This window comes from Tumidithrix helvetica PCC 7403 (assembly GCF_965232925.1).
Lineage (GTDB): Bacteria > Cyanobacteriota > Cyanobacteriia > Pseudanabaenales > Pseudanabaenaceae > Tumidithrix > Tumidithrix helvetica.
The window spans coordinates 1-57511 of sequence record NZ_CBDDRA010000021.1; the positions used below are offsets into that span (position 1 = coordinate 1).

Here is a 57511-nt window from a genome sequence, read left to right on the forward strand (position 1 = left end):
CAGTCGTCGGCATCTGGTTTACATCCTTGGGCGTCAGCACCATGGCATTCAACCTGAATGGCTTCAACTTCAACCAATCGATCCAAGATAGCCAAGGACGCGTCGTTCCTAGCTGGGCAGACGTAATCAACCGCGCTAACTTGGGTATGGAAGTCATGCACGAAAGAAATGCACACAACTTCCCTCTCGACTTGGCTGCTGTTGATGTTGCTCCTGTGGCTCTAACTGCTCCTGCGATCAACGGTTAATTCATTCGATAGTCTAGTCTCTGATTAGAAAAAAAGAAGCTCTCCGAAAGGGGGGCTTCTTTTTTTGAGGGATTGAAGAATACAAGCGATCGCTTTTTTCCTATTACTATATATTCGTCTTACTGATGTACTATGACTGAATCTCGTGACATTTCAATCAAAGAATGTTGCTCTAGTAAATGGACTAGCTGATTGAAATTTTTAGCAAATAATGATTCCAATTCTTTGTTGCTGATGTTGCCTGTTGTCACTAGCAAAAGTTTGTAAGGTTCTTGCCTAACATAAAAAGAATCCCAAAAATCTGAATCTTTGGTAATAACAATTCTCTGTTCGCGTAGTGAAATAGCATTGATTTCTGTGTCTGGGGTAGCATTTTTTAGGGCTAATTCCTTTGTGTGAATTGCGTCATGTCCCATTGATTTTAAAAGATTGGATAAACGGACAGGTAATTGAGCATCAATGAGAAATTTCATATAAGAACTTTGTAGATGCTCTTTACTTGGGTTAGTTTAGTGGCATAGGCTAGAGCTGCAAAAATATCATCTCGCTCTAGATCGTCATAGTCTTCAAGAATTTCCTCGGTGGTCATACCTGAACTGAGGAGTTCTAGTATCATCTCGACAGGATAGCGCAAACCTCTGATACAGGGCTTGCCATGGCAAATATTCCAGTCAATTGTGATGCGTTGTAATAACATATTTAGATATTCCTTTATCGAGAACTACCATTTCAGACATTCCCAATCCTCTTCATCGACGATGGGGTGACGATATCGCCTAATGTTCTACCTTTGCCTGCGATCGCTTTTGATAGTGATCGTCTTTTAATTGGGGTCGCTGGTAGTTTATTTTCTTCGGCACTGGTTCCGTGTAGTGGGAAAAATCGATGAACCCCCTTCAGAATAAGGATTTTGGCGATCTGTCTCTAAAACGGCTATAATCGTTGCGCTGTAGGCATTTTGAGGGATTTATCCAATTCGGCGGAACCAGTACCTTCTTGTTGAAATCCTCAATAAATCGTTCGCCAGCATCAGTACTAAATTCAGCAAAATAATCAAATATATTATCCAAATCGCGACTTGACTAATGGAGAAATAATGTAGCGTGTCATTGATTATTCTCACGAGTATTACGTACGAACTCGTTCTTTCAATCTTGCCATCACAGTGTCACTATCCAGCCCTTCACCGCGATCTAGTTGCTCTAAACCATCTGCTACCTTTTGACGAGTAGCTTGAAGCCATTGCTCGTAATGCTTGTCTCTTTCCTCAAGTAAACGAAATGCTTCAAAAAGCACTTCATCTGTAGAGCTATATTTACCAGTCTTGAGCTTTTTTTGAATAAACTGCTCTTGCTCAATTTTTAGCGCAATACTCATGATTTACATCCCAAGCCGTGTAATTACCAGTGATTATAGCAAAAGCTTTAAAGTTAGAAGCTCTCGAACAATCATCTGATATGGCGATCGCAATTTTCCTGTTGTTTCCTTAAGTTACATCAGATAACTTTCATTCCCAGTCTTCTTCATCGACAATGGGACTCACGATATCACCTAAAATCTTCACTTTGCCAGCCATGCTAGGGATGGGAAAACGTCGTTTTATTTGTGGTTTAGGTGTTGCGGGAATGATTAGATTTTTGCAGCAGTTCGATGTGGGCGAGGGCGACTATACACGCGATCGCTATCAAGTGCTAGATCGTTTGACAATGCAAGATTTTCAAGCTTATATCCACCAACAAAGAGAAGGAAAAGATAGTTCTACCCACTGAGTTGCAAGACTTGCAAAAGAGGGTTCCTATTGTCAGCGATAAGGCATTATTCGATCGGCAGACAATACAAAAGCTTTTAGGAGATCCCGCCATTGATTCGTTCGACGTTAGCAGAAATTTTGAGTCACAAAAACTTCCCGATCGCGAGAAATTACTACGCCAATGCCTTCGCGATCGTAGGTGACGGTTAATAGGGTACTGCGATGACCGGGGCTATTCATCCAACCATCAACGCTGATTTTTGCGATTTCCTCTAACGTGCGCCAATCGTAGCCGAGCGTAATCCCCCCTCGCTCTAGTACAGAATTGTAGAGGTAGGTATGCATCAGATTTTCCGAAAGTCCCTCGGTGTAGTGGGTGGCATACTGTTTTACGCATCGGTAGCCTAACTTTTCTCCCCTAGCGGTGGGATCTTCGCCATTAAGATTAATGTGTTGGTAAAAGCCTCTGTTTGCCATATCCTGACTGTGGGTGCGGGCAACCTCGGCAAGGCGATCGTCAAACTGTAACTCAGAAATGCCCTGCGATCGCCTCTCTAGGTTCGTGAGTTCGTGGATGCTCCATTCTAGGACAGAAATATCAATTTGTGGCTGTTTGCGCAGATAATTACGGGCGCTATATTGCCAGCCAATTAAAGCCGCGATCGCAATGACTAGAATCCCCAGAAAGACAATTCCCCCAATTAGTTGCCTGCGTTTGGGGTGCGGACGAACTCGCGGCATAGAATTAATCCTTAAACTCGCTACAGGATGCATCGGCATTAGGTACTGCAAGGGTTTCTCGATCCAATACCTCCACAACGCGATCGTAGATGTCTTGGGCCTCCTGCGGAGAATTGCCGATACTAGTCAACCCCAACTTGCCAAATTCTGACAAGCAACTAATGAGATGAAAAACCGTGCCGGTTTCTGTGCTGCTATCAAAGTGCAGGCGATGGTGCGCGATGATATCCATCAGATCGTGGGGAAGTAGACCGTTGTATTGCCCCTTTTGCAAAGTATCGGTGGCAATATAATATTTCTCCCGTCCGTGCTGGCTGTAAAACAGACCATCGCCGAGATTAAATTGCCCGTTGGTCAGGAAGCGGAGAGTCATCAATGGGTGCGTCGTGCCCCCTTTACGCAGATTAATTTCGATCGCCTGTAAATCCCAGCTACTATCCTGCTGCCGCACCGCGACAAAATCAACGCCAAACCTTTCTAAGACGCCCTTAGCCGCGAGGGTTTTGCCGATACGCATGCCAAATTCCTGTAACTGCAAACGATAGCTGGCATCGGCGGGGAAACTGCACCCCAAGTAAACCTGTGCATCTGGCCCACCCAAAATTTGATCGTGGGTAGAGAGAATTTCCACCTCGCCTGTAGGGGCAATTCTGCCTTGGACGCTGGGCGATCGCTTTTCTTCGCCCTCGATAAATGCTTCGACAATCGCGCCCAAATCGGGAAGGCGCTTGGCAAAATTCGTCCAAGTTTCAGATAGCGATTGAAAGCGCATCTGTGGGAAACAATTAGCGATCGCGGCTGCACGTTGGGGCGATTCCACAGTAAGGATTGGCGCTAATTCTAAGATGGCGTTCCCTTCGCCAGAAAATCCTTCGTTCAATTTGACGACCATGCGCTTGAGTTGTGGCTGCCGATCCCACAGTGCCGCAGCTTCCTCGGCTAAGTCATGGGGGCTATGTACCAACGGACTGCCATCGGGATGGGGAACCTGCGTTTCCGCAAAAATGCTACGACTGCCACTCTTGGTGCCGAGGTGCAATAGATCGGGGTTGAGCGCCCATAGGGGAATGCCTAACTCCACAGATAATTCCCGTTCTAGGGGTGTGGAATTAAAACAAATCATGTAGGCTTTCTGCGGTCGCAACGCCTTGCGGATGCGATCGATCAGGCGCGGTCGCTCTAGAATCTTTTGGGTTAAGGGGACGTGCGACGCATCGTAGGTAGAAAGCAGCACCAGTCGCTCGCGGGCATGGGAAAAGGGAATGCCCGGTAACAATTGCAGGTAATAGTCAATGATGATGGGCGCTAGAGGTTGGGATGTGACATAGACCAAACGGGTGCGGGGATTACGCAGGCGAATCAGGGAAAATAGCAGACGTTCCTCGTAGTGGTGGCTGCCTGCAACCTTTAAGAGTTCGGATTGATCGAGGCTTAGCGAAGGCACGACCAGAATGTCATAATCGCTCAGATCGAATTGTTCGATCGTCTGCCAGCGATCGCGGAGTTGGGCTTGTAACTGGCAAAATTTAGCTTTTGTCGCCCAGAGATGATTTGCCTGCCCTTCACTGACCATGTTCCTAACCCCTATGAATCCTTGCTGGTACGATGCTCAATCCTAGTTTGTTCAAAGGCATGAATCGTATGTGCTTGTCTTTAGGCGATCGCCAAACAGGGCGATCGAAAATTTCGCTATAGTATGGTTGCGAGGTTGACACATACCCTAGAGTCAATATGCCCCAGTCCGCATTCAATACTTAGGGCTTTCGCAAAGATGAGAGCAACTTTTCTACTGTTTTGCAAATGACTAGAAGGGGCTTTCATTCAAGCTTTTGGGCGTTTACATTTTACCCAACTTCAGCATCCCTTTGTAAGTTCTGCTTATTAACGTTTTACGTAGCGAATGATTACTCCACTCAAGCGCAAGAAATTTGACGAACTGATCCCCGCCGTACCTACTGCTGATCAATATCAATACTATTGGGGAAACGGACAGGATTTATTTCGGCGCATTCTCATATCGGTAGCGTTGTTGGTTGTGTTTACGCTGATCTACAACCGCGTCAATGACAATAGCCCCAACAGTTTTGTCGCTTTGATGGTGTTTGTTTGTGCGGCTTTAGGCGGTATGTACTGGATGTTAGAGCCAGTTTTGATTGCTGTGGGGCGCAATGCCAAATTGCGAAGATTTGCAAACTGCGGTTTTTGGCAAGCACAGGTTTTAGATGTTTATTTGTCGGAAGAGGTGCTGTCAAAACAAGAAACTGTGGATAATCGCGGGCGGCTTGATGTCAGCTATAACACCGAAAGTTTTTTTAATGTGGAGCTAGGCGATCGCACGGGGTTTATCACCACCATCCGCGTACCTATGCGACGCGAATATAAACGCATTGCCCCCAAGCAGGTTGTCTGTATGTTGTTGTTTTCTAACGATCGCAGTTTTAGTCGCATCAGTAAAGTCACGACCGATGCCTTTATTCCCAAATTAAATATCTGGATTAGCGACTACCCCTATCTCAGACGCGATGTATTCATTGACTTAACTCGATATATGTTCAAACGCGAACAGGCTGCGGTTGATGCCGAACGAGAGTAAAAAAGATTAAAAAATTATAAATGTGTGTCTTAGATCACTCCTTGATTGGATGAAAGTGATAGCTTGGGATCATGCAACAGCAAAGCTTTTACTTTAATATTTAGGTTTAGATCTATGGTAAGCACACAGCATGAGTTGTACAAAAAACTAATCGTGAATTGCCGCTATCGTAACAGTGGGGAATCAGTGCAAATTATTCGGGTTTCGCGTTCTAGCTCGACGCTTAACTCAGGATATTTACAACACACGATTGAGCGTACTGTGATGCCAAACCACCAGATCGATTTTCAAGCACCGATTGATGCCCTACTAGAGGTGCATGAGGGGATCGCCATGAGTTCGATCCATGCCGATTCGATCCCATGTGTGGAACTTCGGATTGCCAATCCCGAAGCAATTAAGCAGGAGAGTGTCAGCAAGCCTACTAATAGCGAAATCGCCTGGGCAGCTTAGAATTCGCAAGATTTTCATCAAAAAGCAAAAAAAGAGGGGTAACTTGTAAGTTACCCCTCTTTTTCGTAAGAAGGAATTTACTGCTTGGCTTCTGCGGGTTTAACCGTCACAATCAGTAAATTATCAGGCAAAAGAAGATCCTTCGCAGTTTGGTTGACGGCATCTAGAGAGATAGCGCGAACTTTACTAGGAAATTCGTAAAAACTACCCATGGGGAATCCATAGGTTTCATCGCTCAAAACGGCTTCCGCAATATTATCGGGCTCAGCCAGATTGACGGGGAAGCTATTGATCAGACTGTTTTTTGCAGCATCGAGTTCCGCTTGGGTGATGCCGCGATCGCGAACCTCTCTAAATACAGCCAAAGTCTTTTCGATCGCTTTTTGCGTATCCTTGCCATTGGTTTGGAGTTGGATGATAAACGCACCTGGGGCTTTGCCAACTTGGAAATAGCTGTAAATGCCATAGGTCAGCCCTGCCCGATCGCGAATTTCTGTGCCTAAGCGACTAGAGAGCGTATCGCCACCGAGTACCTGATTGAGTAAGATTGCCTCATAGTAGCGGCGATCGAAGCGCGAAATACTGGGATGCCCCATCAGCGTTACCGCTTGGGTTTTACCCGATAGCGTCAATTCTTTTTCCGTTAATTCGGTGGGATTCGCAACGGGTGGGTACTGCAAAACGGGCGCTGTACCCGTGGCTTTCCAATTACCTAGTTCTGCGGTAAGTAGGCTTTTTAGAGCTGTGGGATCAAAATTTCCCATCAGTACGAGTGTAGTCGAGTCGGGTCGGAAATAGGTTTGATGGAACTTCACCAAATCTTCCCGCGTAATTGCTTTGAGGGTTGCTTCCGTACGCATATTGTGGAAAGGATGCCCCTTGGGATAAAGCTTTTGTTGAAATTCGCGCCGCGCTAAGCTACCGGGCGTATCTAACTCAGACTTTAAAGCCACGAGATTGCGTTGGAGATTGAGATCGAACTCCTTGGCTGGAAATACAGGGTTTTGCAAGACATCTGCCAACTGTTTGACCACGATAGGCAGATCGCTAGATAACGCCGATGCCCCAATATTTACGCCTTCACGTCCCGCCGAGAATCCTAGTTTTGCCCCGCGATCTTCTAAAACAGCGGCGATCGCATCGGCATCTTGGGTCTTAGTCCCATTCATCAAGTTTTGGGCGGTTAGAGAGGCAAGTCCCGCTTTCGCTTCGGTGTCAAACCCTGAGCCTGCTTCGACCCGTCCCTCAATCGTGATCGAAGGACTACTCTTGTCTTGAATGAGCAAGAGGTTTAGGCCATTGGGCAACACAAATTTAATCGGTTTGACAGGATTAGGGACATCGATCTTGTTCGCAAGAGCGCTTTCAGGTAAAAAACGTTTTACCTCAGATGGGTCAACGGGCTTTCCGGGGCTAAAGGCTTCAGAATGGGTGGGATTGACCGTCGTCGATCCGCCTTGACCGGTAATTACGGTAGGCTCAAAAAAGCCCAAAATGCGCTTGTCGGGATTGAGATATTGTCTGGCAACACGCTGCACGTCAGCGGTGGTCACCTTGCCAATATTCGTCAAATAGCGATCGCTAAACCGATAGTCACCTGCGACGATCTGGTTGTAGCCTAACTGAAGCGCCTGAGAGCTAATATCGCGATTTCCCAAAATATAGTTAGCCCGAATTTGGACTTTGGCGCGATCGAGCTCAGCTTCAGTAATTCCCTCTGACTGCAATTTTGCAACTTCGGCAAGCAATAACTTATCGATCTCGGGGAGGGTTTTGCCCTGAGCGGGTGTCGCCCCAAACATGTACCACCCTGGGTCGATCATGGTCGATGCATTGCCACTGACACTGCTGGCTAAACCAGTCTGCACGAGAGCTTGATAGAGCCGCGAACCACGTCCCGATGTTAAGACAGAATCCATCACATCGATCGCTGGCACATCAGGGTGGGTAATCGAGGGCAATGTGGGGTAGACCGATTGCAGAAATGCTACACTGCCTGGCTCGCGCAGCACGATCGGATTTTGCTGGGGTGATTTTATGTTTTGGATAGTCGGCGCAGCTTTTGCCACAGGTTTTGGTGGGGCAGAAATTTTGCCAAAAATCTTCTCGATCTTGGCAAGGGTGGCTTTTGTATCAAAGTTGCCAACTACTACAAGCGTGGCATTCTCTGGACGATAGTGGGTGCGATAGTAAGTTTGTACATCCTCAACGGTGAATGTTTCCACATCAGGGCGATAGCCAATCACGGGCCAACCATAGGAACTAGTTGGAAAAGCCACTGCCATTAACGATTTATACAAACGCGAACTGGGGTTGTTATTGCCGCCATCAAGTTCTGACAGCACTACAGTTCTCTCGGTTTTAAGTTCTTCGACTCCTGCGAGCGTGTTGACCATGCGATCGGCTTCTAGCTCTAAAAGGGCATCGAGTTTTTCGCTGCCAACCGTGCCAAAGTAAGCCGTCATGTCATAGCTGGTAAAAGCATTAGAACTGCTGCCTAAAGCACTAAATAATCTGCCAAATTGAAGCGGGCGATCCTTTGTCCCTTTAAACATCAAGTGTTCGAGTTGGTGCGAGATGCCCGTGATTCCTGGTCTTTCATTGCGCGAGCCAACGCGGTACCAAACCTGGACGCTGACCACAGGAGCCGTATGAATTTCTTTGGTTAAAACAGTTAAGCCATTACTTAGCAAAGTTTTTTCTACCCGATCGGTTAAGGCGGTTGATGCCGTAGTTGGTGCAGTATAAGCGGTCGGGGACGCTTTCGTTGGAACAGCATCTGCCTCTTGGCGATTAAAAAAGGATAAATTACTTAAAAGGGGTAGAGGCGTATTGCTCAGGAGAATGATGGTCAGCGCGATCGCCAAGCATCGGCTCACAAAAGAAAGCATAGATTTCAATTTTTTCAGTTGGTGATTAAATAAATTCACAGTAGATGTACGAAAAATAGATCGCTAATCCTTATCGACAATTATAGATAGTCAAAGAAAATGCTAAACTCATGGGGTAAGTTGACCTAAAGCTATAGAAGCAGACCCTGTCAGAGTTCTTATTGTTTCTATTGCTATGTAAATCTCTGCTTAAAAGTTCATGCCATCCCCTAGTTCTTCTCTCAGAAATACCTTTACTAAGACTGAATCAAGACGACTTCAGGATCTGCTGCCACCAGAACTGCAAGCGTGGGTGAAAATAATCAATGCTGACGGTGTGCGCCCACCCTTGATTGCCTGCGAAGAAGCAGGGGGCGACGAGGTGGTGATCTTAATCGATATGTTGCGCTGGGAGCAACTCGCTCAAGATCAGCGCAATTTGCTATTCTGGCACGAAGTGGCACGCGTACAAAATGATACGGTTCCCAAAGATGGTTGGGAGGTTGCTGCTCTAGCAGTTGGTCTAGGCGGCGCAGTCGGTGAATTGTGGGTGCAAAATGGTCTGCTGTTTATGCTGGCTTTGGGCATTTGTGGTGTTGCAGGGTTTCAACTCTGGCGGCGCGGCAGTAGCAAAAAAGATATTCGACATTTAATTGAGGCTGACCAAGGCGCGATCAAGCTGGCAATGCGCAACGGCTATGCCATGCCTGCGGCTTACAAAAGTTTAGGCAGTGCCCTCAAAATTTTGCTCAGCGAAGCCAGTAAGGGTAGAGAACGCACAGCGCTTGAAAAACGTTTAGATGCCCTAAGAGCCGAAGCTGCAAGAGCCAGACGCAACTACGAAAATTAATTTCGTAATATCTCAGAGAATACTTCAAGCCGAGGAGCAGGCACAGGGTGGTGCCGCTCCAAAAGATTTTGTAAAACAACTTGGAATTTCTATGGGGAATTTAGATCGACCTTAAGATAGGTTTATGCTTCCCAAAGCCTGATTTGGCTTGGGTAAAATAGATTTAACTCAAAGTATTGAGTTAGATTAGGGTTAATAGATTTTTATAACGTTGAGGATCGTAAAAATTTTTATGAAAAAAATCATGCCTTGGGTGCGATCGCTCTTAGTTTTTGTTTTGGTCGTGGCAATCGTATTTGGGAATGCCCATGAAGCATTAGCCAGACGTGGTGGTGGCAGAATTGGTGGCGGTTCGTTTAGAGCGCCTACTCGTTCTGTGCCTGTTAGTCCTTCTAGAGGTGGCGGCTATACCAGTGGAGGGTTCACCAATGGTGGCGGATTCTTCTTCTTACCTTTCTTTTTTGGTGGCGGTGGTGGTGGCAGCATTTTCACCTTTTTGATCCTTGCTGCAGTAGCTGGTGCGGTTTTACAAACATTTCGTGGCGCTGGCGACTCTGATGCTGAAGGTATCACTGGTATGGACAGCAAAGTTACGGTTGCCAAAATTCAAGTCGGTTTGTTAGCTTCTGCCCGCGAACTCCAAAACGATCTTACCCGTTTAGCGATGGACTCAGACACCTCGTCTTCTGAAGGTTTATCGCTGATTTTAAAAGAAACGGTTTTGTCTTTGGTACGTCACCCTGAATATTGGGTTTACGTTTCCTCAGCTAAGGAAACTACCAAATTTGCCCTAGCCGAGCAAAAATTTAACGGATTGGTGATGTCTGAGCGCAGCAAGCTCAATGCCGAAGTTTTATCAAACAAAAACGGGCGGATTTTGCAAAGCTCCAAAGCAGCAGGAACTTTACCCTCTAGTGGCGATCTGAGCCTTGAAGATCCCAGCGAATATATTGTAATTACTCTGATGGCGGCTGTGGCAGGCGATACCTTGGGCAAATTACCTGAGATTCGTTCTTCAGAACAACTCAAGCAAACCTTGTCAGCTCTTGGCTCAGTCACCCAAGATCAATTATTAGCGATCGAAGTGCTATGGGAGCCTCAGTCAACCGACTATACGCTTACCTCTGATGAAGTGCTTACCGTTTATCCAGATCTAGTGAGAATCTAGACTTACAAGTTTTTAAGTAGCTTTTTTATAGAGTTTTTAGATTGACTTTCCGATCTTTATACTCCGAATCTTCCGATCTACAGAGAGACGCAAGCGATCGCTTGCGTCTCTCTGTAAGTTTATAAATCTGCAAATTTCGCTACAACCTATGGTGTTTCTTTGCAATCTATGGTATTACTAGCCAGTATTATTTTGCTCCAAGCAGTGTTTGGGGTAAACGTAATTGTGAAGCTAGTGCTTGTATTGCCACTTGTGGTCAGATCGGGGATGTTGTTTGAAATAGACAAAAGGGAACTCTGACAGTCTGACGCTCTGGGTATAGGAAAGCTTGGATGTTGGTTTGAGGAGTTAATAGGTGAGTCTCGTATGCTACAAAACACACAAAATCACAATAACGATCGATATTTCACAACCCATGAGGTAGATGCTTTCTCAGATCATGCCGACGATCTGATGGACGATCTGTTTGGTGATGTAGAGAATACGCTCCATGTTGGTGCTATCAAAAAACGTACTGATAAACGTACTGATAAAAAGTCAATCAATCAGATCTTGCCCTATACACCTACCCATACCAACGCAACTCGCTCAGCCGCGCACCAATCCTCTACCCCAGTATCTACAGATGCTTCATCTTCGCATCACTATACGCCAAGCGATCGGGCTATTACCCATCAAGTAGAAACGTCCAAAGATACGGTTAGTCTCACCAGAATTGAGCTTGCCGATGTCGATTTGCCTCCCGTTTCTCGCCAAGATATTCTCTGGATTGAGCCTTATGTAACCCGAGACCCCAACCCACCCGCGAGTAACTTTGAGCCACCGATCGATTACACAGAATCAAAACGCAGCAGCCTGCTCGATCGCCTCCTACTTGTCAGTGCATGTGGTTCAGCACTTTTAGCCGCTGTAATGTGGTCAGCGAATCACGGTTTATTCGATCGCAATGCCCCGAAAGTTAGCACGGTAAATAACAACGGTCAGCTTAGCCCCGAAAAGCAACAGTTTGCCGAAGAAATTAAGCGATCGCTTGCCAATGTTACCGACAAAAGTAGAACTGCAACCAATACAAATGGCATACCTATGATGCCAGGTACAAATTCTCCGATTGTATCGACCTTACCGATCGCGAACAGTGGGTCTAATAACGGACAAATGCAAATGGCATCGCCACCTATTGTAGGTACTAGCGTTCCACCGTTATATATTCCTGTGTATCAACCTCCAGCACTGAATGGTAACAACAACCCAGTGGCTCTGCCACCTGTTTCTTCAACCAATGGTAGTGCGATCGAGGTTACGCCTTCTAATCCACAATCCATCACAGCTACGCCTACTAGTTCAGCCCCAACCTATACGCTGATCGGGTTGCTTGATTTGGGCGAACGCTCTAGTGCTATGTTTGATGTCAATGGTTCTATGCAAACAGTTAGCCTAGGCAAACAAGTTGGAAATAGTGGCTGGACGCTAAGCCGCATTAGCCAACAAGAAGTCACGCTCAGACGCGGTCAAGATACAAAGAATATTTTCATCGGTCAGAAATTCTAGGTAGAAATTTTAGGTAGAAACGCCAGCAGCAGCAAAGCATTCGGGTCGCGATCTCTTGAATTTGTACCAACTTTTATTCCGAAGGCTACACACTTATTTTGAAATGCACGAAAGCAAGAGTTTTCTTCGGTAGAATGATAAATGTTAAGCTCAAGTTGAGGACTCACAATGGGGCTAATTGAGGATATCTCCCGTTTTTTGGAAACGCGACTTGAAGAATACATTCGCAGTAATCCTCAGATGGAATTGCAAGTCCTTGAGGATCAGCTACGCGGACAGGCTGAGGAAGTAGCAAAATTGATCGTTGGCTTTGAAGTACAGGAAAAAGGACATCAAGACCAAATCTTAGCGATCGCTGAAGAGATTAAGCTATGGCATGGCAGGGCGCTTAAAGCCGAAGCCGCAGGGAGAAAAGACTTGGCAAATGGAGCCAAAGAGCGTGAGGCAGCTTTCCTGCGTCAGGGTAACCAAGTGTGGGCGCAAATGGAACTGGTAAAACAGCGGCGCGCTCAGACATTAGAGTTGCAATCGCAAATTCAGGTACGGCGTAAAGAAGTACAGGCAAAAATTGCAGAAGCGACGAAGGCGGCAAAAAACGCACCAAAACAGCCCCAAACAAATCCAGTCTTTAACTGGGAAAACCTCTACACGCCACAATCATCGGCTAACTCATTCGATGACCTAGATAATAAGTTCAAACAATGGGAAATGGATGAAGAATTAGAACGATTAAAACGGAAGATGGGTAAATCCTAGAAGTTCAACGATAAGGGTTTAAATACCTTAAACCCTACCAAATCAGGGTAGCTAAAATTCTATCTACATCATTGAGGGGAAATTATAGCGATGTTAATTAACATTCCTGATTCTTTGACTTTCTCAGATTATTTTAAGCTCAATTACTATCCAAGAGATATTTTGAGACACTTTGGCTATTCATTTAGGTCAGAGGAGTTAACCTTACCCAAAAGTACAATGGTCTTAGATGACCTAGAAAATCTGCAAAAGCGGCTAAAAAAGAGTTTGCCTCTCATAACTTTCGATAATGAAACGGCAAGAAGAGAGTTTTTAATTGCTCCTGTGTTAATGGATTTAATTGACTATACGCAAGCAGAACTGAGGGTACTCTATCCCCTCAACGCATCCAGTCAATTGCGAGGTGAACTAGATTATTTTATTGAATCTCACAACCAATTACTAGTGATTGAAGCGAAAGATGAGAACCTTGAGCGTGGTTTTAAGCAATTAGCTGTGGAGCTAATTGCGGTAGAACAGATGTTAGAAGACAATCGCCAGTACATCTATGGAGCCGTCTCTATTGGTAAGGTTTGGCAGCTTGCGATATTAGATCGTCACAAAAAAGAAATCCTACAAGACTTGATGCTCTATCGAGTTCCAACCGATCTAGACGATCTGATGCGCATCCTTGTCGCAATTTTGATGAGAGAAGAATGAGGTATATGCGCGATCGCTATGCCCGAGACTTTATTCAAGATCCTTACGTAATTGTGGTAGTACTTTTCCTAAGTATTGAAAGTTGAGATCGCGATCAAAAGTTCCGCAATTATTTCCACGCACAACATCTCCCACATGAAGGGGAGATGTTTGTTGTCGAGATAGATTGCTAGTGATTGTTATGCCAATTCACTTGAAATTGGCAACAGATCTAGATTTGAGATCCTTGCTACACGCGGTCTTTCAAACAAGCTGCACCGCAACTTGTTTGAAAATGATATTAGTCATGACGATCGCGATAGATTGAACGAGACACGCGATCTTCTCGGCGATTGAGTTGACGATATTCTTGAGCAGATAAATGTCCGTCACTCAGGGCATTTTGGCGCTGGGTGTTGATGCTTGCCTCTCTCCTTTGCAGATTTTGATATTCAGCAGGGCTGATTTGCCCCTGTTGCACGCCCTTGTAGATACGTTCTTGTTGGCGCTCTAAACGGTTTGCCACTTCCCCCGCAGAGGCAGAGGTAGGACTGTAGAGAGCGGTTCCTAGGGCGGTTGTCGCAATTAGAGCAAGTGTTAAGGCTTTCATAGTATTCCTCGGTGAGTAATTTACGATTACCCCCCTTTAGACATAGCCACCCTGTCTTAAGGTTCAATTTCTCTCCTGCGATCGTTGGGGCAATTTTATGCGATCGCGATCGCAGCCACCGCACAAAATCTATGCAACGTAGATTAATGGGATGAACTTGCTACCTGTGGCTAATTTTCGTAAATCACTCTAGAATCAAACCCACGCGATCGCACCATGGTATTGAGGGCTTCGGCACTACTGCGTTTGTTAAAGCCTTGAATCTCGATATATTTCCCCAATCTGGACGAGCTAATTTTGGCGGTGGGAACGATTTCTCTGGCTTTCTCTAATAAAGATTCAGAGGTGGAAGGCACGATTACGTAGTAATGTTTGACCGAATCAGCCAAGGCTGCTAGTTCTTGACTTTGTTTGGAGAGTTCCGTTTGTAGCCTTTGCAGTTCCTCTTTACTTGCCTTGCGATCGAGTTGTTCCGAAAATTTCTCATTCAACTTATCTAAGCAATTGCTCATGCCTGCCACAAACTCATAGCGAGTCATCGCTTGGTTGCCGCGAAATGTCCCGTCTGGATATCCTGCAATGCATCCATAGCGTTCTACGAGGGATTGCAATGCGGGAAATGCCCAATCCGTAGGATTAACATCGCGAAACTGGGATGTGGAAGTCACATTTTGCGTTATTTCAGTCTGTGTAACCGACAATTGCTTATTTGTCTGGGAATCAGTACTTTGAGTTATGGTTGTAACGTTTTGTGCTGCAATTGTAGTAGGAAAACATACCAAGGCGATCGCGATGCTAAAAAGCAGGCGATTTATTGTTAATTCTTGTTTAAGCATGATCTTTAAGGACGACAAAGTTGAGTCAATGCACCTAATATCAACATTTTACCCGAAAATCGTTCGTCATTCAGATTTAACCCTGAGTTGGCTGGAGTAGCGATCGCGCGTCAAAATCCTAGAAACGGCAACAACCCCATTATGAATCACTAGCACTACCCCTCTGTCATGAATCTATCGACATTTATCTTGGTTGCCCTTGGCGTGGGCATTGCATTTGGAACGCTACTAAATACGAGTTTCCCTGAGAGTATTGCCCTCATCGATGGATATGTTTTAGCACCTGTCGGCGCAGGTTTTTTGCGACTCATTCAATTTGTGGTCGTTCCCATTGTATTTTCATCGCTACTTTTGGGCTTAACCCGAATTCAAGGTGCAGGGCAGGTGGGAAGGTATGCTGCTAAGTTAATGACCAGTTATGTGCTTACAAGTTTTGTTTCACTTTGCTTGGGAATCACGACTGCTTTGGTTTTGCAGCCTGGGGTTGGTGTGACGGGATTTACGCTGTCAGGGGATTCTGCATTGGTGCAAGCACCTTCTTTGGTGAGTTGGTTGGTCAGCCTGATTCCAGTGAACCCGTTAGAGGCTCTCAGTCAAGGGAATCTGTTACAAATCATTTTTTCGGCGTTCTTATTTGGTATAGGTATCCAACTTGCCCATGAGAAGTCAAAGCCATTTATGGATTTTATCGAGAGTATCTACCATATCAGCGAGAAGATTTTATCGGTGATTTTGTATGTGGCTCCCTTTGGCGTGTTTGCGCTGATTAGTTCGGTGATTGCCACGCAGGGATTAGCGCTGGTAGCGAGATTGCTATTCTATGTTTTGGGCTTGCTGATGGCGACGAGCATCATGACTGTGTTTTATATCATTGTTCTCTTTATTCTAAAAGCCGATCCTATCAAGTTCTTTCGCAGCCTTTCTCAAGCCATGATTTTGGGATTTGGAACGGCAAGTTCCAATGCCGTCCTGCCCGTTTTATTGCAGGACATTCAAGAGAATTATGGTTTGCGCGAAGAAATTGCCAGTTTTGCGATTCCATTGGGTACAGCGCTCAAACGCGATGGTGCAGCGATTTTACAGGGGTTTAATGCTATTTTTATCGCCCAAATTTATCAAATTCCATTGACACCCTCCCTCTTGATGGCGATTGGTGTGAGTAGCTTATTGGTTTCCTTTAGCACCCCTGGTGTTCCAGGCTCGGCTTTGATCACGATGGCAACGGTTCTATCGGCATCAGGGCTACCTTTAGAAGGAATCGCAGTCGTGGCAGGTATCGATCGCCTCACCGATGGCTTTAAGACAGTGATTAACGTAATTGGCAATAGTGTGAATGCGATTATTCTCAGCCGTTGGGAAGCGGAGCAACAGACCTTAGAACAGCCCTTGGAAGTTGCTATGCAGGCATCGTCTGGCAATAAGGGCTAGCGATCGCTTGTTTGGCTTCATGTCATATTTGGCACATCTAAACCCACCCCCGATCTGGTAATTGAAGTTGTGTTTACGAGCGGCAGTCCTAAAAAATTGCAACGCTATCAGGCGTTAGGTATCCCTGAAGTCTGGTTTTGGCAGGATGGCATGTTTAACCTCTATTGCCTCCGCGATCGCAACTACGAATTAATTGCTCGTAGTGAAATTCCAGAGCTTGCAGGCTTAGATATCGCCTTACTAACTCGCTGCGTGTTAATGGCACAAACCTCGAGACTAGAAGCCGCAAATACTTTTCGCACTACAATCAATAAGGGCTAGGATAGGCTTTTTCCAGTGACTAATCGGGTGCAGCCATTTGAATACCGTGGCGATCGAGGATCTCAGTCAGTTTGGGCAAATCGTCTGGTAATTGTCGAATTTTCTCGCTCATTTCGATAAAGAATTCGTCGATCGCACCTCCAATTGCCCATGCCAAAAATCGCGTAGGACGATCGGATGTATTCGCATAGCCATGTACTGTGACTGCGGGGATATGAACGAAGTCGCCAGCCCGAACTGTTAATGACTCTCCACCCATTTGCATTGTCAATACTCCATCTAAGATATAGTAGCTTTCTTCTTCTTTGATGTGAATGTGTGGTGGAACAAGCCCTTCGGGGGAACCTCAACGGTCACAAAGTCATACGATTGGTTGAATCTTCAGACTTGAGCTTGATCGATCGCTAGGCTTGAGGATGCTGATTATGATAGACATTCGCTGTCAATGTTACAGAAAATTGCTAGCGCTCTCGAGCAGAAGGTTGAGATTAGGTTTTCAGAGATCGAGCTTGAGACGAGTTTGATATAGTCGCTGTTTTAGGTTTCAGGAAATTAAGGGCGATCGCTAAACCTCAACAAAATCCCAATGTATATCCAGATCCCCGACTTTTTATGTAAATTTGCAAATCCCTTCCGATCTCATAGAAAAAGTCGGGGATCTCAATCTTTCCGTTTGAAGTTGAGGTACGGCTACTTATGGGCATCTCTAATCTCAACTTTACATTTCCTATGGGGCGATTTCTATAGTTCTGAGATCCTCAGCAAAGATCGCAACTTTAACAAGATTAATGAAGATATCTAGCGCATGGTACGTTTGAGAAACTAAATTGGCAAGGTAGACCTACTGCAATCTAGCAAAAGCTTAGGCAGCTACTCCTAGTACTATGTCCGAAGATCAATCTCAACAATCCGCCGTAGCCCTTACCCCTGAGTCGGCGATCGCGAGTTTGCGATCGACCGATTTAAGTCAAAGGTACTACGCAGCTTGGTGGCTTGGTAAAATGCGCGTACATGAAGCTGTAGATGCCTTGATCGTTGCCTTAGAGGACAATGACGATCGCACGGACTTAGGTGGATATCCCCTGAGACGAATTGCGGCTAGAGCCCTTGGCAAACTGGGAAACCCTAGTGCCATACCCGCTCTATTAAAGTCATTAAATTGCGAAGACTTTTACGTGCGAGAAGCTGCAGCGCAAGCGATTGAAGCGATCGCTGCGAGTTCGCCCGAAAGTTTTAATGCTGCCCAGGTTTGTACGGCTACTTTGACGCGCTTACTACAAAGTAAGGTGATCGATAGTGTCAAACTAGAGCAGCCCTACGAAGCAATTTTAGAAGCACTCGGAAGGCTAAAAGCAGTTTCTAGTCAGACTGCGGTTGAGCCATACCTTCAGCATCGTTTACCTCGGATTCGTTTTGCTGCCGCCAGGGCAATGTATGGTTTAACTGGGGCATCTGAATATGCCGAATTACTAGTGAAAGGGTTGGACAATCCTGACATTAATCTTCGTCAGGCAGTGCTGACAGATCTTGGTGAAATTGGCTACTTGCCAGCAGTAGAAGCGATCGCTCAGTGTCAAGCTGAACATGGCTTTAAACTGTTTGCGCTCAAGAGTATTCTTGACATGCACCTACCCAAAGCACAATTCGATCTGAGTCTCACAGAGCCCTTACAGCAGATAATGTTGTATATGGACGATCTACTTTAAGAACAAAAATTTATAAAACACTAGCAATCAAAAAAATTTCAATGAACACCATTGATTCTTTAATTGAAGCAGTAGAGCAAACCCCTACGCCAACGGAGCTGATTCATGCAGCTCAAACCCTGGCAGATAGCCACTCAGCGTTGGCAGTACCTAGCCTTATTGCGATTTTAGGCTATGAAAATCTAGCCGCTGCTAGCATCGCTATGCGCGGGCTTGTCAGCATTGGGCGTAGCGCTGTTGAGCCTTTAATGGCAGCGATCGACGAAGAAAACTATGAAGCGCGAATTTACATCGTTCGGGCTTTAGCGGCGATCGGCGATCCGCGATCGCTAGATATCCTGTTCGAATGTGCAGAGACTGACTTTACGGCTAGCGTGCGGCGTGCAGCGATCAAGGGTCTAGGCAATGTTCGCTGGCATTGGCTCACCCAAGATCTAGAACAAGACTTGCATTGGAGTCGAGAGGCGATAGGTGTTGCCCAAGATCGCGTCCTGCGTACCCTCCGCTTTCTGCTTGACGATCGCGACTGGTCGATGCGCTATGCTGCCGTTGTTGCTTTAGATGCGATCGCCGCCAGTAACAGTGGCATAAACGTCTTTAACATCTTGAAGGTGGCGCAAGTTCGAGAAAGCGACATCTCCGTCCAAGCTCGCATTCGCACGGCTTTACAAAAACAGTTGGTCACTGCCTAAATAAATACTGACTAGCGCAGGCACGGCACATCTGCCAGCGGGCGATTTCCCCCTGCGGGCTAGGACAACCACAGCGATCGCATTTCGGGAGTTCCGACGATCGCTGTTTGATTAGGGCTGACCATCGGTCAAACGCCTCTAGGGCATCTTGCGGCGGCTTTACTGGGGCAGTTTGCGGGGCAGTTTGCGTAGTTGCAACAGAGAGGTAACTGGGATGCTGTTTGAGTTGCTCTGTGAGATCTGGGCGTAGTGGCTGTTTCGGCTTAGATGCCCACTTGGCAGTAGAAAAGTGAATATCGGCGATCGCAGGCGCGATCGCCAGTTGTGCGTTGAGCTTTGTCAAGATTCTGACCCGCTCAAAAGACAGAGCCTGCGACCATACAGAGCTAGACACGGCTACCTGCAATACCTGCTGATAAACGCCAGTGGGACGAGTTTGGCTGGCAACCGAATCGCCGACAATTTCTGACCAAGTTTGCAAAATTTGCAGAAACTGATTGCGTTGCTGCCAATTCGTTTGGCTTTGAATATGCCCAATAACCTGTGATAAACCCGTTAGTGACATCGTGAATTTATCTAAATAACGATTCGATCAAGTGCCAAAGGCGCGATCGCCTGCATCACCCAGTCCAGGCACGATCCACCCTCGATCGTCCACCACCTCATCAATGGCAGCAGCATAGACTTGAAGGCTAGGAAACTTTTGATTGAGCTTTTGCAGTGCAGGTGGGGCGCAGATTACATTCACAATCCTGATCGAACTGGGGTCAGCGCCTCGTTCTACCAACATTTCTAGAACCGAGACGATCGTGTTTCCCGTTGCCATCATGGGCTCGGTAATTAAAATTTTTGTCTCTGGAGCAAATTGTTGGGGCAGACGATTTAAATAGCAACTGGCTTCAAGCGTCTCTTCGTTGCGCACCAAGCCGAGATGATAGACGCTTGCCGTCGGTAAAAGTGGCTGACAGCCCTCTAGCAATGCCAAACCTGCCCGTAAAATGGGCACGATCGCGATCGGGGTTGCAGGATCGATAATATGCCCCGTTGCAGGTTGTAACGGTGTCTCGATGCCCACCTCTAACACAGGCAACCAGTCTCGAATCGCCTCATAGGTAAGCCAACGCCCCAGTTCGCAAATGGCAGTACGAAATAGGGGAACAGGTGTATTTTTATCCCGCGTCACTGCTAACCAGTGCTTAATCAGGGGATGGGGTGGAACGTAAATTCGTAGTTGTGCCGCCATTCGTCTTTTTCGTGTTGATGAGATTGAGTGTTTGAGTACCAAATCAAGTAAACCACGATCGCATGGCTATAACGCATGAGCCTAGTCCTAGCCCTAGAAAATCCAGTGTTGCTAGGGCGTTATCGGATTCGATGGCAACCCAATCATGAATAGAAAATTTATGGATTGCAGAACGAGCAGTATTGTGGGTCTGCTGTTTTTAATCCGTCAGGGAAAAGAAGCTCTTGGCTGAAATTACAATGTTGACACCGATAGATTGCAGCACGGGTGAGTTTTGTCGGAATGCCACAAATACGGCAACGCAGACCAGCTTTATATTCTGCGATCGCATAGCCAGGGGCGTCACATTGCGGGCAAAGGCTCTGCATCTTTTCGATTAGATTCCGAGTGGCTTTCTCAATATTGAGCATTCGGGTGGGATTGTAAAGGGCGCGCATATCCGTTTCCAGATGCAAGGGTTCGTTTGGGAAATCATGCAGACTTTGTTCTACAACTTCCCTGAGTACTTCTAGGGTGGTGATGCCCTTCGCGATTTTGCGATCGCTCCCGATCGCGACCAACCCATGGGACGGGAAGCCGACTTGCTGGGCGAATTTTTCCGCTTCTTGCCAGCTTCTTATACTTTGATGGCTGAAGTTCGTGTCTGTAGAAAAGGCTTCGCCGATAATTTCTAAGTCGTTGGCTCGATCGAGCAATAGGAGAATTTCACGATTGCAGGCGATCGCGGGGAAAGCAGGGTGGGGTGCGAAACTACCTTCACTGGCGATCGATAAAGTCTCTCCTGTAAGTTCTAACACTGCTTCGGCTTTACGTCTGGCGGCGGCGATTTGGGTTCCCATTCTTTGAATCTCTCTGGTGAATGTCCCAAATGCATCCGTATTAAAGTTTTGCGGCAAGATCGACTGTATGCCAAATGCTTGCTCTAGAATCGGAGCAATTACCCTTTCTTTGCCATGCATCGTGGCGATCGCCGCAGTACGTCGAGCAAATACCCTTGACATGGTGAGAAATTAAGCTTTACCTACAATCTGTGTTAGCGATCCCAACATGCGACTAGTTCCCAAATGGATTGCCTGTTGCACGAGTTGGGGAATTAGCTCGATGGCTTTAAGGGGAATTGTGATGCTCATAGTATGTTAGAGAAAGTGGCGATCGCACCAAATTAATCTTACGCGATCCTAAGCTAGTTTAGGATCGCGTTCCATCGAGCTTATCTCTAGTCAATTTACTCAGTATCATCGTGGGCAAAACGACGATAGAGATAGTCTAGAGCATAGTTACGCAATTCGTAATATTCGGGATCCTCCATAATGCGGGTGCGATTGCGCGGGCGGGGAAAGTGGATATCCATGACTTCACCGATGTTCGCCGCAGGTCCATTGGTCATCATGACTAGCCGATCTGCGAGAAATAATGCCTCATCAATATCGTGGGTGATCATGAGTACGGTACAACGGTAGTCGTTCCAGATTTTAAGGAGTTCTTCTTGTAATTCTTCTTTGGTGATCGCATCCAATGCGCCAAAAGGTTCGTCAAGGATGAGTACCTGCGGACGAATTGCCAAGGCACGGGCGATCGCCACCCTTTGTTTCATCCCGCCAGACAGTTGCGTGGGATTTTTATCCGCCGCTTCGGTCAGACCCACCATTGCCAAGTGATCGCGCACGATTTTATCTTTTTCTGCCTTTGACTTATTGGGATAAACAGAATCTACACCCAAATAGATATTCTCAAAGGAAGTCAACCAAGGCAGCAGGGCGTAATTTTGAAACACCATCATGCGATCGGGACCCGGCTCAGAAATACGTTTGGATTGCAATCGCACTTCTCCATCGGTGGGCTTGGAAAATCCTGATACCATATTTAATAGGGTGGATTTGCCGCAACCAGAGTGACCGATTAAGCAGATAAATTCACCTTCATAAACCGTGAGATTGACATCTTTGAGAACGGTATACCCTTCGGGCTGAGAGGTGGGATAGACCTTTGAGACGCCTTCAATCGTCAAAAATGGCTCGCGATTTTCCCCAGACTTTGTCGTTTGTGCTGTGGTTTGGATTGGTTGAATTGCTTGCATAATTCTTAAAAGCTCATGTTAAATGGATAATCTTAAAGACCTCTCCCCTAGCCCCTCTCCTGCAAGGAGAGGGGGACAAGAAAAACGCTTTCTCATTATTGGGGAGAATCTGGGAGAGGTTCCTAGGCAACTTTGACTCTGGGTGTGTCAATAATGACATCGGCAATGTGAATGTCACTCTTGATTTCTAGGCTGTTGAGATAACCGATCGGATCGTCAGTGTTGAAAATGCTGCCATCAAATAGCTGAATGGGTGGGCGTTTGTAGCCAACTTCCAGCATTCCCAATTCTCTCGCTGCGGTACTAAAGGCAGAGACACTACAGATTCTCTCTAGGATCTCAACCCAATTGCGTGGAAATGGAACGGTTGCCCATCGTGCCATCTGAGTCATGATCCAGAGCTGCTCGGTACGGCTGGGACGATTGAGTCCAGTACCGTAAAACTGGTGGTGTGCGTACTGTCTGAGGGGTTGGTCTATAGAGCAAGTATAGAGGTCGGGACTGCCAATATTGATATATTCAGGATCGGTATCGACATACTCAGGACGACAGAGGATTTGACGAATTTCTTCGGCATTGTTGTCATCGGCGCAATATTCGCAGGCTTCCAGTAAGGCTTTAATCAGAGCCAAATGGGTATTGGGGTAAGCCAATGCCCACTCCTCTCTTACACCCAAAACCTTGCCAGGATGTCCCAGCCAGATTTCTAAATCCGTCGCGATCGTGTAGCCAATTCCTTCCGTGGCAGCGCGGATATTCCATGGTTCGCCGACACAGTACCCATCGATATTGCCTGCTTTGAGGTTGGCTACCATTTGAGCGGGTGGAATTGTGGTGAGACTAACGTCGCGATCGGGGTGAATGCCACCAGCCGCCAACCAGTAGCGTAATAGCAAGTTATGCAAAGAGGATGGATGCACCATGCCTAGGGTGTGAACGCGATCGCTTGTCTCCAATAAAGACTGTTTGAAATCACTTAATGTAAACACACCTCGATCGAAAAACTGCTTGCCAAGCGTAATGCCATTACCATTGCGCGTCAGGGTGAGCGAAGTCGTCATGGGTATGGGCTTGCCATCCCTACCGCCAAGCGTCAACCATAGCGGCATTCCCGCTGGAACCTGTGCTGCATCAAGATAGGAATTCGCTAAACCATCTGTGATACCGCGCCAACTGGGTTCGCGTACCAAGGTGACTTCATCCAGTCCATGTTTGGCAAAAAATCCCTTTTCCTTGGCGATCGCTAAGGGCGCACAGGCAGTCAGGGGTACGAAGCCAATTTCCAAGTTGACTTTCTCCAAGCCGTAGCGACTGGTAACGGTCTTGCTTCTAGCTTTAAATTTTTTGTCTTTCTTTTGTTGGTTGAGAAAGTAGATAATCTCGCTGCGCATGCTGTAGTAGCTGGGATGATTCACGACTTCCAAGCGATGGCGCGGACGGGGAATATTGACTTCCATAATTTGTCCGATCTTGGATTCGGGTCCATTGGTCAACATGACGACGCGATCGCTGAGCAACAGAGCTTCATCGACATCGTGGGTTACCATAATTGCTGTGACATGGCTCTCTTCGCAGATTTCCATGAGTTTTTCTTGCAGGTTACCTCTGGTCAGAGCATCCAATGCGCCAAAAGGTTCATCCAGTAATAATAGTTTGGGACGAATGGACAGGGCGCGGGCGATCGCCACCCGCTGTTTCATACCCCCTGAGAGCTGTCCGGGTGGCTTGTCGGCAGCATGGCTCAAACCCACCATATTGATATTGTGCTCGATGATACTGTCTTGCTCGGCTTTAGGGAGATGTCCCAAGACCTGTTCTACGGCGAGGGCGATATTTTGACGTACCGTGAGCCAAGGCAAAAGGGAATAGTTTTGAAATACCACCATGCGATCGGGCCCTGGGCTGCTAATCCGTTCTTCTTCTAGCATGACAATCCCTTCGGTGGGCAAGTCCAAACCCGCTACCATATTGAGGAGCGTAGATTTGCCGCAACCAGAGTGACCGATCAGGGAGATAAATTCGCCTTTCTTAATTTCGAGGCTGATATCCTTAAGGGCAACGTAAGTGCCTCCATTCGAGAGTGAAAAAACTTTATCGATGCGATCGACAGAAACAAATTCAGGCATAGGTTTATGGAGTGTAGAGTGATTATTCTGGATATTCCTCCCCTTGCCAAGGGGAGGTTGGATGGGGACAGCGAGCGAAGTCCAACTGAGCCTATTGCTCCTTCGCGATCAAGGTTTGCAATTTCGCCATCAGTTTGTCGAGAATCAGACCCACTGCACCAATGTAAAATAGCGCCAAAATCACTTCGCTCACATTTCCATTCGTGTAGGCGTTCCAAATAAAGAAGCCGATACCGACAATTCCTGACATCACGATTTCCGCTGCAATAATCGCCAACCAAGCCAAACCGATCGCAATTCTCAAGCCCGTAAAGATATAAGGAAGCGCTGATGGGATTAGAATCTTAAAGAAGAACTTGGCACGCGAGAGCTTTAAAACTCTAGAAACGTTACGGTAGTCTTGCGGAATTTGCTGCACGCCTACGGCTGTATTGATTAAAATTGGCCAGATTGCCGTAATGAAAATTACGAATAGTGCTGCTGGCTCATTTTTTTGCAGAGCTGCCAGAGCAATCGGAACCCATGCTAGCGGTGGTACTGTGCGCAAAAACTGGAAAATCGGATCGAGTGCCTTGGACATGACTTTACTGGTTCCCACCAGAATCCCCAAGCTGATGCCGACGATCGCCGCGAGGGTATAACCCATTGCCACCCGTTGCAGGCTGGCGAGTACCTGCCAAAACAATCCTTTATCCGTGCCGCCCTTGTCGTAGAACGGATAGAGAATCAAAATCCAAGTTTGTTGCACCACTTTGATCGGGCCTGGCAATATCGCGCCAGGAAGCATGGTGAATAGCTGCCAAATTACCAAAAAAATTGCGATCGCCACCAGAGGAGGAACAATATTTGGCAACAGCTTTTGAATTTGCGCTGTCACTACATTGGCGAAAGAATTGCTTTTGGGTCGTCGCTGAATTGCAGTCATAGAATCCTCTAATAATGTTCGTGTGTTTGTAAAAACGGAAAAATGTAGGGAGATAAAGCTAGGTGATGCCACGCTTTTAATTCTTGTCCCACTCTCTGTTTTGGAGAGGGGCTAGGGGAGCGGTCAAACGTTCACTTTTTTGATTTTCAAGCTCTTGAGATAAGCTTTAGGGTCTTCAGGATTAAACTCAATGCCATCAAAGAACTTCTCAATGCCTCTAGAAGTACTGGTGGGAATATCTGCGGCTGGAATTCCTGCTTCTTTGGCAGCTTCTTTCCAAATATCCTCACGGTTCACTTTGTCGATTAAAGTCTTGGCGTTATCGAGGGTTTCGGGTGGCAAAAATCCCCAGCGCACGCTTTCAGTTAAAAACCAGAGATCGTGACTCTTATAGGGATAGGAAACATTACCTTTCTCATCTTTCCAATAGAGTGCTGCCATTGACTTGTCATCGATCGTACGACCATCACCCATATCGTATTTGCCCATATATGGCGGGAGCAAAACTTCAACTGGTACACCGAAATATTCACGTTTTGCCAATATCTCTGACATTTCCTTACGGTTATCGAAGTTGTCGCACCATTGCTGAGCTTCCATAATTCCCTTCAAAATTGCTTTTGTGGCTTTGGGATTTTTGTTTACCCAGTCACTGCGCATGGCGAAATATTCTTCAGGATGGTTTTTCCACATCTCGGCAGTCAGCGTTGATAAGAAACCGATTTTATCTGCCACGATGCGATAGGGCCAAGGGTCGCCCGTACTGAAAGCATCCATCGTACCTGTTTTCATGTTTGCCACGGTCTGAGCCGCTGGAACAGTCGAGAGTTCGACATCCGCATCGGGATCGATGCCACCAGCCGCTAACCAATAACGAATCCAAAAATCTTGATTTGCCTGAGGGAAGGTGTAGGCAGCTTTAAATTTGGCGCTATCTGCCTTAAGTTTGTCAAAAAACGACTTGGTGCCATCTAATTTCAAACCAATATTTTTGCCCTTATGTTTGTCTGCGATCGCAATGCCATTGCCCTGAGTATTCAACTGACAGAGCACGTACATGGGAATCTCTTTATTCCCCTTTGTGATTTTTCCCGTGGAAATGAGGTAGGGCATGGGCATCTGCCACTGACCGCCATCAATACCTCCACCCGCAGCCCCAATTTCGACATTATCTCTAGCAGCACCCCAGCTTGCTTGCTTGGATATCTCTACGCCAGTCATGCCGTATTTGGCAAAAAAGCCTTTCTCTTTTGCAATAATTAAAGGAGCGGATTCGATAATTGCGATATATCCCAATTTTGCTGTGGTTGTCTCCAGTCCCTCGCTAGAACCGGGATTTGCCGCAGGGACCGATCCTGTCTTAGATCCACCCATCTCAGGTGGATTGCCAAGACATCCGTTTAAGAGAATAGAACTCGTTGCGGCTACACCAGCAACGGATAGAAACTTGCGCCTAGAAATTTGATTAAAAAATTTTGTCATAGTATCTCCCTTAACACCCCACCATTCCCATCGGCGATAAGCCATGAGCGATAAGAGGTGAATTTTTATAAGTAATTTAGTCGCTCGAAAACTCTGTATTAGTTAAAAGGATGTTATTCCTGATGACTAATCGTGAAACCTGTTGCCAGATCCCTTGCTTGCAAGGAAAGAGGTATTTCTATGCTTGCGATAGAGTAATCATAGGATCAAAATACATAGAAAAAACTCGATATTTTTTATATTTTATATAGATTTAAATCTATGATTAATCGCACAGATTCCTAAGCAACCTCTATTAAGAAGATTTCTTGAGAGAAATAGACCGTCAACCATGACTTCGACTTCTTTGCGCTCCTGTGGGTTGCGCGAAGCAAGGAAAATTATATGGGATTAACCATAGATAAGAGTCTATAATCTCCATTAGAAAAATTGATTGCAATCTATGATCTTTCTCGATATCATAGGTTCAACTGTATAGATACTATTGATTAAACACTTTTAAACCTATGAGCCAAATTCTCTTTGAGAGTTCTTGGTTAATTCCATGCTATGCATTGATTGGCGCGATCGCCTCAGTAATTTGGTTTCCAGCCATCACCAGATTGACGGGACCGCGTCCTTCGGGATATGTGAATGCGATTATGACGCTCTTAGCCTTTCTACATGGCGCGATCGCACTTCAAGCAAGTTGGAATCAACCACCACTGGAGTTGTCGTTTCAGTGGCTGCAAGTTGCTGGACTGAACCTCACCTGTCCCATTGATATTTCCTCTTTAACCATCGGCGCAACGGTTTTAATTACTGGCTTAAATCTTTTGGCTCAGGTTTATGCGATCGGTTATATGGAGATGGACTGGGGCTGGGCGAGATTCTTTGCGCTGCTGGCTCTGTTTGAAGCAGGCATGTGCGCGCTCGTTCTCTGCGATTCTCTATTTTTTGCCTACATTATTCTAGAAATCCTGACCTTAGGAACCTATTTACTGGTGGGCTTGTGGTTCAACCAGTCCCTGGTAGTTACGGGAGCAAGGGATGCTTTTTTAACCAAGCGGGTCGGAGATTTGGTTTTGCTGATGGGGGTCGTAGCACTGCTGCCGATCGCAGGCACATGGGACTTCCCTGAGTTAGCAGTCTGGGCAAAGAATGCGAATATCGATTCTAATGTAATTACCTTAGTGAGTTTAGCTTTGATTGCTGGCCCCATGGGCAAATGCGCTCAATTCCCTCTGCATCTTTGGCTCGATGAAGCGATGGAAGCTCCTATCCCCAGCACAATTTTAAGAAGCTCAGTCGTGGTTCCTACGGGAGCATGGGTACTGATTAAGTTAGAACCAGTTTTATCGCTTTCACCCACAGCCATGACAGCGGCGATCGTTGTAGGTTCGATTACAGCTTTGGGCGGCGCTTTGATTGCCATGGCTCAGATCGATACCAAACGCGCCCTTTCCTATTCTGTCAGTAGTTACATGGGCTTGGTATTTATCGCCGTAGGAACGCATCAAGTTGAAGCCGCTCTACTCTTGGTGCTGGTCTATGCAGTGGCGATCGCACTGCTCTATATGTCAGTCGGTACGGTGATCTGGAATAGCATCACGCAGGATCTGACGCAAATGGGTGGGCTATGGTCGCGTCGCCCGATGGGAGGCTTGGCATTTCTCACGGGTGCAGCGGGATTGGTTGCTTTACCGCCTCTAGGAGGATTTTGGGCATTATTAAAACTCTGCAACGGTCTGTGGGCTGAGTATCCTTGGTTGGTGGTCTTTGTCCTCGTCGTGAATGGAATTACAGCCTTCAGTTTGACTAGGGTGTTTTGCCTGATCTTTGGGGGCAAGGCGAAGGAGATGGCACAGCGATCGCCTGAAGTGCATTGGTCGATTATCGTACCGATGGTGACTTTACTGGGATTTGTTTTACATTTACCCCTAATTTTGCAATCTCTCGATCTATTGCCAATCTGGGCAGATTTAAACAGAGGCATGGCTTTGCTCCTAACTTGGTCAACAATTTTAGGTGCTGGCGTTAGTGGTGTAGTTTATCTAGGGAATGCAATCTCTAAGCCCGTACAATTCCCAATTAAATGGCTGCAAGATTTACTGGCAAATGATTTCTATACGCCTAAAATCTACCGTCAAACCATTATATTCACGGTCGCACTAATTTCCCAAATTGCTTATTGGATCGATAAATACATTTTTGACAGTTTGGGAAATCTGTTTGGGTTGCTGACAATCATGAGTGGAGAGGCGCTTAGGTATAGCACTTTTGGTCAATTACAAGCCTATGTATTTACCGTGATTATTGGGATTGCCGCAATTATTTTAATTAGTTTTAACAGCTTCTAATCACAATAACTAACTCAATAACCAACTATGCTTAGTCTTCTGGTTTGGCTTCCTCTATTTGGAGCGATATTAATTGGGCTTTATCCCAAGCTGACTGCTGCTCGTACTGCTGCCTTGGCGATCGCCTCTGTAACCCTAGCAATCAACCTATTTCTGTTCTTTAAGTTCGATCCTTCGGTTTCGGGCTTACAAATGGAAGAATATCTACCTTGGATCGAGCAGATTGGTTTGAGCTATCGCCTTGGGGTCGATGGAATTTCCCTGCCCCTCTTGGCACTGAATAGCTTTTTGTCTTGGATCGTCATTTATGGCAGTAAGCCGAATATCGAGCGATCGCAGCTTTATTATTCCTTAATCCTAGTCGTATCGAGCGTTGTAGCTGGCGCATTTGTAGCGCAAAACCTCTTACTGTTTATCCTCTTTTATGAGGTGGAGTTAATTCCTCTCTATCTGATGATTGCGATCTGGGGTGGCGAAAAGCGGACCTATGCCGCCATGAAGTTTCTGATTTTCACGGCAATTTCTGGGATTCTGATCTTGCTAGGATTCTTTGGCTTAGCCTGGGTAAGCGGTTCGGGTAGTTTTGATTACAATGCCAATCTGCAAGCGATCGCCTCTATCCCTCTGCCAACACAGGTGATTCTCTTGACGATTTTGGTGGTGGGGTTTGGCATCAAAACGCCTCTAGTCCCCCTTCACACTTGGCTCCCTGATGTTTATGTGGAATCTTCTCCCTCGGTGGCGATCCTACTGGGTGGGGTTCTAGCCAAGTTGGGAACCTATGGATTGGTACGCTTTGGTTTGCAATTAATGCCCGATGCTTGGGCTGAGTTGTCTCCAACCTTGGGCATCATTGGCACAATTAGCGTTCTCTATGGGGCTTTAACCGCGATCGCCCAGAAAGATATTAAGCGTATGGTTGCCTATAGTTCCATCGGGCATATGGGCTACGTGCTGGTTGCCTGTGCCGCAGGTACAAAGCTGAGTTTGATTGGTGGCGTCGGTCAGATGGTAAGTCACGGCTTGATTTTGGCAATTCTCTTCTATTTGGTGGGCGTGATTGAAGAAAAAGTCGGGACGAGAGATCTAGATGCCTTGAATGGATTGCTCAATCCGATTCGCGGACTACCCTTGACTAGCACGTTATTGATTGTTGGTGGCATGGCAAGCGCAGGTATTCCCGGACTCGTGGGCTTTGTTGCCGAATTTTTGGTCTTCCAAGGTAGCTTTAGTGTCTTCCCCATTCTGACCCTGCTTTGCATTATTGCTAGCGGTCTGACCGCAGTTTACTTTGTGATTTTGCTAAATCGCACCTGTTTTGGCAAGTTAGATAATGCTACTGCCTACTATCCCAAGGTGACTCGAACAGAACATACACCTGCTCTAATTTTGATCGCTTTGATCTTCTTCCTAGGCATTCAACCAAGCTGGTTGCTGCGCTGGAGCGAACCTACGACTAATTCTCTTGTGGCTAGTTTGGTAGATTCCGTACATCAAGCCAGCGATCGCCAAATTGCTCTGCAAAGCCCAAATCTTGTAGCTCCAAATTAAGATTTCTACGGAAATCTTGTTCCCTCCCCTTACAAAGGGGAGGGCTAGGGAGAGGTAATTCCTAACTGCTGCTTACTAACCCATTTAAAATCTTAGATATAACTATGACAACTGCCACTTTAGAAACCAAAAAGCCTGTATTACCTCCTTCTCAGCATGATTTTGCCGAAATAATTCACCGTTTAGAAGCTGGTGGAGCGATGCTTCCCGATACTCCCGAAAATCTGATGCAGATTATTGGGTTATACAAAGCATATGCCGTACCTATGGACTTCTACTGGCGCGATTTGCTCTATATCGCCGAGCAGGTATTTCTCGATCCCCTTCCCTTCTTTAAATATTTCATACCTAAAGAGTACCTAGATCGGCAAAATCACTATGCAGGAGATGAAGCTGACTTGAGAATCTGGCGCGGCATAGGCTCTGCCCATCCCGAACTGCTTGCATTTATGGAAAAAGGCGAGACCATGAAAATGCCAAAGATCTTTCATCATCTCTGGCACGATCGCATCAATATGGAGTTTGCCGAAGAATGCATGCGGGCAATGCTGTGGCATCGTGGCATGGGTGGCAAGTTCGATCCTTATTTAGACTCTGAAGAATATAAAGCGAATGCTGATAAAGCGATTCGGGCATATTTCAAATTTAATCCCGTGATGATGGGTCTCTATCAACTTTTCCCCGATATGTTTTTAGAGCAAGTCCGTCAAATGTCCTACTACGCAAATCTCGGGCTGTTTTGGGAAATCATGGCTCCTGTGTTTTTTGAGATGAGCGACCTCTATGATGAGGGCAAAATTGCCAGCGTCCCCGATGCGATGAACTTTTTAGTGAATGGGATCTTTGCGATCGCGGGTCGCCCCATCTATCACGAAGTGACAATACGCGGAGAAGTCTATGAGATTATCCCCAAATCTAAGGGCTTTACTTGGCTGTACGAAGCAGCTTTACCCTATGTGGAAGCAGTGTTTTATCGCACCTCACCATTTAGAGGCACGAAGTCTTACAACGCTCAGACGAATCAAGTTCCTCAAGATCAAAAAGACTTCCATTTTGGCATTCTCTATGCGGATGTGTTTCCAGTCGGTACGGCTGGCATTCCCCCAACGCTTTTGATGCAAGATATGTTACATTTCCTGCCTCCCTATTTGGTGGAATACTATTCCAAACACTGTCGTGGTGAGGATGACATGCTGATTCAGCTAGGAATTAGTTTCCAGCGATCGATGTATTGCGTGACCTCGGCGGTAATTCAGGCATTGCGATCGGCTTTGCTCTATCCCCTAGACGATCCCAATCCCAAACACCTAGAGGCAAATCGCGCCTTCTTTGAAGCCCAACTAAACCGCTTTAAACGCCCAGAGGCACGCCTGCGAAACATCCAAAGCCAAGATTACCGCTGATTTAATCTTGATATCCGTTACACAGCATGGAATTTTCTATGCTGTGTTTTCTATTGCTACAGAAAACACAGCAGTATACCGCTAATTCTCGACAAAGCACTGGATAACGATCGCTATAGCGTTTTTCACTTCGGAACAAGCAAGAGATATAGGGTCAAAGCTTTCTATAGCAGGCTTTCAACTATACTCTTCTCATTTGAACACCGCTATACTTGGTTTCGCGAACTTTGGCATGAGAACCTGGCCAAGTGTCGTATTGTGGTAAATCGTCTGCGATCTCATACCAAGGCGACTTTGAGCTAACGAAAATGTGACCCTCTGGTTCGTTATTAGGAATTAATTAATTTTTTTTGGTTCGGTTGCATCTAGAGAAGGAATATTGACTTCAATGCGATCGCCCTTGGCAAGATATGGCAAATTTACCAGTGCTTCGATCACCTTGATCAAGCGACTGGCATTTTCTGACTGCTGCTCGATGTGACTAAATCGGCGATTGGTTCTTTCTTCTAGATCGGCTAAATTATTGCCAAATGTAGATAGTTCTTGCTTAAAGCTTGTCAGAGATTTTGTGATTTCACCGCCAAACCGATCCTGATTAATTAAAAGCTGCAACATTAAAGCAGCCAAATCTGCCACTTGGTCTACGATGCAATCTACCTTAGCCTCTAATTTTTCAATATCCTTTACTTTCTTTGCCATAATCTGGATTTTGGGGTTTGGCATAAATCAGTAGATTGCTCTACCCAAGTGTTACCGCATTTGTAGCACTCCAAATCTAGCTTTGCGGTGTTGGTAGGCACATCGAAAGTTAAACTCTCGTAAAGCTTAGGTTAGCAGCACTGTATATCGTTATATCTTCTTGATTTCACAATGTATTTTAGAAAGCCAAAGTGCTGAATTCTAAGGGTAACTTCAACTTCTCAAGGTCATATCGGGCTAAGCGGAGTTAAAATGCAGGAATTTGAAGATCGGGAATTATCTTGAAGAGATGACAAAAAAAGTTTTACTCACCTCGTTCGCCACATGGGAAGCGCACCAAGTATCCAATTCTTCCGACGATCTATTGGGAATTGTCGCACAGAGGGGTTTGCTAAGCGATCGCATGCATCTCGCCAGACAACTGCCCGTCGATTTTGAGTTAGCGCCATCCCAAGCGATCGCGACGATCCAACAATTCAAGCCCGATGTGGTGATTTGTTGCGGCATGGCAGAGATGCGAAAGGTACTGACCGTTGAGTTAAACGCTTGGAGTCAAGAGGTCACGCATCAAACCAAGGTCAACCTCAACCAATTACTGATGGGCTTAGCGATAACCGAAATCAGCGAAGATGCGGGACGTTATGTCTGCAATACCCTCTATCACTGCTTGCTCGACTATTTTCACCGCCATCGTTTGGATATTGCCTGCATTTTTGTCCATGTGCCAATTTTGACACTTGCGAATACGGAAGCGATCGCGCAAGATTTTCTGACAATTTTACACAGATTAAAAAATTAAGCCAAGAGAATTATATTTAAAATAACTATAAATAGCCACGATTCGGGATCAGTAAATCTAAAATTCTCGATCTAGCTGTCGATTCTTCCTATCTCTGTATAATCTCAAATCCGTCTGGATAAATAGGATTTATCTAGGTAATCAGGTCAGGCATACACCATCCACTGCCCCTACAAAGTTGGGTAGGGGCGATGGATGGTGTGCAATCGCCCAGATTCCTTATGCGTCGTATGTTTTGCCCAAAAAGCTTTATCCCGAATTCACGCTAAATAACTCTCATTTAGCTCTGGGGAATGGATCGCAAGACTGTAGGGGCAATCCCCCTGTGGTTGCCCTGTAGGATCTTTGGCGATCGCAGGAATAAACCTATATAGGGTGTTTCGTTAATTGAGGATCTCCATATTACTTTTTGAATATATTTTAAAATCCAATAATATATTGCTTGCAATTTAGGTTTTTTTGACTATAATTATTTTATGCGATCTACCCACATAAAGTTATGGCAGTTGCAACTTCTTTACTTTCTTTAAATCCTGAGCATCCCGCAGAAAATCCTATAGAGGATCGGGAACTCACTGTCTCACCTGAAGATTACAGTTTACTCACCGATCTCTATCAGTTGACGATGGCAACTTGCTACGTTGGTGAAGGCTTAGAGCAGCGTTGCGCTAGCTTTGAGTTATTTGTACGTCGCCTGCCAGAGGGATTTGGTTATCTGGTAGCAATGGGACTGGCTCAAGTGGTGGACTATCTGCAAAAATTCCATTTCACACCGTCACAAATTGCCGCACTTAAGGCAACGGGAATCTTCGATCGCGCCAGCGAAAAATTCTGGGATCTACTCTTAGATGCAAAATTTACAGGGGATGTCTGGGCAGTTCCAGAGGGAACGGTTTTATTCCCCCACGAACCCTTTCTTCGCATCGAAGCACCGCTATGGCAGGCACAACTGATCGAAACCTATCTCTTGAATGCGATCAACTATCAAACCCTAATTGCCACAAAAGCCGCACGCATGAGGGATGTGGCAGGAGATAACGTCAGCTTGATGGAATTTGGAACCAGACGCGCTTTTAGTCCGCAAGCTTCGCTCTGGGCGGCAAGAGCAGCCTTAGCCGCAGGGATGGATTACACCTCTAACGTTCTGGCTGCTTTGAAATTGGGTAGGAAGCCCACAGGAACGATGGCACATGCTCTGGTGATGGCACTGAGCGCTTTGGAAGGAAGCGAGGCTCTCGCGTTTTCTGCCTTTCACCGCTACTTTCCCCATAGTCCTTTACTGATCGATACCTTTGATGCTTCCAAAGCTGCGCATAACTTAGCCGCACTGGTCAATGCTGGCGAGATGGATCTCAAGGGCGTGCGTTTGGACTCTGGCGATTTGGTCAAACTCTCTCAAGAAGTGCGATCGCTTTTACCCGATGTCTCAATTTTTGCCAGTGGCGATATCGATGAAGCCGAAATTGTGCGATTGCAGACTGCGGGCGCAACGATAGACGGCTATGGTATTGGTACAAAACTGGTAACAGGAGAACCCGTAAATGGCGTATACAAACTGGTAGAAATCGATGGGAAGCCCGTTAGCAAAAAATCGAGTGGAAAACAAACCTACGCGGGACGCAAACAGGTGTTCCGAACCTATCAAGCCGAACAAATCCAAAGCGATCGCCTTGGGTTAGCCGACGAGTCCCCCCTTGCCGACGAGCAACCCCTTTTAGAACTGGTGATGCAGAATGGCAACTTGCTCAAGCCCCCTGAAAGTCTTGCCGCGATCGCCCAACGCACCCGCGATTCTGTGACGGCTCTACCTGCGATCGCCCGTCAAATTAAGCAACCCACTCCCATTCCAGTGGAGATTTCATTAGGTAGGGGCAATTCATGAATTGCCCCTACTTAATCCAAACCGACAACTGATAACCAACCCCTTATGAACATCGCCCTTTTCGGTACGAGTGCCGATCCCCCTACACGTTCTCACTTAACCATTTTGAAATGGTTGGCGCAAAACTACGACCTCTGTGCGGTCTGGGTCTCTGACAATCCATTTAAATTGCACCAAGCCAGTTTAGCGCAACGGATTGCCATGATGGATCTGACGGTTCGAGCCGCTTCGGAATATCCCAACTTGCAGCTACATCCTGAAATTAGTAGTCCGCGATCGCTCGTTACGGTGAATTTGGCAAAAGAGATCTGGCAAGGGGCAGACTTTACCCTAATTGTGGGGGCTGACTTGGTAAGACAACTCCCCACTTGGTATCATGCCCATGAGTTACTCGCACAAGTCAAGCTATTGGTGATGCCGCGTCAGGGATGCGCGATCGCTGAGTCTGACCTTGAGGAATTACGGTGTATGGGGGCTAATGCCGCGATCGCCGATCTACATATTCCCAATGTTTCCTCAACCGCGTATCGTAACAATGGCGATCGTTCAGTAATAATACCTTCAGTTGCAGCATATATACATCAGGAGCACCTGTACGAATGTCAGGAAGTAAACCCCGCTACCCACTGGCAGACTTTAAAGTCGGAGTCGATAACGTAATCTTTTCGGTAGATACCGATCAAAACCGACTGTTGGTGTTGTTGGTGATGCGCCAGCAAGAGCCCTATCGAGATTGTTGGTGTTTGCCCGGTACGCTCGTGCGCCAAGGCGAGTCGCTAGAAGATGCGGCGTATCGGATTTTAGCGGAAAAAATTCGGGTCAAAAATCTCTATTTGGAACAGCTTTATACTTTTGGTGAGGTCGGTCGCGATCCGCGAGAAGCACCCAATAGTTACGGTACGCGCTATCTATCGGTGAGTTATTTTGCCCTCGTGCGGTTTCCAGAGGCAGAGCTAATTGCCGATCGCGTCAGTGGCATCGCGTGGTATCCGCTCAAACAAGTGCCTCAGCTAGCCTTCGATCACAATCGCATTTTAGAATACGGTCATCGCCGCCTCTGCAACAAATTAGAATACAGTCCCGTTGCTTTTGACGTTTTACCTGAGTCCTTTACGCTCAGCGATCTCTATCAACTCTACGCCACAGTGTTAGGCGAGAATTTCTCCGATTATTCCAACTTCCGCACGAAGTTACTCAAACTAGGTTTTCTCAGCGATACGGGTGAGAAGGTTTCAAAAGGTGCAGGTCGCCCCGCCAGCCTCTACCGCTTCGATGCCGAAGCCTTTGCTCCATTCAAAAACAAGCCCTTAGTATTCATTTAATTATGAATTATCGTAATGTGCTTCTTAATATTTGGGAAACTGTAGCTGTCTACCAAGTCTCCGTAGTTTTAATTGTCCTACTTTTGTCTCTGCAACTAGGTTGGAAATGGGCGATCGCAGCATTTATCATCGCAGAACTTTTCCATTTAAAGTGGTGGCTCGATCTAAAAAAAAGAATACTAGATGGATTACCTGAAAAACTACAATTGTCTCAATCTGGCTCTTATGAATTTCCAACCCTTGATATTAAAGAATGGAATCAATATACACAGATGCTTGAAACCCTAGGGTTTGAACAAGTCATGGATTTCAAAATCGAATCAACTTTGGCAATAAGTAGATTATTTGCTGACACCCAAAATCATATGTTTGCAGAAATCTTCAAGATTTTCTCTCCTAATGAGCCAAGACAAATTATATGCACATTTCACAGTAAGTTCAGCGATGGATGGACGTTTTCTTCGACTACTTATAAACCAACTGGGTTCATGTATATGCAGCGACATTCTAGAAGCTTAGCTACTTATCACCCCGAAATTCCTATTTCCAATCTACGCCAAATTCACCTCAAGCGACGGTGGCAAATTGTAGATGATCTGGGGCTAAAAATCTTAACGGATGTTTCTTGGGAAGCATATAGTACAAGAGAAGATGTAGGTTGTCTAAGTCGCAGAGAAATTTTCAGGCGAAAGAATATTGTATTCGCTTTGATCGAAGCCACATTATTTGAACTCAATCCTAAATATGAGTGGCTGGGGGATTATCCCAAATTGGCGGCTCAACGGAAGGCAAGAGGTTTGTAACTAACGATTACGTAATCCCCCCTATGGAACGAGCAATAAATATTATCAGGTATTGTAGGATGTGTTAGGCGCTAGCCGTAACGAATCAGTCCCAGACAATCACCCAAGCAGTCGGATTTATTTAGGATGCGATCGCATTTTTCAGAAGGAAAGGACTTTATGGAAAACAGAACTCAATTTCGCTCCGATCGCCTTGCCGTCTTAATTGATGCCGATAACGCCAGTGCTAAATTGATCGAGCCTCTGCTCAAAGAAATCGCCAAATATGGAACTGCCCATATCAAGCGCATCTATGGTGATTGGACAACGGAAAGACTCAGTGGGTGGAAAGAAAAACTCACTAACCTTGCTATTCAACCTATTCAACAGTTTGCCTATACAGCAAATAAAAATGCTATTGATATTGCTCTAGTAATTGATGCCATGGATTTGCTACACACTCAGAAAATTGATGGGTTTTGTATAGTTTCTAGTGATAGTGACTTCACAAGACTTGCTATTCGTATTAGAGAGTCAGGGTTTTTTGTTTATGGCTTTGGTAAAAAGCAAACTCCTATAGCATTTGTGAGTGCGTGCGATAAGTTTATATATACAGAGATTTTTGATGGTTCAGAATCAACAGACTTAAAAACCACAATAATTGCTCCATTAACGACTATACCTGCCAAACAATCTATTACTCCTAACTCTAATGGAAAAACAAATCTTCAAAATAACCAAAGTTCCAATCTTCAAAATAATCAGAATCAGAAAATCACAAAAGAACTATTAAAGCTTCTTCGGTCTTCTTATGATTTGCTTAGCAAAGAGAATGACTGGGTAGATCTAGGGAAGCTGAAACTGAAGCTAACACAATTAGCTCCATCCTTTAATATCAAAAATTATGGTTGCAAAAATCTAAGTGCATTGGTAAAAGCTAGTGGGCTTTTTGAGATAAAAGCAGCGAAAGATAAGCTTCCTTTCCAAATTAGGCTAAAAGAAACAAAAAATGAAACAATAGTCTTGGAAGAAATAATTAAATTCCTACAAAAGACTTATACACTCCTTGCTAATGATAATTCATGGGTAGATATAAGTCTTTTTGGGAAGGAAATAAAAAAGCTGTCGCCATCATTTAGTTCTAAAAAATATGGCTATAGAAATCTAAGTATGCTCATCCAGACTAGTGGTCTTTTTGAGAGGCAAAACACAAAAATCAGGTTAAAGCGTAAGGTGACATCATGAAAATCGCACTGGCACAACTAAATCCCATCATTGGGGACTTACATGGAAATGCAGCCAATATCCTCGCGGCAGCGCAAACTGCGGTTGGTCAGGGCGTAAGTCTACTGATTACCCCAGAGTTATCTCTATGTGGCTATCCTCCCCGCGACCTGTTGATGGATCGCAATTTTGTCAAAGACATGGCGATCGCCCTAGAACAACTAGCGCAATTACTGCCCTCAACCATCGCGGTTTTAGTTGGCACAGTAGAGTTTAATACCAACGCCCATCATGCAGGGGGAAAACCACTGTTTAACAGTGCTGCCCTCTTGCATCACGGCAAGGTGCAGCAGGTATTTCACAAGCGACTTTTGCCCACCTACGATGTCTTTGATGAAGATCGCTACTTTGAGCCGGGTGCAAGCAGCAACTTTTTTACGCTTCAAATTCATGCGATTGCACCCAAAGCATCCGTTGCTAGCCATGCCTTACGCATTGGCGTCACCATCTGCGAAGACATTTGGAATGATGAGCGGTTTTGGGGCAAGCGCAGCTATGCCGATAATCCTGTTGCCGACCTAGCCGAGCAGGAAGTCGATTTATTATTAAATCTTTCCGCTTCTCCCTATGCTGTGGGCAAACAAAAGCTTAGAGAAGCAATGTTAAAACACAGCGCGATCGCCCATAAATTACCGCTGATCTATGTCAATCAGGTCGGCGCGAATGATGACCTGATTTTTGACGGTAGCAGTCTTGCCCTCAATGCCAAAGGTGAATGCGTTGCCAATGCCAGAGCCTTCGATACCGATCTCGTCACCGTCGAGTTTGATATTGCTACCATGGATTTAGTCCCCTCAGAGTCTTTTGGGAATGGTTTAGCAAATTCTCTAAGTACAGAAAGCCCTGTCGCTCCACCTTTCGTTGCACCGCCCAAATGCGAAGATGAAGAAATCTGGGAAGCTTTAGTCCTAGGTGTCCGCGATTACGTGCGTAAATGTGGCTTTAAAAAAGTCGCGATCGGTCTAAGTGGCGGCATCGACTCAGCCTTGGTTGCCGCGATCGCTACCGCTGCGATCGGCAAAGAGAATGTTTTGGGTGTCCTCATGCCTTCCCCCTATAGTTCCGATCATTCCATTACCGATGCCTTAGAACTCGCCCAAAATCTAGGGATTGAGACGCACACAATTCCCATTCAAGCGATGATGTCCGCCTTTGACCAAAGCCTTGCAGATCTATTTGAGGGTACAGACAGCGGCATTGCCGAAGAAAACCTGCAATCGCGGATCAGGGGCAGTTTGCTCATGGCGATCGCGAACAAATTTGGTCATCTCTTGCTCTCAACTGGAAACAAATCGGAAATGTCGGTTGGTTACTGCACGCTCTATGGTGATATGAATGGTGGTTTGGCTGCGATCGCGGATGTGCCCAAAACGCGCGTCTATTCTATCTGCGAATGGCTCAACCTCCGCAGCCAAGAATTAGAAGACAATTCTTATCACGTTCCCATCATCCCCGTCCATATTCTCACCAAGCCGCCGAGCGCAGAACTGAAACCCGATCAAGTCGATCGAGATTCCCTGCCCCCTTATGACATCCTGGATGATATTCTCAAACGATTGATCGGCGATCGCGCTTCCATTGCTGATATTATTGCCGCAGGTCACGAGCCTGCTACCGTGGAACGCATTGTCCAACTCTTGAGACGAGCAGAGTTTAAACGCCGCCAAGCTGCCCCTGGCTTAAAAATCACAGACCGAGCCTTCGGATCGGGCTGGCGCATGCCGATCGCCAGTAAGATTTCTAGCCCATAATTGATGGCGTTGCTTTGATGAATGGGATGAATTACTTACCGAGATTGGATGTTGGTTTACTTCTCATCTTAAAAGTAGAACGCTCGATCAGTTGATAGGAAAGCTCAGCGATCGCCAACGTGCATAGCAGATTCCAAGGAAATAAACCTGTGAAACTTGTATTTTGTCTTGTCATAAACAACTGTTGCCAAAGGTAAACGCTGTAAGAGATCGCTCCTATATGGACAAACACCTTGAAGTTTAAGATCTTTGCGACCATAGAATGAGGATGACCCATCAACCAGAAAATTGACATCGTCGTCAGAAATCCATTCAGACTATATCCAATAGGGAGTAGATAAGCACCTTGAAATTTTGCAGATAAGAATGGTGAGACCGCGAGCAAGAATATTGCTGCAAAAACATGAAACCCATATCGAAAAGCCTGCTGACAGAAACTTACAAACTTTGGATGGTCATACAGTAGCGCTAGCAGACTTCCAAACATGAGAATATCTACTCTTGTATGAAACATCACAGGAATTCTTTCTCTGAGCCCTGGTAGTAAAAAGTAAGTGATCACCCTGATGAGAGGTATGGCAACGATCGAAATTCCAGCTAACCAAGTGGCTCTTTTTCTGCCTAAATAGGAGAAGCTAATTGGCCATAGAATATAAAACAGAACCATAATACATAGAAACCAGCTGTGTCCTACCCACCAAGAGCCTGGCAAAGGGCTGTAGTTAATAAATAGAAAGAATGCCGAGAACCAAGCTGATAGGGGAAGATCGATGAGATGAAAAGTTCCGAATAGCAGAATGACAATCAAATAAACGTAATAAGGAGGCAAGAGTTTTGCAAATCTTCGCCTATAGAAATCGAGAAAGTTGATACTATTTTTTAATTCAATTTCCTGAATCAAAGATTTTGTGATAAAAAAGCCACTGATTACAAAGAAAATCGATACGCCAATTTCCGCGTTACCCAAAATGCTCCACACAAGGTCAGGAACTTGTTCGTGAAAAGCAATCGTACCGATTCCATGACCGATAACAATAAATAAAATCGCCAGGGCGCGAAGCCCATCAAGACTTTGCACTCTTTTAGGCCTTACGGTTTCGGATGCTTGGTTAGCTAAGCGATCGCTAGATTGTGACATATTTAGACATTTCCTAATCAGTAGGAATAGGCGCAAGAGGCTATGGGAAAAAGTAGAAAAGCTCTCATAAGCATAAATGAATCTAGGCTACTTGCGGTGTAAGCTAAATAGTTGGAGTTCGATCGTTTTTTGTTTGTAAAGTTTAATTGAACGTTTAAGTAATCAAGTATGGGACACTTAGCAGGAAAAGTAGCCGTCGTAACGGGTGCGTCTAGAGGAATTGGCAGAGCGATCGCCTTGGCTTTGGCATCAGAAGGAGCAAAGGTGGTGGTCAATTATGCTAGCTCTAGTAGTGCAGCCGAAACCTTAGTACAGGAAATTTTGGCGTTGGGTGGCGAAGCGATCGCCTCAGGTGCAGATGTATCCCAAGCCGAGCAAGTGGATAGTTTGATCAAAGCTGCAACTGATCAATGGGGACGGGTTGATATCCTCGTCAATAATGCAGGCATTACCAAAGACACCTTACTGCTGCGGATGAAACTAGAAGACTGGCAGTCCGTAATTAATCTCAACCTCACGGGTGTATTTCTCTGTACGCGTGCTGTCGCCAAACTGATGCTCAAGCAAAAGTCAGGGCGTATTATCAATATCGCTTCGGTGGCAGGTCAGATGGGCAATCCTGGACAAGCCAACTACAGCGCTGCCAAAGCAGGCGTAATTGGCTTTACCAAAACCGTCGCCAAAGAACTCGCAAGTCGGGGCATTACGGTCAATGCCGTCGCTCCCGGATTTATCACCACCGATATGACGGCTGGACTAGAGGCAGAGGCAATTTTGAACTACATTCCCCTTGGTCGCTATGGCACGCCCGAAGAAATTGCAGGTATGGTACGTTTCCTAGCGGCAGATCCTGCGGCAGCATACATCACTGGGCAAGTGTTTAATGTTGACGGTGGCATGGTTATGGCTTAAGCGCGAACCATGAGATACTGACCGTTTCCATTATATTCGCCGTCGCAAGTCGCAAAAATTGTACCTAGCAACAGCAAATAAAAGCGCCAGATTCGACGGAATTTGGCGTAGTCCATGCCATAGTCCAGAGATTTGACGCTCTCTTGAGAAGCATCAAATCTCTGCAGCCAGTCTGTCAGGGTTTTGTGGTAATTGATGCCATTCATATACCACTTCTGAACGGTTTTAAGATCGCGGTTATGATTGGGAATCGCATCATGGTTCCAATAGCGACCGTGAGGGAAGATATACTTATGGGTAAAGCCAGAGGACATATGATTGGGAATGCGCACCGTGATGATATGAATCAGCACCTTGCCGTCGGCTTTTAAGAAGGATGCTAGTTTCTGAAAAGCATTGGTTAAATTCCCCACATGGCAAAAGACGCCAATGGAGAGAATTTTGTCAAATTTTTCGTCAAAATGGGCTTCGTTTAAGTCACCTTCATGCAGTGTGAAGCGACCCGAACTCAGGTAGCTCTCAGGATCTTGCATCTTACGGCGCATATACTCGCATTGTTCGTGGCTTAAGTTCAGTCCCGTAAATCTTACATTTGGGAACTTAGAAAGGATGTAGTTGGGTACGCAGCCCCAGCCACAACCAAAATCCAAAATATTGTCTCCATCCTCAATGCCCAATCGCTCGATGACCTGATCGAGCATATGCATTTGCGATTCTTCTAGATTGGCTGCTCCATTTTCCCAAAACCCAGTGCTGTACTTAGGATAGATGAGTTTCCAATCCCCCAACATTTGATTGAGCATTGCCTGCGGTCGGTCGTATTGCACCTGCATCAGTTCGCGCGAACTCTCGGCAATGCGATCGGTCTCCTGTAATACCCACTCATAGGGAGCGAGCAACCCTGGACAATGTTTAAACAAGGTGGGCAGGGACGCATCGATCGCCGCTCGAAACACCGAGTCTGGGACTTCTAACCCATTAATATAGGCTTCTGCCAATGCCATTTGCGTAGCATTGACAACGCTAGCCATTGCCCGAGTTGCTTTATAGGCGATCGGACTTTTTAAATTCATATCTCCCATGACAGGAATATGTTTTTGAATATCTGGAAATACGCTCGTAGAGACCATTTGAGTTTCTCTCAGTGAATGGACTGCAAAACCTTTGATTTTAAATATAGTCTAGATATTCATGAAGTCTTAAACACTTAGGATTTTTTAACGAACATACCACCATGAGAATATATTCCATACGCGGGTCAAGGAAACATAGAGTTTAGCCACAATACTGCTGTAAATAAATCTCTAGTGTTTGTTTAAAACGAGCAAAGCCATATATGGCAGTTACTTCCCGTCGAAGGGCTTCGGGTTGATAAATCAGAGGATTTGTATAGGTTCCTTCTAAAATTGCTATTAGGGTTTGGGCAATCTCAGGCACATTGTCAGGATTTACCAGTGCACCAAGTTCGCCTTGTCGCAGAGCATCTACAGCCCCATCTTGATTTCCTCCTAAGGTGGGTTTACCACAGGCCAATGCCTCCAGATAAACGATGCCAAAACCTTCCCGCTTACTTGGCATGGCAAAGACATCACAAAGGTTGTAGTAATCACAAAGTTCTGCATCGGGAATAAAGCCTGTTAGGGTTACGCAGTCTTGCAGTTCCAACTGGTGCATCAGAGATAGGATGCGATCGCTGTCTTTACCCTTACCCACAATCATGTAATGAAGGTTGGGAATAGCGTGTCGAATCTGCGGCATTGCCAAGAGAACCTGTTGGTAACCTTTATATTGCTCTGAGTCAATTAATCGCGATACCGTGAGAATAATTTTTTGCTGTGGTTGCAAGCGATATTTCTCTAATAGATGGGATGGTTTGGGTGCAATTCTGAGCCACTCTGGATCGAAGGTGTTCGGTAAAACCACTATTTGATTAGGCTTAAAGTTATGAGATGTAAGCAGGCGATCGCGCGTAAACTCACTGACCGATAGAATGCGATCGGCATGGCGTAGGGCATGAATCAAACTCGGCTTTTCAATGTCCCACGCTTCCACTCCATGAGCTACGATCCAGTAGGGAATACCTGTAAGACGATTTAACCACTTGGCAATAATGGCAAAATTGAGATGTGTGGCAATAATTAAGTCAGGGCGCGACCAAAGTCCCCCAATCAGAAGTTGCATCGCAAATACAGGGGTTTTGAGCCACGATATCCAATGTCCTGCATAGTGGAAATGGGTCTGCGGTAGGTAGGTTGTGTTTGAGGGAATGGCGCGATCGCTTTTGAGAAAAATCTGATAGTCAGCCGTGGGATAGAGTTCTTGCAAGCCCCTGACAAAGAACGAAGAAAATACCTGAATGCCACCTTTGTTACTAAAAAGCTCGGGTATCCAGACGTGAAATTTAGGTTTGACTCTCTTGGACATAGTGTAATGCTGACATCACTCCCTGAGCCACCTTAGCATAGCTATAGTTGCGAATAATGTTATGGCTTGCCTTTCCCCATGCTTGCAAGCGATCGCGATCGCTACAGGCTTCTTTTAAACAAGTCGCAAGTTCAACGCGATCGCCTGCGGTAAAGATCAGTCCATTTTGACGGGGATGTACGAGATCTTGGGCGCATCCCACATGGTCACTGACAATTACAGGACGAGCCATACACATGGCCTCATTGATCGCCAATCCCCATGTTTCACTGGAGCCGTAGCTGGGTAAAACTACCAAGTCAGCGGCGGCATAGGTGCGAGGCATCAAGGTCTGGTTTTGAAAAGGGGCAAAATAGATCTGGGAAGAATGAGCAGCTAATAATTTTAAGTCTGGCTCCAATTCTCCAGCACCCACAAATAATAGAGAGGTATGCTGGAGCTTGGCATCGAGAAAGGACTGGACTAAATCTAGTGGACGCTTTTTTGATACAAACTTTCCCGCAAATAAGATTAAAAGATGCTCAGAGGGAATTCCTAACTCTGCTCTCCAAACTTTAGCTTGAGCGATCGCAAAATCCTTTACATCAAAGAACCTCTGGTTATCTACACTATGGGGCGTAAAAAATAGCTTCTGCTCGGGGACGTGGTGATAGCGAAAATAGTCATGATTAGCTTTCCCCACATACAGACAAGCATCAAAGCGTTTAAAAATCGTGGAAATAACCTGTCGTTTTGCCCATGATTTAACGCTATGATTCACCAACAGTCGATGGGAATCGCCCCGAAATAAAAGTGGAACCTTATGGGTCAGCGATCGCCACAGGAAATTATAAATACTGTCATAGTTATAAGAAACCATGAGTAAAATTGCATCGGGGCTGTAGTGCTTTACCCGTTCTAGCAGTGTGGGGTTCTGTAATCCTGCTCTGTGGTGCGTTCCAGGGTTAGCACTGATATTCTCAACAAACTCGCAGTCATAACCTTTTAATAAGGGAATATCCCATTGAAGCGATCGCTGAAACCCTCGATCCATTTGCTCTGTAACGCCAAAATCCCAAAGATAAAAGACCTTGATTTGTAGAGGTGTCTCTGCTGTTAAGTAGCTAAATAGAGGTGCATAGTACTGAATCGCATGGGAAGCAACGATCGCGAGTTTCATGGATAAAGTGGTTAATGGTTATCGGTTATCGGCATTTATTGGGATATTGTGATGAATATTTGAACTGACAACTTGACAACTGACAACCTCCTAACGAGCGTCTTGAGCTTTCACCCGATCGTCTTGAACCTTCATCAACAAGAAACTGACGATCGCCAAGGTTATACCAGACTGAAACAGAGCTGCTACATAAACCCCCGCCGTAAACTCTGCTTGGAAAGCATAGGCCATTAACAGAACTGCAAACAGAGAACGAGCCGAAAATAAAGACATATTCATGCTCCATCGCGCCACATAGCCATAGACAATTCCCAAAACCATGGCGAGTCCAGCACAACCCCATAGCCCAAAATTCGCATAGGACTCTGCCAGCAATCCCCATCCAATAGTGGTTTTGAGTGTATCTTCGCGCTTTTGTCTGCCATAGTGAATATTCAGAATGGTCGTACCTTCATGACTCGTAATCTTGTCAGAGTTAAAGAGACGAGGAATTAAAAGCTCTGGCAAAATCGCATAGGTAGCACCATCCAAGTAAGGTAAACCCTTTGAAGTCTCTGACTGTGTCAGTAAAAGCTGCTGTAACGTGCTCGATCGCTCTAAAAAAGATTGCGATTCCGAATTGTCTTTATCATTGTTTGTAAAAGATCGCAGTGCTGTTTCCATCCATTCCGCATAGAAAGCTGGGTAGTTCCAGGGTTGTAAGGTGAAACTCTGATACCAATATTTCGATCGCATTTCCCCTTTGCCAATGTGCAAAAGAGAAAAACAGAGCACCACGATCGCCAAGGTTTTCCAAGGAATGTACTGTCGTCCCATAATAAACGCGATCGCTGACAGTAAAAATAAACTCATCGCTCTCACCAAAATCATACTTGCTGAGCTAGCGATCATATCCAAGCCGAGCAAAATGATAAATAACCCAGAGGTAGTTTTTGACAACTCTTGCTTGCCAAAGCGATAGGCTAAAACAAATACTGATAGAGCCGTTAGACCTAAGATTGCACCTCGTACCAGTGAAAAAATGCCCCCATCCAAGAGAAACCATCCTCCTATGGTGTACATATGAAACAAAACACTAGCAAACAGAACCACAAGAAAAAAAGCATCGCCGCGTTCGGTTTTAAGCACTAAATATTTGGTAGGTGGAACAGATGCATGTTTGACAAATTGAAACCAAACTGCTGTTCCCAAGCCTAAAAAGCCGACAACGGTCAAACTTGCAAAAAAACGACTGTCTGGGGTATAGGTCATCACAATGGGGTGTTCGCTCAAAAGAGGGCTAGCGTGCGTCCAGAGATGAGTGAGAGCAAACACTGGGAAAATTGGCATCCCAAGGACTCGACCCGAGCACCACATATAGCTGGGAAGGAGAGCAAAGATCGCAATCAGACCCGCACCCAAAATGTTTTCAAAGGAACTGGTCTTGGTGGTGACAAGTGCGATCGCTACGATCGCAGCAACAGCCACCCAAAATGCATTGGTCAGTAGCTTACGCTGGGTATGAAATTGAGCAATTTGCTCGACAATTCTCGGATCGGCTTGGTTGCGCGTTTTGGAGAAACGTTCCCATTGGGTTTCAGCTAAAGGTTCGGGTGGCTTTGTCGGTTTCATAAGCGGCGAGCAATAGGTCAACTGCTGGAGTTTTATGCTGGAGTTTTATGTTTGAGAAAACTAACCTGCGTCTAGAGTGAAGGTGAAATACATCGATCGAAGATAGCACATTGTTTTTTAGTCATTTCGCGGGCGGTATAAGGTTGAAAGGCTTCCCAATCAGTATTAGGAATATAACTTTGTGCTTGCGATCGCAACCATTCGAGTTTAGCGATTAGTGACTCCAGAAGGTCTACGGTGCGATCGTCAAATGTCACAGTTTGTCCTGCTTTACAACGCTCCAAAACATCTACGACAAGGCTTTGTCGATGTAGGATTGCTAAGAGTGGCTTTCGAGCAAGTACGCAGGGATAGACTTTAGATGGCGAATAACTAGGCTCGTCTGAGCCAATAATTAAAATGGCATGACTATCCTTTAAAATTTGTAAAGCCTCAAAGTAAGGAATTCGTTGTGGATATTCGGCAACTAGACCATTGAGATCGTAGGATGCCGCGATCGCTTCAATTGGTTTATCGCGATCGAAAATTGAATATTTCGTACCAACAAAATGAATTTTAATGGTCCGCCATAGTTCGGGGCTTTGTTGGCGAAGCTTTTGGATTGCTAAAAACAGCGAGTTAAGACTAAAAGCCATATCATCTCCACCTCTACCCACATAAACCCAATGCTGATAGCCATCCTTGGGATCGAATATTTTTTGTTGAATATTGAGGTTAGGTAATATTTCAAAATCTCGTTCGGGTGCGCCAAAGGGCAAAATTGTAAATCGATCTGCTTTTAACCAAGCATATCGCTGCATTAAGATTTTGGGGTACTCTGGTGAAACGCTGGTGATATGACTAGCTTGACGTAAGGTAAAAGGTTCTAAGACCTGCGCTAAAGATTGAACGATGGCATATTTTAGTTTGCCCCCTGGAGGGGCGGTTGTGGTGCGAGCGTAATCGTCCCTCAACCAAGGGTCTTGAAAATCTAGAACATAAGGAACTTTATATTTTGCGAACCAATATCGCCCTAGCGTCATGGTTAAAAAAACTGTGGTAGAGAAATAGACAACATCAAAGGAATTCTTTTCAAAATATTTTGCAGTTTCTTTAATTAAAAAAAATATAGACCTAAAGGCTAAATTTCCAAGTGCAAACTTTCTAGATAGTTTTTGGGAAATAGCAGGCGATTTAATCACCTCAATAGATTCTGGAACTGTCATAGATAGCGTCGGATCGTATATTCCTTCTATAAAATTTGGCTCTATACATAAAATCGTTGGTTCCCAGCCAAATTCAGCATAATAGGGCAATGACATCCTAATGCGTTGATGATCGGCAGCATTAATCGGTGGAAAGTGAGGGCTGACAATAAGAACTCTATTACTCAAAATTTAAATTACGCTAGATTTTATGAGGTAAAAACAATCCATTGGCATGCTTGGGTAGATGCGTAGGAATATAAAGTTTTTGATTGCTAATTTCTCATTGACTAGCCGCTCCTAATTTCCTGCTTTTTGATTAGCTTTTTCCCTTGTCTTAGGATTCGTGTATCCTTTTTCGCTAATTTTGAGGGATTTTCACCAATTAGAGTTTCTTTTTTAGAAATTCTCTCTCTAATAATTCATAAACCCAAAAGGCGATTCCTTGCAGGATGCGTACCGCCGCTATGGAATATCATCAGGGTTAATGCCAAGCGATCGCAGATATGCAGTAAGTTTTTCATTTTTATTACGCTCCTGCTCAGCGATTAAATGTTCTTGTTCAGCGATCGTTTCTGCTTGCTGTTGTCCCTGCTCAGCCTTCTCCTTAGCAACTCGTTCCTGCTCAGCGACTAATTCAGCCTGCCTTTGAGCAAATTCAGCCTGTAACCTAGCCTGCATTTCAACCACAGCCCGTTCATCCCCAGTCAGAAGTAAATTCCCATCCGCATCCCAAAACCGCAACCAAGGGATAGGCGTTTCTTCATTCCCAAACTGAATCCCCAGCTCAACCCCCATCGGCGGAATTGGATAATGCGCACGATTGTTAGGCGGCAATTTCACATACCGCCCATTCACTAAACGGTAAACCTCAACCGCAGCCTTACTCTCCTCATAAATCGCATAAAAAGAGATTTTGACCGCTTGCTCGTAAACCCAAAATTTACCAGCCTTCTTTTTCTCTCCAGTTTTTAGGTCAATCTCATTGGGATCTTCGGGCGGAGGCGAATCATCCCTCTCCTCAGAACCATTCCCAGAAACAAACTCGATCGCCAGCAAAGGCGGAACTAACTCTTTCCACATTACATAGGAACGACGGTATTTCCCTTTCAAAAGTGGCGGTACATTTGCCACATAAAACCAATCAGGTGCTTCTGCACCCTTTTCGGGCGGTTCGGTTAATTTCCAGTAAATACCACTATCCTGACCAATACAATACTGTCCGTCAGGATGCAACTTCTGTAAAACTGGCTCGATAGAACTGGTTAAAACCAAACTTTGTGGGTGTTCCTGAAAATTCTTCACAAAGGTTCCATCCGATTCCGGCAGTTGCGTATGATCTGGCTCGTTATTTTTAGACGTGTAACTATGAGTCGATGGAGAAGTCGCTTTCTTGACGAATTTTTTAATGGTATCCATGCTGACTCCGTAAGACACGTCAACCAAGATTTTAACATAAGCCTAACACTAACGACTTGCTCGGCAGCCAACCAACTTCCCATCATTAGTTCCGAAACCCCACCGACTAAAGCCACCCCCGACATTCTCTGCCAGCGATGACATCAAACTCGCCGACCTGCAACTCCTCGTCAAGCGATCTCAAAGGACACGTAGACGACCCCGACGACAACCTACAATCCTATGCGGCGGGACGCATCCTGCAAGGAATCGCGATCGTCCGCATGGGAACCGAAGACTGGGAGACCATCCTCGTCGGTAGCAGCGAAGTCAGTGCAGGAAGCGTATTGGGCAAACTCGACCCCAGCACCCTTTCAGACGACAGCTATCGCATCCGTTTAACCGCCACAGATACCACAGGACTGAGCAACTCCGTCGAAGACCAAATCGAAATCGTCAGTGGAGGCTTAAAGCTAGGCAACTTCACCCTATCCTTTACAGACCTGTCGATTCCAATTTCAGGCATTCAGATTACCTATGGCTACGACCAGTATGGCAGATTGTCGAATAAGTCGTTCTCTGATCCGCGTGTGGCGACGGTGGGTTATACCTACGATCCAATTACTTCGCAAATCAAGACGGTAACGGATGGTAGGGGTGTGACGAGTTATGGTTTTGGTAGTTATGACCGTGTGAATTTGATTACGAATCCTGACGGTCAGACGGTGGGTTATACCTATGATGTTTTGGGCAATCTCAAGGTTTTGACCACGAGTGCGAATACGGTGAATTATGCCTATGACAAGTTGAATCGTTTGGATACGGTCACGTCTGGTAGCAACCAAGTAGCGAAGTATGGTTATGATGCCGTGGGGAATCTAGTCAGTACGGCGTTGGGGGATGGTACGACGGAGACGGATACCTATGATGCGAGTAACCGTTTGACGGGAATGAATACTCGCGATCGTTCGGGTGCAATTCTATCGAGTTATGACTATACGCTGGATGGTGTGGGTAATAGAACGAAGGTGGTTGAGAATGGTGGCAGGACGGTTAACTATACTTTTGACACTGTGAATCAGTTAACGCAGGAGTCTATAGTCGATCCGACTTTAGGGAATAGAACGATTGGTTATGAATATGACCCTGTGGGGAATCGCCTCAAACGGAATGATTCCGATCCTGCGGGTGGTTTGACGACGTATGCTTACGATGCGAATAATCGCTTAAAGAATGCGACGAACGGGACTAAGGTGACGAGTTTCACCTATGACAATAATGGTTCGACGCTGACTAAATCTGATGGTACAAATACGGTTACTTATGATTGGATTAACGACGGTGAGAATCGGTTAATCAAGGTTGATAATGGTACTTCTCAAACGAGCTATGTTTACGACGCGAGTGGAAATCGCGTGGCAAGTATTACGGATGGGGTGAGGAAGAATTATCTACTGGATACGAGGGGATTAGCGAAGGTTCTGCAAGAGTCGGATGCCAATGGTCAGATTCAGACGAAGTATACGTTTGGATTAGGTTTGATTAAGTCTGAGAGTGGTGGGAATACGAGTTTCTATCATTCGGATGGTTTGGGTTCGACGCGGTTGTTGACAGATAGTACGGGTCAGGTGACGGATAGGTATACCTATGATGCATTTGGTCGGTTGTTGGCGCGGGGTGGTAGTTCGAGTAATTCGTTCCAGTTTGCGGGCGAGCAGAGGGATGGTACGGGGTTAGATTATCTGAGGGCGAGATATTACGATTCGGAGTTGGGTCGGTTTATCTCGAAGGATGCGTTTGGTGGCAGGTTGAGTAGTCCAATCAGTCAGAATCCTTATGCCTATGCCAATAATAATCCGATTAATTTTACCGATCCTAGTGGGTATTTCAGTATTCAGGAAGTTAATGTAACTCAAGCTATTATTGGCATTCTCAGTAATACCGCATATGCATCGGCTTTCTCTGGAGCTATTACTTTGGTTGAGGAAGGATATCACCTATCTAAGAGTTTATACAGTGGTGATGGTAGAAAAACAGAGATAGATGGTGCAAAGATACTAGAAAGTATGTTTTTTGGAGGATTATTGGGGTTTGGTGCACCAATTTTAGGGGCTATACCTAAAATTGGTGGTCCTCTCTTGGCTCTTTTATTTGGAACGCTCTCTTATCAAGCAGTTCAAAGTGCTAAAAATGATTGGGACAATGGAGATGGTGCTCTTGCTGTGTTTAAGATCGGCTCTTTGGCTGCTCCTTTTGCTTCTAAAGAGTTTAGAGATGCTTATCCTGCCTTATACAAGAGCTTTTCTAATGCTTTAGCTCAATTTAATATCAAGGTTAACCCTATTGAAGGTGGTGGTTTTAACATTGAACTTCCTCGATACAGTAATCCAGAGGCATTAAAATGGCAATTAGCTGAAGAAGCTGGCATTCCTAGATCCATTGACTACGAAAATCCAAATAATGTTTTCGGAGTAAGTTTTGAGAATCTAGCAAAGCACTACGAATTAAGTGGCTTTGAAGTTGTCCCTAAAACACCGCGTGCAAGTTCTAGTGGCGTAGCACAGATATTTGAGTTACCCAATAATCCTATAATTAAAGAGGTTCAATACCATCCAGGTAGCAAAACTCATGGTGGAGTGCCTTACTATAAGTTTACATTACGTAATGGTAACGAAATAAGGATCATTGATAATCTAGATTTTAAACCTGGCACAGTAGCACCTAATCAGCAATACTTTAATTCAAATGGTCAACCTATTGAGTATCAGAATGGAAAGTGGAACGTTATTGAATAAGGATGCAAACTAATGAATAAGCTGGATTTATGGGCAAAAATTGTTCCTGGAACTTCTGCGGCAGGATTTAAGATAGGAGATCATCTTTCGGCAATACCCGATCTTAAAGACCCAAGCCTCATTATCGATCAAAAAGAAGAAAATGAAAAGAGAAAAAGAGGAATAGAATCAATTGGTCTTAACGATGTATTAATTAATTCTAAAAGTTGGATTTGTCATAAACTTTCTTCAAATTCTAAATTACTAGATCAACATAAGGTCTTTTATTATGGCGATAGAATTGTAATGCTTGAGTTCAATTCTAATGATATTCTCTTCATGATTTTTGTGTTTGAGGGATACAAAGGAAAATTTCTTGACAAATTTGAAATTGGCTCCAAACTTTCAGATTTAACTGAGTATTTTGAACTCGACTACGATAGTGGAGATGAGTTGAACTATCCTTCAGAGGCATCGGATTCGGATTTTAAAGGAATTGGGTTTTATGGTGCAGAACAGCCTTTGGAAAACAACCCCAATCAACAAATCGTGGGTTTTTGTGTTCATAATTGGAAACTACAGGCATAGTAAGTTAAAGTAGTAGCGTAGGGTGCATTCATGAAATGAAACGCACCAAATAAATCTACTTGGAATCCATCCTATTGTTCCAGAGATCTCCATCCAAACAAGCAAGCGATTCTCTCAAACTAGCGATCATTTGAGCTATAGATTAAGTCGTTCTCAAGCACCCTTGAGATGATAAAATTTCGCAATGATCGACAACATCTGTAAATTCCTCGCAGAGACATTCCCCACCGACTTCGCCAGTTGGCTACTCGGCAAAGCGATCCTTCTAACCAAACTCGAACCCTCCGAACTCTCAGTCGAGCCAATTCGTGCCGATGCCGTGATATTTCTCAAATCAACAGAAATCATCCTGCATATCGAGTTCCAGACCGAACCAAATCAAAATATCCCCTTCCGCATGGCAGATTATCGACTGCGGCTGTATCGTAAATTTCCCGATAAACAAATCCATCAAGTCGTGATCTATCTCACCCCCAGCCAATCCCCCCTAGTCTATGAAACCACATTTAACATTGGCACGCTAAACCATCAATTTAACGCGATCAGACTATGGGAGCAGCCCACAGAAATATTTCAGCGATACCAAGGACTCTTCCCCTTTGCCACATTATCTCAAACCCAAAATCCTGAAGAGACATTAAAACAAGTTGCAAGACAAATTGAAAATATCCAAGATAAGCAAGTACAAAGCAACGTAGCCGCATCGACCGCTATAATATCAGGTATAGCCTTAGACAAGGAAATCATCCAAAGACTACTAAGGAGCGAAATCATGAAGGAATCAGTAATTTATCAGGAAATTTTGCAAGAAGGCAAAGCTGAAGGCAAAGCTGAAGGCAAAGCTGAAGGCAAAGCTGAAGGCAAAGCTGAAGGTATAGCCGAGGGCGAGGCTAGAGGCAAAACAGAAACAGCTAACCAAATCGCTTTAAATATGCTACGTTCCAACATTGCCCTAGATGTAGTTGCCCAATTGACAGGACTAACCCTCAAACAAGTCCAAAAACTACAAAAACTGTCAATAAAACAGACCAAGCCAGCTAAGTCATCAAAGCCAAAGCGCTCGCAGCTTAAGGAAAAATAGCCCCATTAAGAAACGATCGCCTATTTTTAACAATAATTCATGCACCTGCAAGCAATCGGCTTTTTTAGAAGTTTGTATGCGATAAGTTTTCGGAAATAATTTAGAAATTTGTAGGTAATCTACTATAATTCTAAGACTGGTAAGCGATCGCAATTTTTTTGAAGCGATCGCCGATCGCTCATTTTTAGTAAATTTGCAAGCGATCGCTATACTCGGTTATGAAAGCGATCGCTAGGGAATCTCATCTGGATTAATGCCAAGCGATTTCAAGTAGGCTGCAAGTTTCTCTTTTTGCTGACGTTCTTGGAGTTTTTCATTACGTTCCTGCTCGGCGATCGCCTCTGCCTGTTCTTTAGCCTCACGCTCTAGAAGTTTTTCATTACGTTCTTGCTCAGCGATCGCCTCCGCCCTCCGCCTAGCAAAACGTTCCTGCTCGGAGCTTGCCTCAGCGATCGCAGCCTGTTCTTTAGCAGTCGGATATCTGACTCCATCGCGATCGTACCAATACAACCACTCCCGCCGCCAATCGTATAGTTCGTTGCGAACGCAACCAATACCAAGTCCTACGCCTTCCAGCCACACCATTTCTCCACCTTCAGGCAAAAGCGAGATCGACGGCATCAGTTCGTACTTGCCATTCACCAACTGATACACTTCCAAAGATGACCGGTCTTTATAGGCGAGGCTCTTTCCGCTAAAGGGATTGTAGATAACGTAATAGCGAATCCCTAAATTCTGATACAGTTCTAACTTTTCATCGTATTCACTGTTGTAAGTCTTAGAAATTACTTCAAAAAATAAAATCGGCAATACTTTTTCTGACCAAATCGAATAACTCAAACGTCCGCTTTCGCCAATGTGTCTGGGAACGCCTAAGGCTAAAAAACCATCGGGAACAACTGCTTTTGACTCTTCTGGGTTTTCAATGTTTGGTTCGTAATAAACAGCCATGTCTACGCCCCAAAACCAGTCGAAGCGATCTTCCCATATGTCTCTAAGTAGATTCAGCAGAATATTGGGAATGTCGTTTTGGAGTTCGTTATCCACAGGGGTTTCATCGGAATCGGGCAATTCCTCAACAGTTGGTAAGTGTAGGTATTCTAAAGGGACTGTAAACATGGCTTTTAGCATTTTTACTTTAGCCCTATTCTGGCATAGTTTTTTGCTTTTATACTGGAATATGTGATTCCTTGTCAGCGATGCCGAAAACGACACGATTCGCTACAGCCTCATTACCCATCCCGACGGCATGGCGCTCGATCCAGTCACAGGCAAGATCGCATGGACACCCAATGCGATCGGCAACTATGAAATCAAAATCCAAGCCACCGACCCCGATGCAGGCGATCGCATCCGCTACGAATTAATCAACAACGGCGGAGCCACAGGCTTAACCGTCAATCCCACGACGGGACTCCTATCGTGGAACAGTCCCAACACAGGCACATACAAAGTCGTCATCGGAGCCATCGACGATGGCGGCTCAGGATCATAGATTAAATAAGGTGTAATCCTTCAGTTATGACTGTAAGCTAGAGAGACAGAGTCATAACAGGTGGAAAATGAAAACCTACCCTACCCCGATAGAGTGCCAGATGCAACGATACTATCAGTCCTTATCCGAGAAGGATCGTCGTCGGTATGCAGCCATTGAAGCGATGAAACTAGGGTACGGGGGACAGGCATACATTCGGCGATTATTTGGGTGTCACCACGAAACCTTACATTTGGGACTGCGAGAACTTCAGGATGAAACAATTGTCCAGGATGAACGGATTCGACAACCTGGAGGTGGACGTAAATCGGCGATTGAGACAATTGATGGACTAGATGAGGCATTTTTGCGAGTCTTGGAACGACATACAGCAGGTTCACCCATGGATGAAACGCTCAAGTGGACAAACCTCAAGCGTCATGAGATTGCCGAATTACTGAAGGAAGAAGGAATTGAAGTCAGTGTCACAGTAGTAGATCAGTTGTTGGAGAAACACAATTTTCGCAAACGTAAAGCGGTAAAAACTCTCGCTACAGGTAAAAGTGAATATCGTAATGAACAATTTGAAACGATTGACCACCTGAGGGAGACCTACCAAACGGCTGGCAATCCGATTGTCAGTATGGACACAAAAAAAGAGAATTGATTGGCAAGCTATATCGAGATGGGCAACTGTACACGCAAGAAGCGATTGAGGTATTTGACCATGATTGGCCAACGTTGGCAGAAGGGGTGGTAATTCCCCACGGATTGTACGACCTGACTGCCAATATTGGTTATCTCCAAATTGGCACTAGTCACGATACCAGCGAATTTGCCTGCGACTCGATTCGC

Annotated in this window: 52 protein-coding genes and 4 pseudogenes (1 of these 56 cut by a window edge); 31 read left to right on the forward strand and 25 right to left on the reverse strand. The window is 45.3% G+C overall.

What is annotated here, in order from left to right; genetic code table 11:
* Positions 1–248 (forward strand): annotated as a pseudogene (locus ACP2WE_RS18210) (photosystem II q(b) protein); the annotation flags it as partial.
* A 119-nt stretch (positions 249–367) separates the two neighbouring features.
* On the opposite strand, the gene ACP2WE_RS18215 reads toward ACP2WE_RS18210, so the two are convergent.
* The 3 genes from ACP2WE_RS18215 to ACP2WE_RS18225 all read right to left on the reverse strand — a co-directional run bounded on the left by ACP2WE_RS18215 (position 368) and on the right by ACP2WE_RS18225 (position 1625).
* Positions 368–721 (reverse strand): DUF5615 family PIN-like protein, encoded by a 354-nt coding sequence (locus ACP2WE_RS18215; protein WP_425216971.1) that lies wholly within the window; start codon positions 719–721, stop codon positions 368–370.
* Entirely contained in the window at positions 718–945 is a 228-nt protein-coding gene (locus ACP2WE_RS18220; RefSeq protein ID WP_425216972.1) for a DUF433 domain-containing protein, read from the reverse strand. The genes ACP2WE_RS18215 and ACP2WE_RS18220 overlap by 4 nt, the downstream gene beginning before the upstream one ends.
* Before the next feature lie 431 nt (positions 946–1376).
* Positions 1377–1625: a ribbon-helix-helix domain-containing protein gene (locus tag ACP2WE_RS18225; RefSeq protein ID WP_425216973.1), complete on the reverse strand. Its 249-nt coding sequence runs from the start codon at positions 1623–1625 to the stop codon at positions 1377–1379.
* Positions 1626–1831: 206 nt separating this feature from the next.
* Here ACP2WE_RS18225 and ACP2WE_RS18230 point away from each other — a divergent pair, with 206 nt between their 5' ends.
* On the forward strand, positions 1832–2017 hold the full coding sequence (locus tag ACP2WE_RS18230) for a hypothetical protein (RefSeq protein WP_425217060.1): 186 nt from the start codon (positions 1832–1834) through the stop codon (positions 2015–2017).
* Positions 2018–2124: 107 nt separating this feature from the next.
* On the opposite strand, the gene ACP2WE_RS18235 is transcribed toward ACP2WE_RS18230, so the two are convergent.
* Complete coding sequence (locus ACP2WE_RS18235; RefSeq protein WP_425216974.1) at positions 2125–2739, reverse strand: CAP domain-containing protein; 615 nt, start codon at positions 2737–2739, stop codon at positions 2125–2127.
* Between the two features lie 4 nt (positions 2740–2743).
* Positions 2744–4312 carry a peptide ligase PGM1-related protein gene (locus ACP2WE_RS18240; RefSeq protein WP_425216975.1) on the reverse strand — a complete coding sequence of 523 codons (1569 nt, stop codon included), beginning with the start codon at positions 4310–4312 and terminating at the stop codon, positions 2744–2746.
* 327 nt (positions 4313–4639) lie between these two features.
* Here ACP2WE_RS18240 and ACP2WE_RS18245 point away from each other — a divergent pair, with 327 nt between their 5' ends.
* Both ACP2WE_RS18245 and ACP2WE_RS18250 read left to right on the forward strand, forming a co-directional pair.
* Positions 4640–5332, forward strand: coding sequence for a DUF8619 family protein (locus ACP2WE_RS18245; RefSeq protein ID WP_425216976.1), 693 nt, complete (start codon positions 4640–4642; stop codon positions 5330–5332).
* A gap of 114 nt (positions 5333–5446) precedes the next feature.
* The gene (locus ACP2WE_RS18250) at positions 5447–5785 is read left to right on the forward strand and encodes a DUF1830 domain-containing protein (protein ID WP_425216977.1); all 339 of its coding nucleotides are present in this window, start codon (positions 5447–5449) and stop codon (positions 5783–5785) included.
* 77 nt (positions 5786–5862) lie between these two features.
* Here the strand turns inward: ACP2WE_RS18250 and ACP2WE_RS18255 are convergent, their stop codons facing one another.
* On the reverse strand, positions 5863–8676 hold the full coding sequence (locus ACP2WE_RS18255; protein ID WP_425216978.1) for a M16 family metallopeptidase: 2814 nt from the start codon (positions 8674–8676) through the stop codon (positions 5863–5865).
* Between the two features lie 199 nt (positions 8677–8875).
* Here ACP2WE_RS18255 and ACP2WE_RS18260 point away from each other — a divergent pair, with 199 nt between their 5' ends.
* The 5 genes from ACP2WE_RS18260 (at position 8876) to ACP2WE_RS18280 (ending at position 13676) form a co-directional block, all read left to right on the forward strand.
* Entirely contained in the window at positions 8876–9505 is a 630-nt protein-coding gene (locus ACP2WE_RS18260; protein ID WP_425216979.1) for a DUF3318 domain-containing protein, read from the forward strand.
* 232 nt (positions 9506–9737) lie between these two features.
* A complete protein-coding gene (locus ACP2WE_RS18265; RefSeq protein WP_425216980.1) occupies positions 9738–10673 on the forward strand; it encodes a DUF1517 domain-containing protein in 936 nt (311 codons plus the stop codon).
* A 366-nt stretch (positions 10674–11039) separates the two neighbouring features.
* Positions 11040–12221, forward strand: a complete 1182-nt coding sequence (locus ACP2WE_RS18270; protein WP_425216981.1) for a hypothetical protein — start codon at positions 11040–11042, stop codon at positions 12219–12221.
* Between the two features lie 168 nt (positions 12222–12389).
* The gene (locus ACP2WE_RS18275) at positions 12390–12977 is read left to right on the forward strand and encodes a TIGR04376 family protein (protein ID WP_425216982.1); all 588 of its coding nucleotides are present in this window, start codon (positions 12390–12392) and stop codon (positions 12975–12977) included.
* A 90-nt stretch (positions 12978–13067) separates the two neighbouring features.
* Positions 13068–13676, forward strand: a complete 609-nt coding sequence (locus ACP2WE_RS18280) for a hypothetical protein (protein WP_425216983.1) — start codon at positions 13068–13070, stop codon at positions 13674–13676.
* A gap of 280 nt (positions 13677–13956) precedes the next feature.
* On the opposite strand, the gene ACP2WE_RS18285 is transcribed toward ACP2WE_RS18280, so the two are convergent.
* Positions 13957–14265: a hypothetical protein gene (locus ACP2WE_RS18285; RefSeq protein ID WP_425216984.1), complete on the reverse strand. Its 309-nt coding sequence runs from the start codon at positions 14263–14265 to the stop codon at positions 13957–13959.
* Positions 14266–14276: 11 nt separating this feature from the next.
* Here ACP2WE_RS18285 and ACP2WE_RS18290 point away from each other — a divergent pair, with 11 nt between their 5' ends.
* Positions 14277–14420, forward strand: coding sequence for a hypothetical protein (locus tag ACP2WE_RS18290; RefSeq protein ID WP_425216985.1), 144 nt, complete (start codon positions 14277–14279; stop codon positions 14418–14420).
* A 15-nt stretch (positions 14421–14435) separates the two neighbouring features.
* Here ACP2WE_RS18290 and ACP2WE_RS18295 read toward each other — a convergent pair whose 3' ends face one another.
* Positions 14436–15101: an iron uptake porin gene (locus ACP2WE_RS18295; protein WP_425216986.1), complete on the reverse strand. Its 666-nt coding sequence runs from the start codon at positions 15099–15101 to the stop codon at positions 14436–14438.
* Positions 15102–15269: 168 nt separating this feature from the next.
* Between ACP2WE_RS18295 and ACP2WE_RS18300 the strand changes: the two genes are divergently transcribed.
* Entirely contained in the window at positions 15270–16529 is a 1260-nt protein-coding gene (locus ACP2WE_RS18300) for a dicarboxylate/amino acid:cation symporter (protein WP_425216987.1), read from the forward strand.
* A 27-nt stretch (positions 16530–16556) separates the two neighbouring features.
* Positions 16557–16850, forward strand: a pseudogene (locus ACP2WE_RS18305) (Uma2 family endonuclease); the annotation flags it as partial.
* A 19-nt stretch (positions 16851–16869) separates the two neighbouring features.
* Here ACP2WE_RS18305 and ACP2WE_RS18310 read toward each other — a convergent pair.
* Entirely contained in the window at positions 16870–17166 is a 297-nt protein-coding gene (locus tag ACP2WE_RS18310; protein WP_425217061.1) for a cupin domain-containing protein, read from the reverse strand.
* A 568-nt stretch (positions 17167–17734) separates the two neighbouring features.
* Here ACP2WE_RS18310 and ACP2WE_RS18315 point away from each other — a divergent pair.
* Positions 17735–18556, forward strand: coding sequence for a HEAT repeat domain-containing protein (locus ACP2WE_RS18315; protein ID WP_425216988.1), 822 nt, complete (start codon positions 17735–17737; stop codon positions 18554–18556).
* Positions 18557–18564: 8 nt separating this feature from the next.
* Entirely contained in the window at positions 18565–19248 is a 684-nt protein-coding gene (locus tag ACP2WE_RS18320) for a HEAT repeat domain-containing protein (RefSeq protein ID WP_503473945.1), read from the forward strand.
* Here the strand turns inward: ACP2WE_RS18320 and ACP2WE_RS18325 are convergent.
* From ACP2WE_RS18325 to ACP2WE_RS18355, 7 genes are all read right to left on the reverse strand, one after another.
* Complete coding sequence (locus tag ACP2WE_RS18325) at positions 19238–19813, reverse strand: DciA family protein (protein WP_425216990.1); 576 nt, start codon at positions 19811–19813, stop codon at positions 19238–19240. The genes ACP2WE_RS18320 and ACP2WE_RS18325 overlap by 11 nt on opposite strands.
* 27 nt (positions 19814–19840) lie before the next feature.
* On the reverse strand, positions 19841–20491 hold the full coding sequence (upp, locus tag ACP2WE_RS18330) for a uracil phosphoribosyltransferase (protein ID WP_425216991.1): 651 nt from the start codon (positions 20489–20491) through the stop codon (positions 19841–19843).
* Positions 20492–20649: 158 nt separating this feature from the next.
* Positions 20650–21492 (reverse strand): DUF6671 family protein, encoded by an 843-nt coding sequence (locus tag ACP2WE_RS18335; protein ID WP_425216992.1) that lies wholly within the window; start codon positions 21490–21492, stop codon positions 20650–20652.
* A 224-nt stretch (positions 21493–21716) separates the two neighbouring features.
* Complete coding sequence (locus tag ACP2WE_RS18340) at positions 21717–22568, reverse strand: nitrate ABC transporter ATP-binding protein (RefSeq protein WP_425216993.1); 852 nt, start codon at positions 22566–22568, stop codon at positions 21717–21719.
* Between the two features lie 122 nt (positions 22569–22690).
* Complete coding sequence (locus ACP2WE_RS18345; protein WP_425216994.1) at positions 22691–24694, reverse strand: ABC transporter ATP-binding/substrate-binding protein; 2004 nt, start codon at positions 24692–24694, stop codon at positions 22691–22693.
* 91 nt (positions 24695–24785) lie between these two features.
* Complete coding sequence (gene ntrB / locus ACP2WE_RS18350) at positions 24786–25619, reverse strand: nitrate ABC transporter permease (protein ID WP_425216995.1); 834 nt, start codon at positions 25617–25619, stop codon at positions 24786–24788.
* A 123-nt stretch (positions 25620–25742) separates the two neighbouring features.
* Positions 25743–27101 carry a CmpA/NrtA family ABC transporter substrate-binding protein gene (locus ACP2WE_RS18355; RefSeq protein ID WP_425216996.1) on the reverse strand — a complete coding sequence of 453 codons (1359 nt, stop codon included), beginning with the start codon at positions 27099–27101 and terminating at the stop codon, positions 25743–25745.
* 506 nt (positions 27102–27607) lie between these two features.
* Between ACP2WE_RS18355 and ACP2WE_RS18360 the strand changes: the two genes are divergently transcribed.
* The 3 genes from ACP2WE_RS18360 (at position 27608) to ACP2WE_RS18370 (ending at position 32394) form a co-directional block, all read left to right on the forward strand.
* Positions 27608–29440, forward strand: coding sequence for an NAD(P)H-quinone oxidoreductase subunit F (locus ACP2WE_RS18360; RefSeq protein ID WP_425216997.1), 1833 nt, complete (start codon positions 27608–27610; stop codon positions 29438–29440).
* Positions 29441–29467: 27 nt separating this feature from the next.
* Positions 29468–30991 carry an NADH-quinone oxidoreductase subunit M gene (locus tag ACP2WE_RS18365; RefSeq protein ID WP_425216998.1) on the forward strand — a complete coding sequence of 508 codons (1524 nt, stop codon included), beginning with the start codon at positions 29468–29470 and terminating at the stop codon, positions 30989–30991.
* Positions 30992–31095: 104 nt separating this feature from the next.
* Positions 31096–32394, forward strand: a complete 1299-nt coding sequence (locus ACP2WE_RS18370) for a CO2 hydration protein (RefSeq protein WP_425216999.1) — start codon at positions 31096–31098, stop codon at positions 32392–32394.
* A gap of 336 nt (positions 32395–32730) precedes the next feature.
* Here the strand turns inward: ACP2WE_RS18370 and ACP2WE_RS18375 are convergent, their stop codons facing one another.
* Entirely contained in the window at positions 32731–33117 is a 387-nt protein-coding gene (locus tag ACP2WE_RS18375) for a hypothetical protein (protein ID WP_425217000.1), read from the reverse strand.
* Between the two features lie 265 nt (positions 33118–33382).
* Between ACP2WE_RS18375 and ACP2WE_RS18380 the strand changes: the two genes are divergently transcribed.
* The 7 genes from ACP2WE_RS18380 (at position 33383) to ACP2WE_RS18410 (ending at position 40913) form a co-directional block, all read left to right on the forward strand.
* Entirely contained in the window at positions 33383–33892 is a 510-nt protein-coding gene (locus ACP2WE_RS18380; RefSeq protein WP_425217001.1) for a pyroglutamyl-peptidase I family protein, read from the forward strand.
* Between the two features lie 499 nt (positions 33893–34391).
* Positions 34392–35774: a nicotinate phosphoribosyltransferase gene (locus ACP2WE_RS18385; RefSeq protein ID WP_425217002.1), complete on the forward strand. Its 1383-nt coding sequence runs from the start codon at positions 34392–34394 to the stop codon at positions 35772–35774.
* Positions 35775–35819: 45 nt separating this feature from the next.
* On the forward strand, positions 35820–36434 hold the full coding sequence (locus tag ACP2WE_RS18390) for a nicotinate-nucleotide adenylyltransferase (protein ID WP_425217003.1): 615 nt from the start codon (positions 35820–35822) through the stop codon (positions 36432–36434).
* Entirely contained in the window at positions 36374–37096 is a 723-nt protein-coding gene (locus ACP2WE_RS18395; RefSeq protein WP_330484037.1) for an NUDIX hydrolase, read from the forward strand. Before ACP2WE_RS18390 ends, ACP2WE_RS18395 begins: the two co-directional genes overlap by 61 nt.
* A 2-nt stretch (positions 37097–37098) precedes the next feature.
* A complete protein-coding gene (locus tag ACP2WE_RS18400) occupies positions 37099–37899 on the forward strand; it encodes a hypothetical protein (RefSeq protein WP_425217004.1) in 801 nt (266 codons plus the stop codon).
* 159 nt (positions 37900–38058) lie between these two features.
* Complete coding sequence (locus ACP2WE_RS18405) at positions 38059–39123, forward strand: NYN domain-containing protein (protein ID WP_425217005.1); 1065 nt, start codon at positions 38059–38061, stop codon at positions 39121–39123.
* Positions 39120–40913, forward strand: coding sequence for an NAD+ synthase (locus tag ACP2WE_RS18410; RefSeq protein WP_425217006.1), 1794 nt, complete (start codon positions 39120–39122; stop codon positions 40911–40913). The genes ACP2WE_RS18405 and ACP2WE_RS18410 overlap by 4 nt, the downstream gene beginning before the upstream one ends.
* Before the next feature lie 31 nt (positions 40914–40944).
* Here the strand turns inward: ACP2WE_RS18410 and ACP2WE_RS18415 are convergent, their stop codons facing one another.
* A complete protein-coding gene (locus ACP2WE_RS18415; RefSeq protein WP_425217007.1) occupies positions 40945–42051 on the reverse strand; it encodes an acyltransferase family protein in 1107 nt (368 codons plus the stop codon).
* 168 nt (positions 42052–42219) lie between these two features.
* Between ACP2WE_RS18415 and fabG the strand changes: the two genes are divergently transcribed.
* Complete coding sequence (fabG, locus tag ACP2WE_RS18420; protein ID WP_425217008.1) at positions 42220–42963, forward strand: 3-oxoacyl-[acyl-carrier-protein] reductase; 744 nt, start codon at positions 42220–42222, stop codon at positions 42961–42963.
* Here fabG and ACP2WE_RS18425 read toward each other — a convergent pair.
* From ACP2WE_RS18425 to ACP2WE_RS18450, 6 genes are all read right to left on the reverse strand, one after another.
* On the reverse strand, positions 42960–44093 hold the full coding sequence (locus tag ACP2WE_RS18425; protein ID WP_425217009.1) for a cyclopropane-fatty-acyl-phospholipid synthase family protein: 1134 nt from the start codon (positions 44091–44093) through the stop codon (positions 42960–42962). The two genes, fabG and ACP2WE_RS18425, sit on opposite strands and share 4 nt — an antisense overlap.
* 145 nt (positions 44094–44238) lie before the next feature.
* A complete protein-coding gene (locus ACP2WE_RS18430; protein ID WP_425217010.1) occupies positions 44239–45387 on the reverse strand; it encodes a glycosyltransferase in 1149 nt (382 codons plus the stop codon).
* The gene (locus tag ACP2WE_RS18435; protein WP_425217011.1) at positions 45365–46546 is read right to left on the reverse strand and encodes a glycosyltransferase family 4 protein; all 1182 of its coding nucleotides are present in this window, start codon (positions 46544–46546) and stop codon (positions 45365–45367) included. The genes ACP2WE_RS18430 and ACP2WE_RS18435 overlap by 23 nt, the downstream gene beginning before the upstream one ends.
* 90 nt (positions 46547–46636) lie before the next feature.
* Positions 46637–48157 (reverse strand): hypothetical protein, encoded by a 1521-nt coding sequence (locus ACP2WE_RS18440; RefSeq protein ID WP_425217012.1) that lies wholly within the window; start codon positions 48155–48157, stop codon positions 46637–46639.
* 71 nt (positions 48158–48228) lie between these two features.
* Entirely contained in the window at positions 48229–49530 is a 1302-nt protein-coding gene (locus ACP2WE_RS18445) for a glycosyltransferase family protein (RefSeq protein ID WP_425217013.1), read from the reverse strand.
* Positions 49531–49806: 276 nt separating this feature from the next.
* Entirely contained in the window at positions 49807–50646 is an 840-nt protein-coding gene (locus ACP2WE_RS18450; protein WP_425217014.1) for a Uma2 family endonuclease, read from the reverse strand.
* A 63-nt stretch (positions 50647–50709) separates the two neighbouring features.
* Here ACP2WE_RS18450 and ACP2WE_RS18455 point away from each other — a divergent pair, with 63 nt between their 5' ends.
* The 4 genes from ACP2WE_RS18455 to ACP2WE_RS18470 all read left to right on the forward strand — a co-directional run bounded on the left by ACP2WE_RS18455 (position 50710) and on the right by ACP2WE_RS18470 (position 55182).
* Positions 50710–50901, forward strand: coding sequence for a hypothetical protein (locus tag ACP2WE_RS18455; protein WP_425217015.1), 192 nt, complete (start codon positions 50710–50712; stop codon positions 50899–50901).
* Positions 50898–53534 carry an RHS repeat domain-containing protein gene (locus tag ACP2WE_RS18460; protein ID WP_425217016.1) on the forward strand — a complete coding sequence of 879 codons (2637 nt, stop codon included), beginning with the start codon at positions 50898–50900 and terminating at the stop codon, positions 53532–53534. The genes ACP2WE_RS18455 and ACP2WE_RS18460 overlap by 4 nt, the downstream gene beginning before the upstream one ends.
* 12 nt (positions 53535–53546) lie before the next feature.
* Entirely contained in the window at positions 53547–54101 is a 555-nt protein-coding gene (locus ACP2WE_RS18465; RefSeq protein ID WP_425217017.1) for a hypothetical protein, read from the forward strand.
* 184 nt (positions 54102–54285) lie between these two features.
* Entirely contained in the window at positions 54286–55182 is an 897-nt protein-coding gene (locus ACP2WE_RS18470; RefSeq protein ID WP_425217018.1) for an Rpn family recombination-promoting nuclease/putative transposase, read from the forward strand.
* Between the two features lie 231 nt (positions 55183–55413).
* Here the strand turns inward: ACP2WE_RS18470 and ACP2WE_RS18475 are convergent, their stop codons facing one another.
* On the reverse strand, positions 55414–56301 hold the full coding sequence (locus ACP2WE_RS18475) for a Uma2 family endonuclease (RefSeq protein WP_425217019.1): 888 nt from the start codon (positions 56299–56301) through the stop codon (positions 55414–55416).
* 91 nt (positions 56302–56392) lie between these two features.
* Here ACP2WE_RS18475 and ACP2WE_RS18480 point away from each other — a divergent pair.
* Positions 56393–56677, forward strand: a pseudogene (locus tag ACP2WE_RS18480) (cadherin repeat domain-containing protein); the annotation flags it as partial.
* 382 nt (positions 56678–57059) lie between these two features.
* Positions 57060–57511 (forward strand): annotated as a pseudogene (locus ACP2WE_RS18485) (ISAzo13 family transposase); it runs 444 nt beyond the window's last position.

Bases quoted from the DNA above. Each gene is read 5' to 3' on its own strand.
- ACP2WE_RS18265 (WP_425216980.1), top strand. From the start codon at position 9,738: ATGAAAAAAATCATGCCTTGGGTGCGATCGCTCTTAGTTTTTGTTTTG.
- ACP2WE_RS18455 (WP_425217015.1), top strand. From the start codon at position 50,710: ATGAGTCGATGGAGAAGTCGCTTTCTTGACGAATTTTTTAATGGTATC.
- ACP2WE_RS18315 (WP_425216988.1), top strand. From the start codon at position 17,735: ATGTCCGAAGATCAATCTCAACAATCCGCCGTAGCCCTTACCCCTGAG.
- ACP2WE_RS18260 (WP_425216979.1), top strand. From the start codon at position 8,876: ATGCCATCCCCTAGTTCTTCTCTCAGAAATACCTTTACTAAGACTGAA.
- ACP2WE_RS18385 (WP_425217002.1), top strand. From the start codon at position 34,392: ATGGCAGTTGCAACTTCTTTACTTTCTTTAAATCCTGAGCATCCCGCA.
- fabG (WP_425217008.1), top strand. From the start codon at position 42,220: ATGGGACACTTAGCAGGAAAAGTAGCCGTCGTAACGGGTGCGTCTAGA.
- ACP2WE_RS18335 (WP_425216992.1), bottom strand. From the start codon at position 21,492: ATGTCAAGGGTATTTGCTCGACGTACTGCGGCGATCGCCACGATGCAT.
- ACP2WE_RS18230 (WP_425217060.1), top strand. From the start codon at position 1,832: ATGGGAAAACGTCGTTTTATTTGTGGTTTAGGTGTTGCGGGAATGATT.
- ACP2WE_RS18405 (WP_425217005.1), top strand. From the start codon at position 38,059: ATGGAAAACAGAACTCAATTTCGCTCCGATCGCCTTGCCGTCTTAATT.
- ACP2WE_RS18370 (WP_425216999.1), top strand. From the start codon at position 31,096: ATGACAACTGCCACTTTAGAAACCAAAAAGCCTGTATTACCTCCTTCT.
- ACP2WE_RS18425 (WP_425217009.1), bottom strand. From the start codon at position 44,093: ATGGTCTCTACGAGCGTATTTCCAGATATTCAAAAACATATTCCTGTC.
- ACP2WE_RS18375 (WP_425217000.1), bottom strand. From the start codon at position 33,117: ATGCCAAACCCCAAAATCCAGATTATGGCAAAGAAAGTAAAGGATATT.
- ACP2WE_RS18275 (WP_425216982.1), top strand. From the start codon at position 12,390: ATGGGGCTAATTGAGGATATCTCCCGTTTTTTGGAAACGCGACTTGAA.
- ACP2WE_RS18390 (WP_425217003.1), top strand. From the start codon at position 35,820: ATGAACATCGCCCTTTTCGGTACGAGTGCCGATCCCCCTACACGTTCT.
- ACP2WE_RS18295 (WP_425216986.1), bottom strand. From the start codon at position 15,101: ATGCTTAAACAAGAATTAACAATAAATCGCCTGCTTTTTAGCATCGCG.
- upp (WP_425216991.1), bottom strand. From the start codon at position 20,491: ATGGCGGCACAACTACGAATTTACGTTCCACCCCATCCCCTGATTAAG.
- ACP2WE_RS18280 (WP_425216983.1), top strand. From the start codon at position 13,068: ATGTTAATTAACATTCCTGATTCTTTGACTTTCTCAGATTATTTTAAG.
- ACP2WE_RS18285 (WP_425216984.1), bottom strand. From the start codon at position 14,265: ATGAAAGCCTTAACACTTGCTCTAATTGCGACAACCGCCCTAGGAACC.
- ntrB (WP_425216995.1), bottom strand. From the start codon at position 25,619: ATGACTGCAATTCAGCGACGACCCAAAAGCAATTCTTTCGCCAATGTA.
- ACP2WE_RS18415 (WP_425217007.1), bottom strand. From the start codon at position 42,051: ATGTCACAATCTAGCGATCGCTTAGCTAACCAAGCATCCGAAACCGTA.
- ACP2WE_RS18440 (WP_425217012.1), bottom strand. From the start codon at position 48,157: ATGAAACCGACAAAGCCACCCGAACCTTTAGCTGAAACCCAATGGGAA.
- ACP2WE_RS18220 (WP_425216972.1), bottom strand. From the start codon at position 945: ATGTTATTACAACGCATCACAATTGACTGGAATATTTGCCATGGCAAG.
- ACP2WE_RS18435 (WP_425217011.1), bottom strand. From the start codon at position 46,546: ATGAAACTCGCGATCGTTGCTTCCCATGCGATTCAGTACTATGCACCT.
- ACP2WE_RS18255 (WP_425216978.1), bottom strand. From the start codon at position 8,676: ATGCTTTCTTTTGTGAGCCGATGCTTGGCGATCGCGCTGACCATCATT.
- ACP2WE_RS18235 (WP_425216974.1), bottom strand. From the start codon at position 2,739: ATGCCGCGAGTTCGTCCGCACCCCAAACGCAGGCAACTAATTGGGGGA.
- ACP2WE_RS18360 (WP_425216997.1), top strand. From the start codon at position 27,608: ATGAGCCAAATTCTCTTTGAGAGTTCTTGGTTAATTCCATGCTATGCA.
- ACP2WE_RS18365 (WP_425216998.1), top strand. From the start codon at position 29,468: ATGCTTAGTCTTCTGGTTTGGCTTCCTCTATTTGGAGCGATATTAATT.
- ACP2WE_RS18250 (WP_425216977.1), top strand. From the start codon at position 5,447: ATGGTAAGCACACAGCATGAGTTGTACAAAAAACTAATCGTGAATTGC.
- ACP2WE_RS18345 (WP_425216994.1), bottom strand. From the start codon at position 24,694: ATGCCTGAATTTGTTTCTGTCGATCGCATCGATAAAGTTTTTTCACTC.
- ACP2WE_RS18325 (WP_425216990.1), bottom strand. From the start codon at position 19,813: ATGTCACTAACGGGTTTATCACAGGTTATTGGGCATATTCAAAGCCAA.
- ACP2WE_RS18410 (WP_425217006.1), top strand. From the start codon at position 39,120: ATGAAAATCGCACTGGCACAACTAAATCCCATCATTGGGGACTTACAT.
- ACP2WE_RS18395 (WP_330484037.1), top strand. From the start codon at position 36,374: ATGTCAGGAAGTAAACCCCGCTACCCACTGGCAGACTTTAAAGTCGGA.
- ACP2WE_RS18380 (WP_425217001.1), top strand. From the start codon at position 33,383: ATGACAAAAAAAGTTTTACTCACCTCGTTCGCCACATGGGAAGCGCAC.
- ACP2WE_RS18245 (WP_425216976.1), top strand. From the start codon at position 4,640: ATGATTACTCCACTCAAGCGCAAGAAATTTGACGAACTGATCCCCGCC.
- ACP2WE_RS18300 (WP_425216987.1), top strand. From the start codon at position 15,270: ATGAATCTATCGACATTTATCTTGGTTGCCCTTGGCGTGGGCATTGCA.
- ACP2WE_RS18465 (WP_425217017.1), top strand. From the start codon at position 53,547: ATGAATAAGCTGGATTTATGGGCAAAAATTGTTCCTGGAACTTCTGCG.
- ACP2WE_RS18240 (WP_425216975.1), bottom strand. From the start codon at position 4,312: ATGGTCAGTGAAGGGCAGGCAAATCATCTCTGGGCGACAAAAGCTAAA.
- ACP2WE_RS18400 (WP_425217004.1), top strand. From the start codon at position 37,099: ATGAATTATCGTAATGTGCTTCTTAATATTTGGGAAACTGTAGCTGTC.
- ACP2WE_RS18470 (WP_425217018.1), top strand. From the start codon at position 54,286: ATGATCGACAACATCTGTAAATTCCTCGCAGAGACATTCCCCACCGAC.
- ACP2WE_RS18460 (WP_425217016.1), top strand. From the start codon at position 50,898: ATGACATCAAACTCGCCGACCTGCAACTCCTCGTCAAGCGATCTCAAA.
- ACP2WE_RS18355 (WP_425216996.1), bottom strand. From the start codon at position 27,101: ATGACAAAATTTTTTAATCAAATTTCTAGGCGCAAGTTTCTATCCGTT.
- ACP2WE_RS18340 (WP_425216993.1), bottom strand. From the start codon at position 22,568: ATGCAAGCAATTCAACCAATCCAAACCACAGCACAAACGACAAAGTCT.
- ACP2WE_RS18225 (WP_425216973.1), bottom strand. From the start codon at position 1,625: ATGAGTATTGCGCTAAAAATTGAGCAAGAGCAGTTTATTCAAAAAAAG.
- ACP2WE_RS18430 (WP_425217010.1), bottom strand. From the start codon at position 45,387: ATGTCCAAGAGAGTCAAACCTAAATTTCACGTCTGGATACCCGAGCTT.
- ACP2WE_RS18270 (WP_425216981.1), top strand. From the start codon at position 11,040: ATGCTACAAAACACACAAAATCACAATAACGATCGATATTTCACAACC.
- ACP2WE_RS18215 (WP_425216971.1), bottom strand. From the start codon at position 721: ATGAAATTTCTCATTGATGCTCAATTACCTGTCCGTTTATCCAATCTT.
- ACP2WE_RS18475 (WP_425217019.1), bottom strand. From the start codon at position 56,301: ATGTTTACAGTCCCTTTAGAATACCTACACTTACCAACTGTTGAGGAA.